Source organism: Paraburkholderia sp. Cpub6 (assembly GCF_014201065.1).
Taxonomy (GTDB): Bacteria; Pseudomonadota; Gammaproteobacteria; order Burkholderiales; family Burkholderiaceae; genus Paraburkholderia; species Paraburkholderia tuberum.
This window is the reverse complement of record NZ_JACHDM010000021.1, coordinates 1-57671: the sequence shown is the minus strand read 5'-3', so window position 1 is coordinate 57671 and position 57671 is coordinate 1. Positions and strand designations below refer to the sequence as shown.

Genomic DNA, 57671 nt, shown 5'->3' with positions numbered 1-57671 from the left:
CACCAAATCCGGGGCGGTTCAGTTTAGAGCGGTGCTCCGAAAATGCGGACTTTCTGTATGTCGATACCTATCGCCCCATCCGCAGTAGTGTTTTTATCCATATCGTTAAGTTCCGATATATGATTCGTTCTGTAGCGATGCATGTCGCGCACGCCATGCGGCGTGCCGGTTGCCGAATCACCTGAAAACCATCCACATGACGCCCGATTTCGACGCGATCCACAAAGCGCTGGCCAACCCGGTCCGCCGGGAGATTCTCGGCTGGCTGCGTGAGCCGTACGCGCATTTTGCCGATCAGGAGTTGCCGCTCGACCACGGCGTGTGCGCGGGCAAGATCGACTCGCGCTGTGGTCTGTCGCAGTCCACCGTGTCGGCGCACCTGGCCGCGTTGCAGCGCGCGGGGCTCGTCACGTCGAAACGGGTTGGTCAATGGGTGTTTTTCAAACGCAACGAGCCCGTCATTCAGGCGTTCCTCGAATACATGAACGCGAAGCTCTGAGCGCCGCATTCGCATCGCCGCGCTTCCTTTTTCACGCAGTTTTTTGAGGCTCGGGCCTTGCCCGCCGCCAAAGGTGAACTCTTATGCCGACTCTTTTCGATCCGCTGCAAATTGGCGATATCACGCTGCCGAACCGCATCATCATGGCGCCGCTCACGCGTCAGCGCGCCGAGGAAATCCGCGTGCCGAACGCGTTGATGGCGCGCTACTACGCCGAGCGCGCGAGCGCCGGTCTGATCCTCAGCGAAGCGACATCGGTCACGCCGCAAGGCGTCGGCTACGCCGAAACGCCGGGCATCTGGTCGCAGGAGCAGGTCGAAGGCTGGAAGCTCGTCACGCAGGCCGTGCACGACGCGGGCGGCAAAATCTTCCTGCAGCTCTGGCACGTCGGCCGTATTTCGGATCCGGTGTTCCTGAACGGCGAGCTGCCGGTCGCGCCGAGCGCGATCGCGGCGGGTGGTCACGTGAGCCTCGTGCGTCCCGAGCGTCCGTTCGTGACGCCGCGCGCGCTCGAGCTCGATGAAATCGCCGGTGTCGTCGAAGCGTTCCGCAAGGGCGCGGAAAACGCCAAGGCCGCGGGCTTCGATGGCGTCGAAGTGCACGGCGCGAACGGCTATCTGCTCGACCAGTTCCTGCAGGACAGCACCAACAAGCGTACCGATGCCTACGGCGGCCCGATCGAAAACCGCGCGCGTCTGCTGCTCGAAGTCACCGACGCGTGCATCAGCGTGTGGGGCGCAAACCGCGTCGGCGTGCATCTCGCGCCGCGCCGCGACGCGCACACGATGGGCGATTCCGATCCGGCCGCAACGTTCGGCTATGTCGCGCGCGAACTCGGCAAGCGCAAGATCGCGTTTATCGCGGCACGTGAAGCGCTCGGCGACGACCGCCTCGGCCCGCAGTTGAAGGAAGCGTTCGGCGGCCCGTATATCGCGAACGAGAAGTTCACCAGGGAAAGCGCGCAGCAGGTGCTCGACGCCGGTGAAGCGGATGCGGTGGCCTGGGGTCAGCTGTTCATCGCGAATCCGGATCTGGTGCGCCGCTTCGCTGAAGATGCGCCGCTGAACAAGCCGGTCCCGGCGACGTACTATGCGCGCGGCGAAGTCGGCTACACCGATTATCCGGCGCTCGAAACGGTGTAATCGGTAGCGACAGCGGGCTCATGTCCGCTGTATGAAATGACAAAGCGGCGGGCGTAACTGAATTCCAGTCACGCCCGCCGCTTTTTGTGCGCTAGACAAGCTCGCGCCGCATAAACACCCGCTTCGATTCATCGAGTCCGCGCGCGATATGCGCGTCGCGCCGAGCGAGCAACGCCGCGTCGAGCTCCGACGTGTCGAGATCGCGAAATCCGAGCCGCCGGTAATACGGCGCATTCCACGGCACGTCGCGATACGTCGACAGCACCAGCTGTGTCACTTGTCGCGCGCGCGCGATTCGCGCGACCTCTTCGATCAACGCCGCGCCGATGCGCCTGCCCGCGTGCGAGCTCAGCACATCGAGTTCCTGAACGTAGATGCGCGTCGGCTGCGGCTCGAACATCACGAAGCCCGCGCAGATCGTCTGCTGGTCGAGCGCGACGATGATCTCGCGCGCCTCGATCTTGCGCTCGACGACCTCGCGCGCCATGGGCGGCGCGTCGGCAATCCCGGTCATGCCGACGCTGACGAAACGCATGCCCGCTTCGAATTCGATGGCACGAATCGTTTCGGCATCGTGCAAAGCGGCAAATCGGAAGGTGATGGCGGAATCGTGCGACATGGCGTTGCGTCCGATGAAGACCGCCCGAGTTTGACATCGGCACCGCGACATCGACAAGCGGCATATGGCATAAACTCGCGCAAGCGCCCTGCACGCCCGCTCGCGGGACTACACTCGTCACATCCGAACGCCACCCGAGGCCATGCCAAGATGAACCTGATGAACGTGCTGCAGATCGCGCTGCACCTCGACCAGCACCTGAGCGCGCTGATCGTGCAGTTCGGCACGGCAATCTACGCACTGCTGTTTGTCGTCGTGTTCGTCGAATACGGTTTTCTGCCGCTGTTCTTTCTGCCCGGCGATCCGCTGATCTTCATCTGCGGCGCGCTCGCGGCCACCGGCGCGTTGAACGTGTGGATCATCGCGCCCGTGCTGTTCGTCGCGACGGTGGCCGGCAGCAGCGTCGGGTACGCGATCGGCCATGCGGTCGGCGACAAGGTCTATACCCGCAACTACTACTGGCTCAATCGCGATGCGCTGCGCCGCGCCCACGTGTTCAGCGAGACGCGCGGCCGCCTGACCTTCCTGCTGTCGCCGTACATCGCCGTGGTGCGCACGTTCGCACCGTTCGCCGCGGGCGTGTCGCGCATGACGTTCTCGCGCTTCGTCACGTTCGTCACCGCGGGCGCGGCGCTGTGGGTCGTCTCGCTGATCGCGGGCGGCTATCTGTTCGGCAATGTGCCGGTGGTGCGCGAGCATCTGAGTTCGCTGGTGTTGCTAGGCCTCGCGCTCGGCGGTGCGATGCTCGTCGGCGGAGCGGTATGGCGCTTTTTCAACCGGCGCGTGCGGGCGCGCTGAGGCCATCGCGGCGACGTCCCGGCGTACAGCCTCCCGCCACCTCGAAACTTGACCCGGGCGAGATACGAAGGTAACCTTATCAGGAAACCTTCACATCATGTCATCGCACGAGTTCACCGCATGACCCAATCCCCTCCCGCAGTTACGCCGGAAGAACTTCATACGCTCGCCGAAGATCTGCGCGTGCTGACGGGCAAGCTGCGCCGGCGTCTGCGCGAAGAGTCGCATGTCGGGGACTTCACGCCGTCGCAGGTGCAGGTGCTGAACTTGCTGGAACGCGAAGGCCCGGCCACCGTCACCTCGCTCGCGCGTGCGCACGGCATGCGGCCGCAGTCGATGGGAGAAACGCTCGCGGTACTGAAAGCCGCGGGGCTCGTCAGCGGCACGCCCGATCCTAACGATGGACGGCAGACGGTTCTGTCGCTGACACCCTCCTTTCGCAAGAAGGTGAAGGCAAGCCGCGCGGCACGCGAAGACTGGCTGTACCGCACGATTCAAACGCGTTTCACGGCAGCCGAACAGCAACAACTCGCGACGGGCGTCGATCTGCTGAAACGCCTCGTCGATTTGTAACTCGCAATTCGCGCACACGCGTCTCGCCACTCGCAGGAGCACTTCATGGCACTCACTACTCTCGACGCCAAAACCGCACTGGTCGTCGTCGACCTGCAGCGCGGCATCGTCGCGCTGCCCACCGCCCCCCATCCGGCCAGCGAAATCGTCGAACGCTCGGTTACGCTGCTCGATGCGTTCCGCCGCCACGGCCTGCCCGTCGTGCTCGTGAACGTCACCGCCGGCGCACCGGGCCGCACCGACCAGGGTCGCCACTCCGCCGACTTCCCGCCCGGCTTCGCCGACCTTCTGCCCGAACTGAAGCAGCAGCCGTCGGACCATCTGGTCACGAAGCGCACGTGGGGCGCCTTCACGAACACGGACCTGGCCGCGTATCTGCAACAGCAAGGCGTCACGCAAGTGGTGCTCGTCGGTGTCGCGACCAGCATCGGCGTCGAATCGACCGCGCGCTTCGCGAGCGAGGCGGGCCTGAACGTCACGCTCGTCGTCGACGCGATGACCGATCTGAACGCCGACGCGCACACCAACAGCATCACGCGCATCTTCCCGCGCCTCGGCGAAACCGGCACGACGCGGGAAGTGCTCGATCTGCTCGAACGTTCGCGCGCTGAAAGCCCGAATTGAAGCGGGCCGCTACCCGCATGCGGCCCACCCCGCGTTGAGGAAACCCCTGCCGTGAGCACCACGTTCCGTTCGCTGCGCATATTCAACTATCGTGTCTGGGCGAGCGGCGCGATCGTCTCGAACATCGGCACATGGATGCAGCGCACGGCGCAGGACTGGCTCGTGCTCACCGAGCTTACGCATCACAACGCGACGGCGGTGGGCATCGTGATGTCGCTGCAGTTCGGACCGCAGATGCTGTTGCTGCCGCTCACCGGCTACGCGGCCGATCACTTCGACCGCCGCAAGCTGCTGTTCGCGACCCAGGCCGCAATGGGTACGCTGGCGCTCGCGCTCGGTCTGCTCACGGTCACGGGGCTCGTGCAGCTATGGCAGGTCTACGTATTCGCGGGCCTGCTCGGCTGCGTGACCGCGTTCGATTCCCCCGCACGCCAAACCTTCGTATCCGACCTCGTCGGCGAACGCGATCTCGCGAATGCCGTCGCGCTGAACTCCACGTCGTTCAACGCCGCGCGCATGCTCGGGCCAGCGGTCGCGGGTCTGTTGATCGCGTCGGTGGGCAGTGGCTGGGTGTTTCTGATCAACGCGCTTTCGTTCGTCGCCGTGCTCGGTGCACTGCGCATGCTGCGGCTGGACCAGTTACATATCAAGCCGCGCAATGTGCGCTCGCGCGGCAGCTTCGTCGAAGGCTTCAAATATGTCTGGACACGCCCCGATCTGAAGGCGGCGCTCCTGATGCTGTTCCTGATTGGCACCTTCGGCCTGAACTTCCCGATCTTCATCTCGACGATGTCCGTCACCGCGTTCCGTGCGGGCGCGGGCGAGTACGGCGTGCTCAGCTCGACGATGGCGATTGGCTCGGTCACCGGCGCTCTGCTCGCCGCGCGCCGCGCGCGGCCCACCATGGGGCTGCTGCTCGGCGCCGGCGCGATGTTCGGCGTCGGCTGCACGGCGGCTGCGCTGATGCCGAACTACGTGCTGTTCGGCATCGTGCTGATCGCGATCGGCGTGTCGACGCAGACCTTCACCACCTCGACCAATAGCCTCGTGCAACTGACCACCGAACCGGCCATGCGCGGCCGCGTGATCGCGATCCTGCTCGCGATCGCGCTCGGCGGCACACCGCTCGGCGCGCCGGTGGTCGGCTGGGTCGCCGACCGTTTCGGGCCGCGCTGGGCGCTCGGCGTCGGCGCTGCATCGGGCTTCGGCGCCGCGCTCGTCGGACTGGTCTATCTGATGCGATACCGGCAACTGCGTTTCTATCGCGAAGGCTGGCGCCTGCGTTACAGCATCGAAGATCCGCGGCCCGTCACGGCCACCGCGGTCATTCCCGACTCCGTAACGACGGTTCAGCGTAGCGAGTTGGACGAGGCGGAAGAGGATACGGCTCCGAGCGTGTAAAAGCGCAAGCGTGTGAGCACCGGATCCAGGCAGGCGCAGCTCAGAGTCCGCCCACGCCGCGCGTCGCCAGTGCACACGGTCCGTGCGTCAGCTGCTCCCCGAGAAACTCGATGCACACCTGAATCCGCGCCGACGACGACAAACGCTCGGCCGTCACCGCGCACACTCCCGTATCCCTCCTTCGCCCACTGCACGACGATGTCGCTCAGATTCGACGCGACCGTGCCCGTCACCTTCACGCTCCTTTCGCCATGCCGCCCGCTCAGGCGCCAGACCCCGAAGCGGTCGGCGCGGCCGCGAAACAGTGGGGCAAGGGGCAGTCGTTTGAAGCCGGTTTGAATGCAATGCCCGGCGCACTCAGGCCGTGGTTAACCCGAAGTGCGCCGCGCCAGCTCGTGACACACGTCGATCCGTCCCGTTGTGCCGCACCGCGGCAACGAGACCAGGAAAATCCTGGCTTGCGCGGCGCCCGTTTAAGGGCGCCAATGATTCAGCCGTAGAAGCTGACAAAAACATTTCCCATTCAGGAGGCGTCATGCAAACGAACGCATCGGCAAGCAGCGGGCATAGCTCGCAGGCGCGCAAGGCTACCGCCAGCGGCTGGATCGGCTCGGCACTCGAGTACTACGATTTCTTCATCTATGCGCAGGCCGCCGCCCTGATCTTTCCTCAGCTGTTCTTCCCTTCCGGTAATCCCAAGATCGCGATCGTCGCATCGCTCGCAACCTACGGCGTCGGCTACGTCGCGCGGCCGATCGGCGCGGTCGTGCTCGGGCACTGGGGCGATACACACGGGCGCAAGAACGTACTGCTCGTCTGCATGTTCCTGATGGGTCTGTCGACGATGGCGGTCGGTCTGCTGCCGACCTATCAGCACGTCGGCTTTCTCGCGCCGGTGCTGCTCGTCGTGCTGCGACTGATCCAGGGCTTCGCGGTCGCCGGTGAAATCTCGGGCGCCAGTTCGATGATCCTCGAACACGCGCCATTCGGGCGACGCGGCTTTTACGCGAGCTTCACGCTGCAAGGCGTGCAGGCCGGCCAGATTCTGGCCGCCGCGGTCTTCCTGCCGCTCGCCTATTTCATGAACGACGCCTCGTTCAATGCGTGGGGCTGGCGCATTCCGTTCCTGCTCAGCGCGGTCGTTCTGATCGCCGGGTACATCATCCGCCGTGAAGTCCACGAAACGCCCGCGTTCGAGAAGGAGGACGCGAGCGGCGGCGTGCCGCGCTCGCCGATCGTCGAAGCGTTCAAGTACAACTGGGACGACATGCTGCGCGTCGTGCTGTGCTCGCTGATGAACGTGATCCCGGTCGTCGCGACGATCTTCGGCGCGGCGTACGCGGTGCAGCCATCGTACGGCATCGGCTTTTCGAAGAGCCTGTATCTGTGGATTCCGGTGATCGGCAACATCGTCGCGGTGCTGGTGATTCCGTACGTGGGCAATCTGTCCGACCGGATCGGGCGGCGTCTGCCGATCATCGTCGGCTCGCTCGGCGCAGGACTGCTGTCTTTCGCGTATCTGTACGCAATCAGCATCCACAACGTGCCGCTCGCGATGGTGATGTCGATTCTGATGTGGGGCGTCATCTATCAAGGCTACAACGCGATCTTCCCGAGCTTCTACCCGGAACTGTTCCCGACCCGTTCGCGCGTCTCCGCGATGGCGATCGGCCAGAACATCGGCACGACGATCACCGCGCTGCTGCCGGCGCTGTTCGCCTACGTCGCGCCGCCGGGATCGCACAACGTGCCGCTGACGATCGGCGCGATCACGTTCGCCATCACGATCGTCTGCGCGATCGCCGCATGGAGCGCGCGTGAGAACTTCCGTGTGCGGCTTGGCGACCTGGGCGAAAAGAACGTCGTGCCGCTCGACAAGCTCAGCTACGACGCAATGCGCGCGCAGAGCATGGCCGACGCGAAAAAGGCCGCTGCTTGAGCCCGCTTGCCCTCTAACGCGTCTTGATCAGGACTTTCAGGGAACCCGCTCATGAACCGCACCCGGATCGCCGTCGCCGGCGCGGGGTACATCGGCCGCGCCCATCTGGGCGGTCGCGCAGCAAAGCGACGCGTGCACGCTGTCGGCGATCGTCGACCCGTCGCCCGCGGCCGAGGCGCTCGCGGCCGAGGCGGGCGTGCCGCTCTGGTCAAAGGACAGATTTGCGGCTTCGGCGTGGACAGCTATCTGCTCGGGCTGCGCGCGGCGGTATCGGCGGCGGGCTAGCCACGGGAACGCGCCGCGCGGCGCTGGCCTCGCACGGCTAGCGCCATGTTTCGGTCAACTCGTTGGCCAGCACTATCTTCTGGCGCACCGCCTCGACGAAGGCCGCGTCGATGCCCGCCTGCGCCTTCAGGAATTTAAGCGCGGCGGAATGCACGGCGCGCAACGCGCCGCCGTCGATGCCCGTCATACGCGCTGCGCCGCGGCGCGTTTCCTCGACCAGATCGCGCGCGCTCGTGAAGTCGGGCGACAAGCCGCATTGCGCGTCGAACGCGGCGCGCAGACCGGCCGCGTAGTCGCGCGACTCGCCGAGCCGCTCCATATCGATCAGCAAATCGACGCCCTCGCCCATGCGCAGCGCACAGAGGATCCACAACGCAATGAACGCGCGATACGCGTTGTCGCTGTCCACCGTGCGCGCGAATTGCTCGCAGGCGACGGCATACGCGTCATCGGGCATCGACGGTAGCGGCGGCAGGCGTACGCCGCACACGCCGATCGCTTCGCGCACCAGCGGGTCCATCTGATTCAGACCGAGCACGCGAAACGGCGCGGCGACAAAGAATGCATTGCTCCACTGCTGCCGCAGCATCCAACCCGATGCGAACTGCGATGCGGGATTGCGCAGCACGCCCACGTGCAGCGCCTCGGCAAACGCGCGCTTCAGCCACGGCAGACGACCGCCCGTGCGGCAAAACTTGAAGACGGGCACGCGGCCCTGCTCGATCGTGTGCTCGCTCAGCGCACGCAGATAGGCCTGCAGTGACGTGAATGTCGCATCGGGATCGCGCGTAAAGCGATCGATGCTGAAGCGCCGGTCGTAACCCGCCACGCCGCGCGCGTCTTCGCGCAGAAACGGGCGATATTCGTCGAAGTATGGTGCGGCGAGCGGCGGGTGCCCCGAGGTCAAGGTCGGCCGCGAGGCGGGCACGTCGGCGGGATTGAGATCGGCGAGCACATTGCTGAGCGGCTCGTAAAAACCGGCCGCGCGCTCGTGTTCGCGCAGCCGCGACCACACCCACGTGCCCGCGCTGCGCCAGCCCGTGTGCAGAAAAACCGCCTGTTTCAGCGGAGTATTGGGCGTGGCGTCGTACGCGGACGACTCATGAGGCAACGGCATGGGACTTCTCTTCCAATGGTTGGATCAATAGACTGGAAGCGCCACTTTACCCTGTGATCGATCCGGACGCATTATGCTGCGAGATTCCCCGCTCCCGCCATTGCACCCAGCTCGCACCCATGAACGATTCGGCCGATATTCGCTTCCTGCTCACGCTGCGCGCGAGCGGCAGCCTGATCGCCGCCGCGCGCCGACTCGCGCTGTCGCCGTCGGCGGTCACGCAGCGCCTGCAGCAACTCGAAAAGAAGCTCGGCATGCAGCTCGTGAACCGCAGCGCGCGCCGCCTGCAATTCACCGACGAAGGCCTGCTGCTGTGCGAGCGCGGCGCCGAACTGATCGAGCAGTTCGACGCGTTGTTCGACGATCTGCAAACGCGCCGCGGCGGCCCCGTCGGCACGCTGAAGATCAATGCGCCGCTCGGTTTCGGACGACGCCATCTGGCGCCGCTGATCGGCGAGTTCCAGCAGCAGAACCCCGACATCGACGTCGCGCTGACGCTGTCCGACCGGCCCTTGACCGAAACGCTCGATCGCTTCGATATCGTCGTGCATATCGGCGAGCTGCCGCCGTCGAACCTGGTCGGCTATACGATCGCGCCGAACGCGCGCTTCGTCTGCGCGGCGCCCGCGCTCGTCAAGCGAATCGGCCAGCCCGAATCGCCGGATGCGTTGAGCCGGCTGCCATGCATCGTGCTGCGCGAAAACAATGAGGACGTGTCACTGTGGCAGTTCAGCAAGGGCCGCACGCGCCGCGGCGTGCGCGTGTCCGCGCATCTGAGTTGCAACGACGGTGACGTGATCCGCCAATGGGCCTGCGAGGGACGCGGCGTGATTCTGCGCTCCGAATGGGACGTCGCCGAGGATCTTGCGAAGGGCAAACTCGTGCGTCTGCTGCCGGGCTGGAAAGCGCCAGACGCGAACGTGATCGCGCTCACGCATCAGCGGGCGGGACTGCCCGCGCGCACGCGCCATTTCATGCAGTATCTGCAAGGCCGCTTCAGGCCGTTGCCACCGTGGCGGCGGTGATTCAGTCCATCTGAATCTAACAGTCAACCTATCTGAACGCTGAAGTACTATCGAAAACCTATAATTGACTCATCCTCAACAGCCGGCCCCATGCAATCATGACTGCCGCCGCCCATTCCACCGACACCCCCGCCTACCCCGACGCGGTCCTGTTCGACCTGCTAACCGCCCTGCTCGACTCGTGGACCTCATGGAACCGTGCGGCAGGCTCCGACAAAGCGGGCCGCGCATGGCGTGCCGCCTATCTGCGTCTGACATACGGCTGCGGCCGCTACGTTCCCTACGAACAACTGGTGCGCGAGGCCGCCGCGCAAGTCGGTTTGTCCGAATCGGCCGCGAACGCGCTCCAGGCGAACTGGCTGAACCTGACGCCGTGGCCCGGCGCGCTCGGTGCGTTGCGCGCGCTCGCGCCGCACTGCAAGCTCGCGGTCGTCACCAATTGCTCGACGCGGCTCGGCTCGCAGGCGGCCGCGCTCTTGCCCGTGCGCTGGGACGCGATCGTGACCGCCGAGGAAGCCGGCGTCTACAAGCCGGACCCGCAACCGTACCGCCTCGCGCTCGACAAGCTCGGCGTCGCGCCGCGCCGCGCCGCGTTCGTCGCCGGCTCGAGCTACGACATGTTCGGCACCGCGGCCGTCGGCTTGCGGACCTACTGGCACAACCACGTCGGCCTGCCGCTCGTCACGGGAGCGCAGGCGCCCGAGGTCGAAGCGGCATCGCTCGATGGGCTGGTGCCGTGGCTCGCAGGCTTTGGCCGCGATCGCCGTCACTGAATCTCCAACCTCACCCCGCTCCTCAGGTGCAAACATGAAACTCGAACAGATCGAAACCCCGGCCGCGCTGATCGACGTCGCGCGGATGCAGAAGAACATCGCGCGGATGCAGGGGCAGATGAATGCGCTCGGCGTCGCGTTCCGGCCACACGTGAAGACCACCAAGTGCATCGACGTCGTGCGCGCGCAGATCGCCGCCGGTGCGCGCGGCATTACGGTGTCGACGCTGAAGGAAGCGGAAGCGTTCTTCGCGGCCGGCGTCAACGACATCCTGTACGCCGTCAGCATGGTTCCGTCGAAGCTGCCGCGCGCGCTCGCGCTGCGCCGCCAGGGCTGCGAACTGAAGCTCGTGGTCGACAATCCGACCGCCGCCACGGCGATCGCCGCGTTCGGCGACCAGCACGGCGAAACGTTCGAGGTCTGGATTGAGGTCGATACGGACGGACATCGCTCGGGCATCCAGCCCGAACAGCAGACGCTGCTCGACGTCGGGCGGATTCTGCACGAGAACGGCGTGAAGGTCGGCGGCGTGATGACCCATGCGGGTTCGAGCTACGAGTTGAATACGCCTGAGGCGCTCGCCGCGCTCGCGGAGCAGGAGCGCGCGGGCTGCGTGCGCGCCGCCGAACGGTTGCGCGAGGCGGGCATCGCGTGTCCGGCCGTCAGCGTGGGTTCGACGCCGACCGCGCTCGCCGCGCGGCATCTCGAAGGCGTCACCGAGGTGCGGGCCGGGGTCTACGTGCTGTTCGATCTGGTCATGCACAACGTGGGCGTTTGCACGCTCGACGACATCGCGCTTAGCGTACTCACGACCGTGATCGGTCATCAGGAAGACAAAGGCTGGGCGATTCTCGACGCGGGCTGGATGGCGTTAAGCCGTGATCGCGGTACGTCGCGGCAGTCGCACGATTTCGGCTATGGGCAGCCGTGTTTGCTCAATGGCACGTTGCTGCCGGACTATGTCGTGAGCGGCGCCAATCAGGAGCATGGGATTCTTGCGGCGGTTCCAGCCGATGCGCGAGCCGATGCACAGATCGACGACATCGCGCAGCGCTTTCCGATCGGTATGAAACTGCGCATCCTGCCGAACCACGCTTGTGCGACCGGCGCGCAGTTCCCCGAGTATCACGCGGTTGCGCCGGACGGCAGCAGCGTCGAATGGCAGCGGTTTTACGGCTGGTAGGTCGGCGGCTTCAAAACATGCCCGGCGCACTCGGCACACTCAAGGAGAACCAACGCCTTCTGCCAGAATCATCCATCGCCTATAGACGGACCGTGAATCCCGCCGTTAGCGTGGAGTCTCCACAGGAATACAGAGGATTCTTGCATGTCCGAGTTGAATGAACCAGACGGCGTTCGCGTCGTGCTGAGCGCCCCGCAACTGGCGGCGGTGCTGACCCGCCAATCGATCAGTCAGACCGAAATGCTTTCTAACCGGCTATGGGGCGGGTTGCAACTCGTCGGCGGTTTGCTGGAAATGGTCGGTGCTGGGGCATTGTGTGTCATGCCGGAACCGACCATGGCGAGCAAGGCCGGGTGTATTGTGTTCGGCGCACATGGGTCTGATACGGCATCGGCGGGTTTGCGTCAAATCTGGACGGCCCGGGATACGGCCACGCTGACACAGTTGGGCACGACGAAGCTGGCCGAGACAATGAGGGCGGGTCCTGACGCGGTGAACAACATCGGCCTCTTTCTTGATCTAGCAGTCTCGGTGGGCGTGGCCGGATCGATCAAGGCGGTACGGGCGTCCGAGATCACGATGGGCCGGTTCAGGCTGATGCAGCATGAAGCAAAGCCTGGCAGCCGCTTTGGCGGGCATACATTCGAAAAGCATGTGGCGCGGACTGAAGCACAGTTGCGTGAGCGACTGGCGCGCGAACCAAAGCGCCGGGTTGTTTCATCGTTCACTGATCTACAAACGGCAGAGTGGGCGATTTCCAAGGTCATGCAGGACAACACGGCCCGGATAACGACGTGGGCGCAATCTCATACCGGTTCCATACGACTGGAACTGATGGGCGATGCAGGTAGGCAGGTAGGGTACGGGGTCATTCGCAAGACGGGGGAGACGGTGAATCTGCGCAAGGTTCACATGTTCTTGATCCGGAAGGAATATAACGGCATGCCATACTACGTCCTGACCGCCTACCTGATGCCATGAGCTTACTGTGAAAGACGAATCACCTTACCCGAATCTGGATTTTCTGATTCATGGCTATTTCAATGAAGATTTCGATTTATGGGGCAACAACGTACAGGAAATTGTCACGTGCTTCAAAAAAGAGAGCGACAAGAGCCTTCATAAGTTAGTCGTGGATGAAATCGATCGTTTTGAAAGCGACCATTCCGCCAACCTGGACGGATATTTTGAGGAAATCTATGGCCTCTACGTTGATCCCGAACCGTGGGGTCACACGACCGCCTCATTTCTCGACGAAGTGAAGCGTCTCCTGAGAGAGTAGTTAGCCCCAAACCTGCCGCGAAACGTCGGTCACTCATCCTCTTCCGACAACCCCGCCAACAGATCGTCGACCGCGCGATACACGCGCTCGACGATCTCCGGTCCCACCTTGCGCTCGAGCTCGCGATAGTGCGCCTCGAGATCCTTCGAAATCACCCGCACCAGTTCGACGCTCGTATCGGTCAGCGACACGAGCACGCGCCGCTGATCCTCCGCGAAACGTTCTTTCGTCACGAGTTCCATGCTCTCCATGCGCGCGAGCACGCCGGCCATGCTCGGGCTCGAAATCGTGCAGATGTCGGAGATGTGGCGCGGCTCCATCGGGCCGTGCTCGTTGAGCGCGCGAATCACGCGCCATTGCTGCTCGGTGAGTCCATGCGCGGTGATCAACGGACGAAAATGCTCCATCATTTTTTCGCGGGCGCGTAACAACAGCATCGGCAAATTGCGGTGCAAAACTCGGGTGGACGCAGCGGACATGGTGGCAAGGAATCAGAAAAAAACAGCTGTCGAAGCTTACGGGAAAACCCGCGATCAAGCGGCAGCCTATTGACCGTCAATGATATCAAGCGGGATACTACTAACATCTTAGTGTTTTCGCAAAACTTTCGCCACGAGACTGCGCATTTATGTTTGCCCTTGCCGATCATCTGCTGCATCCCGAAGGCGACGCGCTGCCTCGCGACGTGGACGCGCACACCGCGGCCGCGTTGCTGGCACGCGGCGTTGCGTGTCGCGCGCCGGTCGGCGGCGCCGTGTACGGCACCCTGCTGAACGATCGCGCCGCCTTGAACGCGCTGGGCGACGCAGTGCATGCGGCACCGTACAAGGCACCGCCGAAAGCGCCGATTCTGTATCTGAAGCCGCGCAACACGCTGGCCGGGCATCGGGCGCGCGTGGTCGTGCCGGATAACACGCTCGGCGTCGAGGTCGGTGCGTCACTCGGCATCGTGATTGGCCGTACCGCGACGCGCGTCGGCGTCGAGCGCGCGGCGGACTACATCGCAGGCTATACGCTGGTCGGCGATCTGAGCGTGCCGCATACCAACGTGTATCGCCCGAACGTGCGACTGCGCGCATGCGACGGCTTCTGCGTGATCGGACCGGCGCTCGTCGCCGCGCGCCACGTCGCCGCGCCGGATCGGCTCGACATCGCCGTCTCGCTGAACCGCGCCGAACCGTTCACGGCAAGCACCGCAACGTCGGTGCGCAACGTCGCGCAATTGCTCGCCGACGTCACCGATTTCATGACGCTGAACGCGGGCGACGTGCTCACGCTCGGCGTCCGGCACGGCTCGCCGGTCGCGCACGTCGGCGATACGGCCACGCTGTCGATCGGCACGCTGCCGCCCTTGACCGTATCGTTCATCGGCATGGGTCAACACAACGGAGAACCGTCATGATGCGCGGCCGCGTCGCCTATGCGGGAGCGATTCACGAAGCGTATCCGCACGAGCAGGGTGTCCGCCTCGCCGACGGCCGCGTGCGTCGCGAGGACGAAGTGGTCTGGCTTGCGCCGATCGAAGTCGGCACGATCTTCGCGCTCGGCCTGAACTACGCCGAACACGCGAAGGAATTGCAGTTCAGCAAACAGGAAGAACCGCTGGTGTTTCTGAAGGGGCCCGGCACGGTGCTCGGCCATCGCGGCGTCACGCGTCGCCCCGCCGACGTCACGTTCATGCACTACGAGTGCGAGCTCGCGGTCGTGATCGGGCGAACCGCGCAAAACGTCGCGCGTGAAAACGCCATGCAGCACGTGGCGGGCTACATGATCGCGAACGACTACGCGATTCGCGACTACCTCGAAAACTACTATCGCCCGAATCTGCGCGTGAAGAATCGCGACGGCGGCACGGTGCTCGGCCCCTGGTTCGTCGACGCCGCCGACATCGCCGACGTCACGCAGCTCGAGCTGCGCACGTTCGTCAACGGCACGCGTCAGCAATGCGGCAATACGCGCGATCTCGTCACGGACATCCGCGCACTGATCGAATACCTGAGCGGCTTCATGACGCTCGCGCCCGGCGACGTGATCCTGACCGGCACGCCCGAAGGCATCGTCAACGTCAACACGGGCGACGAAGTCGTCTGCGAAATCGACGGCCTCGGCCGTCTCGTCAACACGATCGCCTCGGACGCGGACTTCGGCCGCGCCTGATCGACAGCAAAAACCCACCGAACAGCGAAAGGACAAGGCAATGCCGATCGACCATCTGATCAACGGCGAGGCGTGCACCTCGAGCGACTATTTCGAAACCGTCAATCCGGCCACCCAGGAAGTGCTCGCCGAGGTCGCACGCGGCGGCGCGAAGCAGATCGATGCGGCCGTGCAAGCGGCCAAAGGCGCCTTCCCCGTCTGGGCCGCGAAACCCGCCGCGGAACGCGCGAAGCTGATCCGCAAACTCGGCGAGCTGATCACGAAGCACGTGCCGGAAATCTCGGAGACCGAAACGAAGGACACCGGCCAGACGATCTCGCAGACGCGCAAGCAACTGGTGCCGCGCGCGGCCGACAACTTCAGCTATTTCGCCGAGATGTGCACGCGCGTAGACGGCCACACGTACCCGACCGACTCGCATCTGAACTACACGCTGTTTCATCCGGTCGGCGTGTGTGCGCTGATCTCGCCGTGGAACGTGCCGTTCATGACGGCCACCTGGAAGGTGGCGCCCTGCCTCGCGTTCGGCAACACCGCTGTGCTGAAGATGAGCGAGCTGTCGCCGCTGACCGCCTCGATGCTCGGCAAGCTCGCGCTCGAAGCGGGCATCCCGGCGGGCGTGCTGAACGTCGTGCACGGCTATGGCAAGGAAGCGGGCGAGCCACTCGTCGCGCATCGCGACGTGCGCGCGGTGTCGTTCACCGGGTCGACCGCGACCGGCAATCGCATCGTGCAAACCGCGGGCCTGAAGAAGTTCTCGATGGAGCTCGGCGGCAAGTCGCCGTTCGTGATCTTCGACGACGCCGACTTCGAACGCGCGCTCGATGCCGCGGTGTTCATGATCTTCTCGAACAATGGCGAGCGCTGCACCGCGGGCTCGCGCATTCTCGTGCAGCGCTCCATTTACGCGCGGTTTGCCGAGCGCTTCGTCGAGCGCGCGAAGCGCCTGACGGTGGGCGATCCGCTCGCGGACAGCACGATCGTCGGCCCGATGATCAGCCAGGGGCATCTCGCCAAAGTGCGCAGCTATATCGAACTCGGCCCGAAGGAAGGTGCCACGCTTGCGTGCGGCGGGCTCGATACGCCCGAATTGCCCGACGCCTTGCGTCACGGCAATTTCGTCACGCCGACCGTGTTCGTCGACGTCGACAACCATATGCGCATCGCGCAGGAAGAGATCTTCGGACCGGTCGCGTGCCTGATTCCGTTCGACGATGAAGCCGAGGCGATCCGTCTCGCCAACGATATTTCGTATGGTCTGTCGAGCTATATCTGGACCGAGAACACGGGCCGCGCGCTGCGCGTGGCAGCCGCCGTCGAAACCGGCATGTGCTTCGTGAACAGCCAGAACGTGCGCGATCTGCGCCAGCCGTTCGGCGGCACGAAGGCGTCGGGTGTGGGCCGTGAAGGCGGGACGTGGAGTTATGAAGTGTTCCTCGAACCGAAGAACGTCTGCGTGTCGCTCGGCTCGCATCATATTCCGCGCTGGGGCATTTAATCGCGACGTCAAACGAAATTGCTAAAGCATGGGACCGGAGTAAGAGCTGACGCTCTAACTCCGCTCGACACTGGAGACCGCGATGGGCAAACTCGCGTTGGCAGCAAAAGTTACACACGTGCCGTCGTTGTATTTATCCGAGCTCGACGGTCCGCACAAGGGTTGCCGTCAGGCCGCGATCGACGGACACCATGAAATCGGCCGACGCTGCCGCGAACTTGGCGTCGATACGATCGTCGTGTTCGACGTGCACTGGCTAGTGAATAGCGAATACCACATCAATTGCGCGCCGAAGTTCGAAGGCGTGTACACGAGCAACGAGCTGCCGCATTTCATCAGGAACATGCCGTACGCGTATCCGGGCAATGTCGGGCTCGGTCAGCTGATCGCGGACGTCGCCAACGAAATGGGCGTGAAAAGCCGCGCGCACAGCGAGACCACGCTCGAGCTCGAATACGGCACGCTGGTGCCGATGCGCTATATGAACGGCGATCAGCACTTCAAGGCGGTGTCGGTGGCGGGCTGGTGCATGTGGCACGACCTCGCGACCAGCGCGCGTTTCGGCCTCGCGGTACGCAAGGCCATCGAAGAACGCTACGACGGTACCGTGGCCATTCTCGCGAGCGGCTCGCTGTCGCATCACTTCGCGAACAACGGCACCGCCGAGCAGTTCATGCACAAAGTCTGGAGCCCGTTCCTCGAACAGATGGATCGCAGCGTGGTGCGCATGTGGGAAGCCGGCGACTGGAAGACCTTCTGCGACATGCTGCCGCTCTACAACGAGAAATGTTGGGGCGAAGGCGGCATGCACGATACCGCGATGCTTCTCGGTGCGCTCGGCTGGGATCGTTACGACGGCAAGGTCGAAGTCGTCACGCCTTATTTCGGCAGTTCGGGCACCGGCCAGATCAACGCGATCTTCCCGGTCACGCCGCTACCCGTCTGACACTCGCGAAGGGATCGCCATGCCTCACTTGACACTCGAATACAGCGCCAACCTCGCGGACGCGCAACGCCTCGGCGAACTATGCAAAGACCTCGCGCAGTGCCTCGACGCGCAGCGCGATGACGGCGAGCGCGTCTATCCGCTCGGCGGCATCCGCGTGCGCGCGCTGCGCTGCGACCAGTACTGCATCGCCGATGGGCGGCCCGACGCCGCGTTCCTGCACGCCAATCTGAAGATCGGCGCGGGCCGCCCGGAGGCCGTCAAGAAGGCGACCGGCGACGCGCTGTTCGCGCTGATCAAGCAGCGCTTCGACACTGAGTTCGAACGGCAGGGGCTCGCGTTGTCGCTCGAAATCAACGAGTTCAGCGAAGCGGGCACCTGGAAGCACAACAATCTGCACGCGCGGTTCAAGGGCTGACATCATCATGCTAGACGAACAAACCATCCGCGACCTCGCCGCGCAACTCGATCACGCGGAAAAGACCCGCACGCAGCTGCGGCATTTTTCCGTGCAGTATCCAGAGATGACCGTACTGGACGGCTACGCGATACAACGCGAGTGGGTCAAGCTGAAACTCGCCGAAGGCCACGTAATCAAGGGCAGGAAGATCGGCCTGACGTCGCGCGCGATGCAGCGCTCGTCGCAGATCGACGAACCGGACTACGCGCCCCTGCTCGACAGCATGTTCATCGAAAGCGGCCAGGACATTCGCGTGGATCGCTTCATCGCGCCGCGCGTCGAAGTGGAACTCGCGTTCGTGCTGAACAAACCGCTGAAGGGCCCCGGCGTCACGCTGTTCGCTGTGCTCGACGCGACCGCGTACGTGAGCCCGGCCGTCGAAATCATCGACGCGCGTATCGAGCAGTTCGATCGCGAAACACGCGCGCCGCGCAAGGTCCATGACACGATCTCCGACTTCGCCGCGAACGCGGGCGTCGTGCTCGGCGGCCGGCCGGTGCGTCCGCTCGACGTCGACCTGCGCTGGGTCGGCGCGCTGCTGTACAAGAACGGCGCGGTCGAGGAAAGCGGGCTCGCGGCGGCGGTGCTCAACCATCCGGCCACCGGCGTCGCGTGGCTCGCCAACAAAATTGCTCCGCATGACGAATCGTTGAATGCGGGCGACGTGATCCTGAGCGGCTCGTTCACGAGCCCGATTCCAGCCCGCGCGGGCGATACGTTCCACATCGACTATGGCCCGCTCGGCGGCATCGGTTTGAATTTCATCTGAACGCATCAATATGTCCTTGCCGAACAACCCCTTCAAGCGCGCGCTCGCCGAAGGCAGACCGCAGTTCGGCCTGTGGGCCGCGCTCGCCGACGCCTACGTGACCGAGCTGCTCGCCACCGCCGGCTTCGACTGGCTGCTGATCGACAACGAGCACGCACCGAACGACGTGCGCAGCACGCTGTCGCAATTGCAGGCGGTCGCCGCGTATCCGTCGCATCCGGTCGTGCGGCCGGTACGCAGCGACGCCGCGCTGATCAAGCAGTTGCTCGACATCGGCGCGCAAACGCTGCTGCTGCCAATGATCGATACGGCCGCGCAAGCGCTCGATGCGGTCGCGGCCACGCGTTATCCGCCACAAGGCATTCGCGGCGTCGGCAGCGCGCTCGCGCGTGCGTCGCGCTGGAATCGCGTGTCCGACTATCTGGACACCGCCGCCGACGAACTGTGCGTGATCGTGCAGGCGGAGACCGTGCAGAGCCTCGACAATCTCGTGGAGATCGCGCATGTGGATGGCGTCGATGGCGTGTTTTTCGGGCCGTCGGATCTGAGCGCGTCGATGGGATTGCTCGGCAAGCCGGGCGACGCGCGCGTGCGCGACGCGATTCGCCACGGCATCGACACCGTGCGCACCGCTGGCAAGGCAGCGGGCGTGCTCGCCCCTGATCCCGCGCTGGCGGCCGAATATCTGGCGGCGGGCGCGACCTTCGTCGCGGTCGGCACGGACACCGGCTTGCTGAGCCGCGCGGCCGCGGACCTCGCCGCGTCGTACAAGGACCTGGCGGCGAGCGCGCCGCAGGTCAAAGGCGGGTATTGAAGCGAAAGCCTTTCACTTCCCCTACTCGCCCGCCGGCCAAGGCAAGCCTCGCGCCGACCAATCCAGCTCGACCCCCATCACACAGCGCCCGGTCGCCAGCTGCACGGCAAGTGTCACTGCGATGCACGGCCGCCCGCTCGCGAGCGACAGATAAGGATTACTGGTGACCGCCTCGCCGGGCAGCAGCACCGCATTGCGGAAGTACGGCCGATGATCCCAGCGCGCATCGCGCGGATTCGCGACCGGCTGCAGCGACGCCGCGTCCTCGCACCATGCGGGCCCGCGCACCTCGTGACCGATCTGGCGGCCGGTGGCGTCGAGGATGAAACAGCTGATGCAACGCTCGAAGGTGGCGAGCAGCGCGAACGCGTCGTCCATCATGGCGCCGGCGCGCAAGCCGTCGGCCGCGCGCCGCAGTTCGAGCCGGTACGGCTCCATTTCGGATTCGAACAACGCATGCTGATGCGCACGGCCCTGCGCGATCACGTCGAACGCATCGTCGATCTGGCGATGCACCGACTCGGGCGGCGCGATCTCTGACGCGGGCCGCCCTAGCAGATAGCCCTGCGCGAAATCGACATTCGACTCGACCGCGAGAATCAGCTCGTCGGCCGTCTCGACGCCTTCGACGACCACCAGCATCCCCGCCTGGTGCAGCAGCGACACGAGTTTCGGCAAGATCGGCTGCTGCGTGCCGTACGTGGTCGCGCGAATCAGCTCGCCGTCGAGCTTGACGAGGTCCGGCCGGATCCGCAGCAGCCGGTCGAGATTCGACTGGCCCGCGCCGAAGTCGTCGACTGCGATCAGGAAGCCGTGCTGGCGATAGCGCGCCGCCGCGCGCGACATCTCGTCGACGCTGCCGCCATGCGATTCGAGAATCTCCAGAATCACGCGCTCGGGTTCGAGCCCTGCCACACGCACGATCTTCGTCAACTGGTCGGCGTAGCCTTCGGCGACGAAGGTGGACGGCAGGATGTTCAGGAACAGCCACGCGTCGCCGGGCAGCGCGCGACGCGCGTTGCCGAGATGCACCGCGTGGCTCGCGCGGTCGAGCGCGCCTTCGTCGCTCGACGGCTTCGGCGCGAACATCACGACCGGCGGCACCAGCGTGCCGTCGTCATGCTCTCCGCGCAGCAGCGCCTCGAAGCCGACCTGCTTCTGATGCGATAGGCTGTAGAGCGGCTGAAAGTGCGAGATCAGATAGAAGTCTTCCCAGCGGTAACGCGCCGCGTCGGCGCTCGGATCGCCGAACGGTGACTGCAGCGCGTCGAACGGCAGCGCGCGTTCCGCGCAGACACGGTTGCGCCCCGTCTGCTTCGCGCGCAGCAAGGCTTCGTCCGCGCGATCGAGCAGCATCATGAAGCTTTCGCCGCGCCGATGCTCGGCGACGCCGAAGCTCGCGGTCAGATGGCCGTCCGGCCGTTCGATCCCGGCGATGTCGAGACGCAGCCGCTCGGCGATCTGCAGCGCGCCGGTGAGATCATCGTCGAGCAGCAGCGCGAATTCCTCGCCGCCGATGCGGCTCACGCTTTGGTAGAGCGCAACCGCGTCCTTCAGCACCTGCGCGACCTGGAACAGCGCATGGTCGCCGACCGCATGACCGAAGCGGTCGTTGAGCGACTTGAAGCTGTCGATGTCGAGAAAGATCGCGCTGATCTGCGCCCCTGGCGCCAGCGTCTCGAGGCGTCTCTCCGCGTGCTTGACGAACGAGCGACGATTTTGCAGGCCGGTCAGCGGATCGGTCGCCGCGAGTTGCGCGAGCTGGCTCTCGAGCAGAAAGTGATTGCGCCGGAAACGGTAGAAGCCGAAATGGAATACCACCGCCGTCGGCGCACCGATCGCGATGACCCACGTCCACACGGCCGCGTCAACCTCGGGCGCATGAGCTTTGCCGCGCAGCAGCGCGATGGCCGCCGCGTAGAACACCACGCTGCCGGTGACGAAATGCGCGGGCGTGAGCCATAGCGGCGCCGCGCAGATCGGTATCACCACGAATGCGGGCAATAGCCACGGCAACGGATGCGCGAGGCCCTTCGCGTTCAGCACGAGCCCGGCGATCAGCACCAGTTCGTACGCGACGCCGATCGCGCCGAACAGCGCCGTCGACTTCGCGCGTGGGATCGCCAGCACCAGCAGCGCGAGCAGGAGCGCGCATAGCAGCCGGTACGCGAGCGGCCCGGCCGGTGCGCCGATCAGTTCGCGCGCCGTTACCATGCACAGGAACGCAACCACCGTGAAGCCCATCGTCACGAGGGAAAGCGGCCGCTGATGGTCGAGCGAGCGCCGGTGAAAGCGCTCACGCATGCTTGGCTCGGGCAGGTGCTGCGTCGGGATGGCAGACATAGATGGTTGATCAGGGTTTCCGGTCACTCCGCCAATAGTTATCGGCAAACGTTCGATAAACATTTATGGCTAACGTAACACGACGTATAAATTCGGCGCCTACGTGCTTGAAGTCGTGCTGCTTTCCCACTGTGCGATCCGGCGATCCGGCCACCGGCCGGGCCGCGCTACGCCGCCATCACCCGATCGCGCCCCGCAGCTTTCGCCGTGTACAACGCACGGTGGGCGCGCGCCATCATCTGCGCGAGCCGTACATGGCGCCGCGTCGTGTGACCGAGGCACAGCAGCAGCGCCGCTGTCGCGAGAAAGTAGAAGCTGTAGCGCGGCCGGTTGGCCGGGCGTCCGGTCAGCATCAACAGCCCGAGCACCCCATAGAGGCCCGCGTGATAGGCGGACACCAGCGCGACGCGCGCATTGAAGTTCGGTGCGACGAAGGTCCAGTAGACCATGCCGACCAGCACGAACAGCAGCCCCACATAAGCGGGCCACGGCCGCGAGCGCGTTGGCGGCGATCCAGTAGTTGACACCGGGAATCTTCGCGCGCCTTAGCGACAGCAGCACGGCCATCGCCATTGCGTCCGCCAGAATCGTGACCAGCAGAATAGTGAGTGGATTGAGCATTGCAAATTATTTGAATCGAACGCCGCGCCGATCTTTCGCGCGACTCACCATCCGCCGAGTGCATGATTAAAAGACTCAAGCGCAAAGCAGGCCGGATTGCCGGCTAATACACCTATGGTTCCGCAAGCCTTTTCGCGCGCCAGGCGAAGATTAACCTTTCAATTTCTTTTAAGCAGCAAAAATTACGCAGTTCATGTGTCTCGAATGCGCATTCATTAACGTATAAGCTGAACAATGGAAGTGGCTAAAAGCCGGTCTCTTAAGTAGACTTCTCACGATGTGTGCCGGGCACCCTAGACAACCCGGTAGAAATGACGTAATCGGCGCCCGATTGCCGAACGACTCCGATGCTCAATGGCTGTCACGTTCGCAATGTGCAACGGGCCGCGACCACTTCCGGAAAACATGGTCCCAATCCTCAACTATCTGCTCGAACGCCAAATCTCGCCGCAATGGCGCGGCATGCTGAGCGCGCTGGCGAGCGAGTTCGAAGCGCAAATCGGACACGACGAGTTGCGCCAGCTGATGCATCGCGTCGGCAGCCGTTTCGCGCTCGCGCATCCGCTGCCCGCCTGCGCATCGACGGCCGAACTCGAGCAGGTATTGAATTCTTACTGGCATCAGATGGATTGGGGTTACGTCGCGCTCGCCGATGAGGCGGAGTGGCTGCGCATCATTCACTATTGCGCGCCGCTGCCCGCCTTCGGCGAATCGGCGCTCGCCTGGACGCCGGCATTTCTCGAAGGCGCCTATCAGTCATGGTTGAACGCGTTGGGCGCACAGGGTTTGTCGGTCGTGCAGACGAGCGCGTTCGGCGAGGACAGCTCGCTCGAATTCCGCCTCGGCCGTCACCCCGCCTGAGCACCAGCGGTTCTGCACGCGTACGTGCGAACGAGTGTGCGACGGCGATACAGCCGCCATGCAGGATCAGAGAAGGCAGTTCAAGTAAACAGCACCCCGAGCAGTCGGTTTGGGGCCATGCACGGTATGTAACAGACGACGGCATCATGAGTTCATCGAGCGACATCGAAAAACTGTTCGAGCAATTTGGCGGCGACGCCAACGCGTACCAGGAGATCGGCCGCGAGAACGACGCGCGCACCGCGCGCACTCGTTGGCCGCTGCTCGTGACGCTCGATCTGACGCAACCGGCCATTCCGGCAATCGGCCAGCTTCGCGACGCGAAACCACAGCCGCCGATAACCGTGGCGCCACGGGCCGCCGTCCACGAGGACACGACACCGAAGGACATGGCATCCGTGACGCGCGCGAAGGCACCGCTGTTCACGCGCCCGCACCGGCGTGACATTCCACCGGTACCTGTGGCCGCGGCCCAGCCCGCGGCGCCGAGCGGCGCGTCACGCTTCCGCACGGCTGACGAACTCGACGAGGCGGCCGCGCAAACGATTGCGCCTGTCGCGCCAGGCAGGACACGCCCCGCCGCGCCCGCCGCGCCCGCTTATGGCAGCGCGAGCACGGCACCGGCATCGTCGATGTCACCGCCACCAGCGCCGCAACCCACCTATACGGCCCAACCCGCGCAACCGGCCCAACCGCCGTCGAGCCTCGGCAAGATGTTTGCAGCGCAAACCCCGAGCGCGCCGCCGCAAGCGGCCGCGCCCGCGTCGCTGAACTCGGTGTTCGACCGTCTGCGCGGCACGTCCGCCCAAGGCGCGCAAGCACCCGCCGGCACCGCGCGCGGCGGCTTCGCCTCGTGGCTCACCAACGGTCCGCGTCGCTCATGAAAGTCATTGCCGTGGTGTCCGCCAAAGGGGGGGTCGGCAAGACCACCCTCGCCGCCAATCTCGCTTCCGTGCTCGCCAACAGCGGCCGGCGTGTGATTGCACTCGATCTCGATCCGCAGAACGCCCTGCGGCTGCACTTCGGCGTGCCGCTCGACAGCATCGACGGCCTGTCGCGCGCGACTCTGTCGGGCAACCCGTGGCAAACGGTGATGTTCGACGGTATCGACGGCGTGACCGTGCTGCCGTACGGCGCGCTGCTGGAGGACGACCGCCGCCGCCTCGAGGCGCAGATCGACCAGCATCCGCAATGGCTCACGCAGTCGCTGCAGCACCTGCGGCTCGATGCGTCCGACATCGTGATCGTCGATACGCCGCCCGGCTCGTCGACCTACGTGCGAACCGCGCTGAGCGCGGCCACCTTCGCGTTGAACATCGTGCTCGCCGACGCCGCGTCGTACGCGGCGATCCCGCAGATGGAGCGGCTGATCGAAACCTATGCGGCGCCGCGCGCGGATTTCGGCGGCGTCGGCTACGTGATCAACCAGATCGACCAATCCCGCCAGTTGAGCAAGGACGTGCTGAAGGTGCTGCGTCAGATGCTCGCCGGCAAGGTGTTCCCCGGCGTGATCCATCTCGACGAAGGCGTCAGCGAAGCGCTCGCCTGCGACACCACACTGATCCATTACGATCCGCTGAGCCAGGCCGCCGCCGATTTCCGCGCATGCGCCGCCTGGCTCATGGCGGCGCTCGACGCTATTGCCGCCCAGCCAAGGAACGTCGCATGAGCAGTCCAGCCTCCTCGCGCGAGCCCGAGGGCGGCGAGCCGTCGCGGTTCCAACGCTTCATCGACGCAAGCTTCTGGAACAGCCGCATCGTCACCGGGCTCGTCACGATGCTCGCGCTGTACATGCTGTACTTCGTGTTCACGGTGCCGCTCGAGTTCTATCAGCAGCTGACCTTCGCGACCCTGTGCTTCGTGCTCGCGCTGCTGTTTCGCCGTCGGCCCGGCCGCTACGCGACGATGGTGATGATCATGCTGTCGATCGTCGCGTCGGGCCGCTACATGTACTGGCGGCTGACCGAAACGACGTACTGGGAGCATCCGCTCGACGCCACCTGGGGTCTGCTGCTCGTGTCCGCCGAACTCTACGCGACGATCGTGCTGATGCTCGGCTACTTCCAGACCGCGTGGCCGCTCAAGCGCAAGCCAATGCCGCTGCCCGCCAATCGCGACGAATGGCCGACCGTCGACGTGTTCATCCCGACCTACAACGAGCCGCTCGCCGTCGTGAAGCCGACCGTCTACGCGGCGCTCGCGCTCGACTACCCGGCCGACAAGATGTCGATCCACGTGCTCGACGACGGCCGCCGCGCCGAGTTCAGGGCGTTCTGCGAGGAAGTCGGCGTGAACTGGACGATCCGCACGCACAATCGCCACGCGAAGGCCGGCAACATCAACGAGGCGCTGAAGATCACGAGCGGCGAGTACCTCGCGATCTTCGACTGCGATCACATCCCGACCCGCTCGTTCCTGCAGATCGGCCTCGGCTGGTTCCTGCGCGACAAGCTGCTGTCGATGCTGCAAACGCCGCACCACTTCTTCTCCGCCGACCCGTTCGAGCGCAACCTCGGCACTTTCCGCAAGGTGCCGAACGAAGGCGAGCTGTTCTACGGCCTCGTGCAGGACGGCAACGATCTGTGGAACGCGACGTTCTTCTGCGGCTCGTGCGCGCTGCTGCGCCGGAGCATGGTCGACGAGATCGGCGGCATCGCGGTGGAGACCGTCACCGAGGACGCACACACCGCGCTGAAGCTGCACCGCCTCGGCTACACCACCGCGTATCTGGCGATTCCGCAGGCCGCAGGCCTCGCGACCGAAAGCCTGTCGGGCCACATCGGCCAGCGCATCCGCTGGGCGCGCGGCATGACGCAGATCTTCCGCATCGACAATCCGCTCACCGGCAAGGGGCTGAAGATCGGCCAGCGGCTGTGTTACCTGAACGCGATGATGCACTTCTTCTACGGCGTGCCGCGTCTCGTGTTCCTGACCGCGCCGCTGTCGTATCTGTTCTTCGGGGCGCATGTGATCGAGGCGGCGGCCAGCACGATCGCGATCTACGCGCTGCCGCACATGATGCACGCGAGCATCACGAACTCGCGGATGCAGCGCCTGTTCCGCCATTCGTTCTGGGCCGAGGTGTACGAGTCGGTGCTGGCGTCGTACATCACCGCGCCGACGCTGCTCGCGCTGATCAACCCGAAGCTCGGCAAGTTCAACGTGACGGCCAAGGGCGGCGTGATCGAGAAGAGCTACTTCGACTGGTCGATCTCGCGACCGTATCTGTTCCTGCTGCTGCTGAACCTGCTCGGCTTCCTCGCGGGTCTCGTGCACATCTACATGAACTGGCACGTGCGCAGCATCGTCGAGACCACGCTGCTCAATCTCGCGTGGACCAGCTACAACATGCTGATCCTCGGCGCGAGCGTGGCCGCCGCGAGCGAGCGCCGCCAGATCCGCGCGGTGCCGCGCGTCGCGATGAAGATGCCCGTGATGCTGAAGTTCTCGACCGGCCGCACGCTCGCGTGCGAAACGATCGACTACTCGGAAGGCGGCGTCGGCGTCGCGCTGCCCAGCACCATCGAAGTGCCGATGCAGGAGCGCGTGACCGTGTCGCTGTTCCGCGGCGACGAAGAGTACGCGTTCCCCGCCACCGTCAGTTTTACCGGGCCGGGACGCGTGGGGCTGCGCTTTTCGTCGATGTCGCGCGAACAGGAGTACGAGTTCGTCAAAACCACCTTCGCGCGCGCGGACGCGTGGACCGGCTGGGCCGAGGGACGCGAGACGGACACACCGCTGCGCGGTCTGTCGCACGTGCTGAAGGTCGGCGTGCGCGGCATCGCGGGGCTGTTCGAACATCTGTACGACGACTTGCGCAGTTCGATCAAAAGCCGTCCCGCGGACGTCAAGAAGCTAAAAACGAAAGACTGATCTATGGGCTACCGGATGGCCACGGACAATATCGAACGCCCGGCACACGGGCGCAACAGCATTGGACCCCAATCGCGCCTGTTTGCTTGTCACGGCTTGCGACACTCGCGGCGAATCATGCGCGGCGTCGCCTGCTGGCTCGCGCTGCAGACCGCGCTGACGTCATTCGTGCCGCTCGCTGAAGCGGCCAGCCCTGCCGCCGCCGCGGCCAAACCGGCGTCGGACGCGGCGGCACCCGCCGGCGCGCCGCAAACCCCGCAAGTCGCGACCGGCGTCGGCAACGTGCCCGCGCCGAGCGCGGCGGTGCCGTTCGATCCGAACGCGATCGCCCAGGGCCAGCTCGCCACGCCGACGCCCGCGCTCGCGGCGGCCTCGGTGAAGGCGCTCGGCATGCGCACGCCGACCACCGCCGAGCCCGGCACGCTGGTGCCCGGAGGCCGCCGCCAGACGCTGACGTTCGCCGACTTCGGCGCGCTCGACCCGCTGCAATTGCGCGGCGTCGACGGACAGAACGGCATCGTGTTCTCGGTGCGCGGCGACGAGGTCGTGACCGGCGCGACGCTGCATCTGATCTACAGTTATTCGCCCGCGCTGCTGGCGAACCTGTCGCAGCTGAAGGTGCTGGTCAACGGCGAAGTCGCGGCGACACTGCCGCTGCCGCACGAGCAGGCCGGCATGCTGGTCGCGCGCGAGATCACGATCGATCCGCGCTTCATCACCGACTTCAACCACCTGAACCTGCAGCTGATCGGCCACTACACGACGGCCTGCGAAGACCCCGCGAACTCGTCGCTGTGGGCGACGATCAGCAATGCGAGCTCGCTCGACCTGACCTACTCGTCGCTCGCGACGAAAGCGGAGCTGGCCGCGCTGCCGCAGCCTTTCTTCGACCGCCGCGACGTGCGCCGCCTCGAGCTGCCGTTCGTGCTCGCGCAGAAGCCGGGCAACGGCACGCTCGAAGCCGCCGGCATCGTCGCGTCGTGGTTCGGCTCGCTCGCCGGCTACCGCGGCGCGGTGTTTCCCGCCCAGCTCGACAACCCGCCGCTGTCGGGCAACGCGGTCGTGTTCGCGACCAGCGACCAGCATCCGGCCGGCGTGACGATTCCCGAGATCACCGGGCCGACCATCGCGGTGGTCGAGCGCGACGCGAACGCGCGCGGCAAGCTGCTGCTCGTGCTCGGCCGCAACGAGGCCGAGCTGAAGACCGCCGCGAAGTCGCTCGGGATCGGCCATAGCGCGCTGTCCGGCGCGAGCGCCACGATCACGTCACTGAACGAAATTACGCCGCGCGTGCCGTACGACGCGCCGAACTGGCTGCCGACCGACCGCGCGGTGCGCTTCGGCGAGCTAGCCGATCCGAAAGACCTGACCGTGTTCGGCTACGACGCCGACGCGGTGCGCATCAACATGCGGGTGCCGCCCGATCTGTTCATGTGGCACACGCGCGGCGTGCCGATCGATCTGCGCTACCGCTACACGGTGCGGCCGGCGCGCGACCGCTCGTCGCTGAACGTCAGCGTGAACAACGGCTTCGTGCAGGCGCTGCCGATTCCGGCGCGCCCTGCGTCGGTGTTCGACCTGAGCCGCTACTTCAACCTCATCATGCCCGACGGCACCGCCGACGCGCGCCGCAACATCCGCATCCCGCCGCTGCTGATGACGCCGCGCACACAGCTGCGGCTGCACTTCTACTACGACATCCCGAACACCGGCGAATGCGCGGGCCGCCTGTTGCAGAACGTGGTCGGCGCGATCGATCCGAACTCGACGATCGACCTGTCGTCGTTCCCGCACTACATGGCGCTGCCCGATCTGGCCGCGTTCGCCAACAGCGGCTTTCCGTTCACGCGGATGGCGGACCTCTCCGAGACCGCCGTCGTGCTGCCGGACGACCCGGACGCGAGCGACTACAGCCTGTATCTGCTGACGATGGGCCGGATGGGCGAATCGACCGGCTATCCGGTCTCCGGCGTGACCGTCACCCATGCGGCCGACGTCGACCGCCTCGCCGACAAGGACCTGCTGGTGTTCGGCGCGCCTGGCAAGCAGCCGCTGTTGCAGCGCTGGTCGAAGTCGATGCCGTTCTCCAGCGACGGCGCCGCGCACACGTTCCAGCTCACCGACCTGGTGTTCAAGCTGCGGGACTGGTGGCACGGCGAGCGCGGCGTCGAGCGCACGCCCGCGCGTGCCGATCTGACGATGGTCAGCTCGAACGGCGCGGCGCTGCTAACCGGCTTCGAGTCGCCGCTGCAGCGAGGCCGCAGCGCGGTTGCGCTGATCAGCGCGGCCGGCAAGTCGGATGCCGATCTGTCCGCCGCGCTGCTCGACGCCGACGTGCTGCCGAAGATTCAAGGCGCGATGGCCGTGATCCATGGCCGCGCCGTCACCATCACGTCGAACGGCACCGCATACTACGTGGGCCGTCTGTCGCCGCAGGAGTATCTGCGCTGGGCACTATCGTCGCATCCGCTGCTGCTGTTGCTCGGCGGCGTGCTCGCCGCGCTGATCATCGCGGCCTTGTGCTACCGGACGCTTCGCGCGATCGCCGCGCGTCGACTGAAGGACTGACGCGCGATCGCCGTGCGTTGGCTGAAGGACTGATGGAACGGATATGACTCGTATGCGGTTTCGGATCAACAGAAGAACCTCTTTTGCGCTGGCGCTCGGTATCGGCATGACGGCGTCGGCCAGTCTGGCGGGTTTGAGCGGCGCCGCTCAGGCCGCGCAGAACGGCGCTGCATGCGGCGACTGGGTCGCCTGGCAAAGCTTCGTGCAACGCTTCGTCCAGGCCGACGGCCGCGTGATCGATTACTCGACGCCGGCCCAGCAGACCACCTCGGAAGGCCAGTCCTACGCGCTCTTTTTCGCGCTGGTCGCCAACGACCGCGCGACCTTCGACAAGCTGCTCGGCTGGACCCGCGCGAATCTCGCGGGCAACCAGTTCGACGCCCAGAACCTGCGGCTGCCCGCATGGCAATGGGGCAAGAAGCCGGACGGCTCGTACGGCGTGCTCGATCCGAATTCGGCGTCGGATTCCGACCTGTGGATCGCCTACGATCTGCTGCAGGCCGGCCGCCTGTGGCACAACCCCGCCTACACGCAACTGGGCCAGGCACTCGCCGAGCGCATCGCGCGCGACGAAGTCGCGAATCTATCTGGCCTCGGGCCGATGCTGCTGCCGGGGGCGCAGGGCTTCAGGAACGGCAACGTCACGCGTCTGAATCCGAGCTATCTGCCGCTGCCGGTGTTGCGCGCGCTCGCGCACGAGGTGCCGGACGGCCCGTGGGCCAAGCTCGCCGACAACGCTTATCAGTTCGTCAAAACCGTGTCGCCGCAAGGCTTCGCGCCTGACTGGGCGGCGTGGCAGAACGGTCGGTTCGTCGTCGATCCGAAGAACGGCGACGTCGGCAGCTACGATGCGATCCGCGTCTATCTGTGGGCCGGCCTCGCTTCGCCCGCCGATCCGCTCGCGAAGCCGTGGCTCGGCGCGCTCGGCGGCATGCGCGCGAAGGTCGCGCAGAACGGCTTCCCGCCGGAGAAGGTGTCGTCGACCACCGGCGCGGCGAGCGGCGAAGGCCCGCTCAGCTATTGGGGCGCGCTCGCGCCTTACTTCAAGACGCTGGGCGACGAGCACGGACTCGGCCTCGCGCGCACGCGGCTCGCCGCGCTCGACGCGAACGTTCCGGGCCGTGAACCGGTGTACTACGATCGTGTGTTGGGTCTGTTCGGCACGGGGTTCATCGATGGCCGCTATCGCTTCGATGAAGCCGGCAGTCTCGTGCCCGCCTGGAGGACCGCATGCGATTGAACGCCCTCGCCGGGTCGCTGCATATCGCGCTGTCCGTCGGCGCGGTCTTGTGCGCGGCCGCGGCCGCCCCCGATGCGCTCGCGCAGGCGAGCAAAGATCCGCTGACCGTGCTGATCGATCAGGGCAAGTACTGGCAGTCGCATCAGCGCGGCGACCTCGCCGAGCAGGCCTGGCAGAAGGTGCTCAGCATCGATCCGAAGCAGCCCGACGCCCTGTTCGGCATGGGCATGGTGCTGGCCGACCGCAAGGACGGCGCCGGCGCGCAGCAATACCTCGCGCGGCTGAAGGCGGCCGCGCCGAATTATCCGAATCTCGATGAGCTCGGCCGCCGCCTTGGCGAAACGAGCCCGCGCGACCAGACCATCAGCGAGGCGCGCCGGCTCGCGCAAGCCGGTCAGAGCGCGAGCGCGGTGCAGGAGTATCAGCGCGCGCTGGCCGGCAAGCCCACCACGCCCCAGTTGCAGCTCGAGTATTACCAGGCGCTGTCGGCGACGCCGCAGGGCTGGGACGAAGCACGCCGCGGCCTCGAACAGCTCGCCCACGACAACCCCAACGACCCGCGGTTCGCACTCGCGTACGCGCAGCATCTGACCTATCGCGACGTCACGCGGCGCGACGGTATCGCGCGGCTGCAAAAGCTCGCCGGCGACGCCTCGGTCGGCGCGGCGGCGAAAAAGAGCTGGCGCCAGGCGCTGCTGTGGCTCGACGCGCGGCCCTCGGACGCCGCGCTGTACGAGTCGTACTTCCAGACCGCCGGTGAAGATGCCGCCGTGAAGGCGCGCTTCGAATCGATGGTGCAGCAGGGCAGCGCGGCGCGCGCCCGCGCGCAGGAAAACGCCGCCGCCGACGCGCGCGGCCGCGTGATCGCCGACGGCTTCGCCGCGCTCGACCGCGACGACCTCGTGAGCGCGCGCGCCAGGTTCTCGTCGGTACTCGCGAACAGTCCTAACGATACCGACGCGCTCGGCGGCATGGGCATCGCCGCGCTGAAGCAGGAGCGTTTCGCCGAGGCGCGCAACTACCTCGAGCGTGCCTCGCGCGGACCGAATCCGGCGCGCTGGAAAACCGCGCTCGACAGCGCGACCTACTGGACCTACACGAGCGAAGCGATCGGCGCGCGCAGCAATGGCGAGTTCGCGAAGGCGAAGGCACTGTTCGAGCGCGCGATCGCGCTGAATCCGTCCGACGTGACCGCCCAGGTGCAGCTCGGTGAAATGCTGCTCACGACCGGCGACCCGGCCGGCGCCGAGCAGGCATACCGGATGGCACTGCGCCGCCAGGCCGACAACCCGGATGCGATTCGCGGCCTCGTCGGTGCGCTCGCCGCGCAGGGCCGTGCCGACGAGGCGCTGCAGTTCGCCAATCAGCTGAACGCGCAACAACAGGCGAAGGTCGGCGGCATCGACCGTTTGCGCGGCGACGCGCAGGCAGCGCAGGCGCGCGCGGCCGAAGCGCGCGGCGATCTCGGCAGCGCGCGCAGCCTGTTCGAAGACGCGCTGCTGAACAAGCCCGACGATCCGTGGCTGCGGCTCGACCTCGCGCGCATCTACGTGCGCCAGGGCGCAGTCGCGAATGCGCGCAGCATGATGGACGGTCTGCTCGCCACGCGTCCGGACATGACCGATGCGCTGTACGCGAGCGCGCTGCTGTCGGCGGAAACGCAGGACTGGTCGACCGGTCTCGCGCAGCTCGACCGTATTGCGCCCGCGCAGCGCACCGATGCGATGACGACGTTGCAGCATCGGCTGTGGGTGCATCGGCAGGCCGACCTCGCGACGCGCATGGCGAAGAACGGCCAGACGCAGCAGGCCATCGCGACGTTGCGCGCCGCCGAGCCGGTGGCCGGCAACAACCCCGAGCTGATCGGCGTGATCGCCGGCGCGTACCAGCAGGCCGGCGACCCGAGCCGCGCGCTCGCACTCGTGCGCGGCGCGATGAGCGCGGCGCCCGGCAACACCGATCTGCTGCTGCAATACGCGAGCATTCTGTCTGCGGCCAACCAGCAGGCCGAGCTCGGCGCCGTGATGCGCCAGTTGCAAGGCATGCAACTGACGCCGCAGCAGCGCACTGACTTCAACAACCTGAATCTCGGCATCGTCATCCGACAAGCCGACGCGGTCCGCCTGCGCGGCGATCTCGCGAGCGCCTACGACGTGATCGCGCCGTGGCTCGCCGCGATGCCCGACAACCCCGACCTGCAAGCCGCGCTCGGCCGCATGTATGCGAGCGCGGGCGACGACCGCAACGCGCTCACGAGCTTCCGTGTCGCGCTGCAGCGCCGCCCCGACGATCTGAATCTGCTGCAGGCGGCGATCTCGGCTGCGGCCGGCGCGAAGCAGTTCAGCTACGCCGAAACCCTCGCGAACCAGGCGCTCGCCCTCGCGCCCAACGACCCGGGCGTGCTCGCGACCGTGGGGCGCATGTATCGCGCCCAAGGCAAGCTGTCGCTCGCGTCGACCTATCTGCAACGCTCGCTGGTCGCGGCCAATACGCCGCTGGCGGCGAACGCGCCCCGCAACGCAGGCACCAACGTGCCGCGCGGCTGGGAAGCGGCGATGAGCCAGATCGGCGCGACGCCGTTGCCGGGCACCAATCCGTTCGAAGGCAAAACGGCGATCGTCCCTTCGGGCGTCGCCGACAATGCCGCGCGTCCCGCGCTTCCGTTCCTGAATACGCAGTCTTCCTCGCCGACGCAGACCGTGCCGAACTATCCGCCGCCCCTTCAGTCCTCGCCGTATGTCGCGCCGTATGTCGCGCCCTATACGGCGCCCACCGCGACGCCTTATAACGCGCCTGCCGCACAGCCCGCGCCGGTCGCCGCACCGTACGGAGCGCCTCGCTCCGCCGCCGAGGTCGGCGGCTACGGACAGGAATCCAACGGATCGAGCCAGTCGGGCGCGCCGTTGCAGCCTTATCCGGGACCAGGCCAGGCGCCCGGGCAGCCGATGCCGCGGCAGCAGTACGACGCGGGCTATGCGCAGCCGCAGCCCTATGCGCAGCAGCAAGCGTATCCGCAGCCACAGCCTTACCCGCAGCAGCAAGCGTATCCGCAGCAACCGGCGTACGGGCAACCGGCGTACGGGCAACCCGGATACGGGCAGCCGGCAAACGGGCAGCAGCCCTACGGTGCGCAGGACGGCTATGCGGCCACACCGTGGCCTATGTCGCCGGCCGCGCGCGAGGCGCAGGCCAACGCCGCGTCGACGACGGCGCTGCCGTACGGATCGACACGCACGAGCACGCAGAAGAGCGCCAAGAAGAGCACGGCGAAAACGAGCCAACCCGCGCCGGTCTACGCGCAGCCGCCGCCGTATCCGCAGCAGCAGGGCTACGCGCAGCCGTATCAGCCGTATCAGCCGCAACAGCCCTATCAACAGCAGCCTTACCCGAACCAGGGCTACTACGCGCAGCAGCCGTACATTCCGCAACCGCCGGCCGGCTACGCGCAGCCGTACTACCCGCCCGGCAGCAACGCGCAGAACAACCCGCAGTCGAACGTCGCGAACGCGCAGACGCTCGGCGTCGCCGAGGAGCTTGCGCAGGTCAATCGCGAGCAGTCGAGCACCGTGTCGGGCGGCCTGATCTTCCGCAATCGCGTCGGCGAGGACGGACTGTCGTCGCTCACCGACATCGAGGCGCCGATTCAGGGGCGTATCAAGGCGGGCAACGGTCACGTGGTCGTGACCGCGACCCCGGTCACGCTCGACGCAGGCACCGCGTCGAACAGCACGTCGACGCTCGCGCGCTTCGGCGCGGGGCTTTCGACCGCGTCGTCGAAATCGGCGGCGCAGAACGGCACCAACAACTACGGCAGCCAGACCGCGAGCGGTGTGGGCCTGTCCGTCGGCTATGACAGTCGCAGCATCAGCGGCGATATCGGCGTGACGCCGATCGGCTTGCGCGAGACCAACATCGTCGGTGGCGCGCAATACAACGGCGGCATCACCGACAAGGTCTCGTACTCGATCGCGGTCGCGCGGCGCGCGGTGACGGACAGCCTGCTGTCGTACGCGGGCGCGCGCGATGCGGCCGCCGGCCTCGAATGGGGCGGCGTCACGTCGAACGGCGCGCTTGCCAGCCTCAGCTGGGACGACGGCACGAGCGGCCTGTACGTGAGCGCGTCGTATCAGCACTACATGGGCACCAACGTGCCGAGCAACAACGCGATCAAGGGTGGCGGCGGTGTCTACACGCGTCTGCTGAAAGACGCCGACCAGACGCTGACGGTCGGCGTGAACACGACGATCATGGGCTACAACCGCAATCTGTCGTACTTCACTTACGGCCAGGGCGGCTACTTCAGTCCGCAGCAGTACGTGATCCTGAATCTGCCGGTCGAATGGTCGGGCCGCGCGGGCCTGTTTACATATGACGTGAAGGGTTCGATCGGCGTGCAGCATTATCGCGAGGATGCGTCGAACTATTTCCCGCTGAACGACGGCTCGACGCGGCAAGGCGACGCGGCCGCCGCCGCGCAATCCCTCGGCAACGGTCTGACCGCCGTCTACCCGGGTCAGAGCAAGACCGGCGTGTCGTATTCGATCAGCGGCGTCGGTGAATATCAGCTCGCGCCGCAGCTCGCGGTCGGGGCGACCGCGTCGCTCGGCAATGCCTATGAATATCGCGAGTGGCTCGCGGCCGTGTACGTGCGCTACAGCTTCAACAAGCAGACCGGCTTGCAGCCGTTCCCGCCGGTGCCGTTGACGTCGCAGTATCTGTCGCTGTCCAACTGACGGACGCACTGGTTGGGTGAGGTCGCGGTTTGCATTCGATGAATCGCAAGCCTCGTCGCCCCCGCCCTCACTTTCGTTCGCACTCCATCGAATAGCGCCGGCAATGCTCGAGATAGCCGGCCTCGTGGCTGCTCGCGAGCTCGACGGCGGGTTTGGGGAGTGGATATCGTGTGATGTTTTCCTTCGCCATCGTACGGTGCGTTCCGTGAAGTTCGAAGCTCGCGCAGGAATCGGGGACGACAGCACGATTCGCACCTGACCGCGGGCACGACCACGCCCTACGCGAAGGTATCGAGCCACGCCGGAAATGCGGGCGCTTCTTCTGAGTGCTTACCCGGCAAAACCCCGAATAGCGTCTGCGATGCATCAACGATAAGGCGTTGTGCCCTACAATATTTGGGGTTCGCGAGGCTGCGCAACGCGCGCGAACCCTCCAAGCTTCGGTCAAGAGCCAATCATTTTCGACGTGATTTCACGTGGAGCGCTGCATGCCTTTTCCGGCACAAGACTGCGGCTGCGCTGGCTGGCGCGGCGAGATGGCGCGACGCATCAGCGAATTCGACTGGCGCGCCACCACCCTCGGCGCGATCGAAAACTGGCAGCGCAGTCTGACCTCGACGGTCCAGATGATGCTCGCCTCGCCGGTGCCGCTCGTGCTGTTGTGGGGCGAGCCCGGCTACATGATCTACAACGACGCCTATGCGGTCTTCGCGGGCGGGCGGCATCCGTATCTGCTCGGCCGTCCGGTCGAAGACGGCTGGCCCGAAGTCGCCGATTTCAACCATCACGTGATGGTCACCTGCCTCGCGGGCGGCACGCTGTCGTATCGCGACAAGGCGCTCATGCTGCTGCGCGACGGCAAGCCGGAAGACGTGTGGATGGATCTGTACTACAGCCCGGTCGCGGGCGACAGCGGCGCGCCGGCCGGCGTGCTCGCGATGGTCGTCGAGACCACCGGGCGCGTGCTGACCGAGCGCCGGCGCCAGCAAGCCGAAACCGAATTGCACGAGACCAACGAACGCCTGCAGCTCGCTCTGAACACCGGCGCGGTGCTCGGCACCTGGGTGCTCGACGTGCGCACCGGCGAGGTCACGGGCGACGAACGCTTCGCGCGGACCTTCCTGTTTGCGCGCGACAAAGCGTCGAAGGGCGTCGCGCGCGATGCCGTGACGCAGATGATCCACCCCGACGACCAGGCGCTCAACGACCGCCTGACCGCCGAAGCGATCCGCAGCGGCGAGCCGTTTCGCGCCGAGTACCGAATCCGGCGGCCTGACGGCGGCTATATGTGGGTACAGGCGAACGGCCGCTGCCAGTTCGATGAACACGGCGAACCGACGCGCTTTCCGGGCGTGCTGATCGACATTCACGATCGCAAGATCGCCGAACAGCAGCTTCTTCAGTTGACCGAAACGCTCGAGCAGCGCGTCGCCGATTCGATCGCGGCGCGCGCGCTCGCCGAGGAACAGCTGCGCCAGGCGCAGAAGATGGAAGCGATCGGCAGCCTGACGGGCGGCGTCGCGCACGACTTCAACAACGTACTGCAGGTGATCAACGGCAATCTGCAGATGCTCGCGGCCGACGCCGACGACGACCCGGTCACGCAGCGGCGTTTATCCGCCGCGACCGATGCCGTCAAACGCGGCGCGAAGCTCGCCGCGCATCTGCTCGCGTTCGCGCGGCGTCAGCCGCTGTCGCCGACCGTGCTGAATCCGCGCCGCCTGCTGACCGGCATGAGCGAGATGCTGCATCGCGCGCTCGGCGAAACGGTGCGGATCGACACGGTGCTCAGCGACGATCTGTGGAACGTGCAGGTCGACCGCAACCAGCTCGAAAACGCGCTGCTCAATCTCGCGATCAATGCGCGCGACGCGATGCGCGCCGACGGCGTACTGACCGTGCGCGCGACCAACCGCACGCTCGACGCCGCGTTCTGCCGCGGCAAGCCGGAGTTGTCGCCCGGAGAATACGTCGAGTTCTCGGTTGCCGACACCGGCTCGGGCATGCCGCCTGAAGTGCTGCAACGCGTGTTCGAGCCGTTCTTCACGACCAAACCCGACGGCCACGGCACCGGCCTTGGCCTGTCCATGGTGTTCGGCTTCGCGCGGCAAAGCGGCGGGCATGTGTCGATAGAAAGCGAAGTGGGACACGGCACCACGGTGTCGCTGTTCTTTCCGCGCTGCTGCGAGGCGGAGACGCCGGAGACCGTCGATGGCACCGCGGCATCGGTCGGGGGCGGCGAAACGATACTCGTCGTCGAGGACGATGCCGACGTGCGGCTGACCGCGGTCGAAATGCTCGCGCAGCTCGGCTACAAGGTGCTGACCGCGTCGAACGGCGACGCGGCGCTCGAATTCATCGACAGCGACGTGCCGATCGATCTGCTGTTCACCGACGTCGTGATACCCGGCAAGCTGAAGAGCGTCGAGCTCGCGCAACGCGCGGCCGCGCGCACGCCGCCGCTGCCTACGCTGTTCACGTCGGGCTATACGCGCGACGAAATCGTCCACCACGGCAAGCTCGACGCCGGTATCACGCTGCTGTCGAAGCCGTACCGGCGCGACGATCTTGCCCGTCTGGTGCGTAACGTTCTATGCGCGGGCGCCGCGCGCGCGGACCACGCGGCCGGGATGCGCGAAGCGCGGATCGCCGCATGCGTGCCGCCCGCCGCGTACGAAAGCGCCAACACGTGCGCCACTGCGAAGGGCCCGCGGAAAGCGTCGAACAAAGAGCCGAAGAAAAAGCCGCACAAGCCGATCCAGCCGCGTGCGGCCCACGAAGCCGCGCGCGTGCTGTTCGTCGAGGACGACACCGAATCGCGCGAGGCGCTCGGCGAACTGCTCGGCGCGTTAGGCCTCGCCTGCACCGCGGTCGCGAGCGCGGAAGCAGCGTTGCCGCTCGCGAACACGCAACGCTACGACGTGCTGTTGACCGACCTCACGCTGCCCGGCATGTCCGGCCACGAACTCGCGCGCGCGGTGCGGCGAGTGCAGCCGGAGATACGCGTGCTGCTGGTGTCGGGCTACGGTCGCAGCGCGGAGATCGGGGCGGCGATTCCGGGTGCACGGCTACTCGGCAAGCCGCTCGATATCGCGCAGTTGCGACGCGAGTTCGCGCAATGGCTCGACCACACCGAAGCGGCGTCCTAGGGCCGAAGAGATCAGCGTCAGCTCCTTCAACGTGGTCGCGGTAATCCCCGGCGCGTCGCAGATGAAGGTCAGGAAAGCAACGCTAGGGCCTGTTCACGCTAATAACGGGCTTGCGAACGTGCCTTTGCGCGCGTAGTGCAAGGAGAGAGGAGCGCCGTTTGGCCGAGCCAAACAAGCGACGACCGACGCCGCAATACGGGCGCAAAGGCACGTTCCCCTGTATTAAAAAAACCTTCAAGGGGCTGGCCGCCAGAAGGGCCGATCGCCGCGTCATGCTCCTTGCGAATACGTCGAGTATTCGTTGCGTCGCAATCCTTGCGCTCGGCCCTTCTGGCGGCCAGCGCAAGCCCGTTATTAGCGTGAACAGGCCCTAGCATCATCGGACGCGAAGCAATCCGCGGTTCAGCGGGCCAAACCCCGCGTAAATCCGGAATTAGAAGGAACCGCCCAAACCGTAAGATCGACATAAACCGGTCAGTCAGGTGTTCGCGCATGCTAGATCTTCCTCTTTCCGATGACGCCTGGGCGCGCATCAGTCATCTGTTCAAGCAGGACCCGAAGAAACGTCTGGGCCGGCCCGCGCGTCCTCCGCGCGAAATCCTGGACGCGATTCTGTGGGTCGTCACGCGCAACGAGAAATGGCATCGGCTGCCCGGCACGTTTCCGCCGTCGCAGACGTGCTACATCAGGTGGCTGCAATGGCGCCGCACGGGCTTGATGAGCGCGATTCTCGACGAGCTCGGCCTGAGCGGTTGCGCGCTTGCATCGGCGTCTCGCGCGGATTCGGCGCCTCCGGCGGGGTCGACTGCCGACGCCTGAAATCGCGGCCTGGAATGGCATATATTGTTGGTAAGGATGAGTACCGCAACGGCGCGGCCCCGATCTGCATCAGCCGCGCGGGTGCGGGTATGATGCCGGGCGCGGTGCCCGCCGCACCCGCTTCCGATGCCGCATTTTTTGCCACGAGAACCATCATGCCTGCCCAACACGACGAAGCACCCGGCGCTCACGACACGACGGACAAGCCGAAGCGCAAGACGCTGTCCATGTCCGTGCGCAATCTCCTGATGGTCGCCATTGGCGTCGTGATGTTCACGATCGTGTCGGGCGTCGTGCTGTACAACCCGATCATGTACGGCGACGAGATCCCGAACTTCGGCATCATCCTGATGCTGACGGTGCCGGTCATCGCAGGCGTCGCGTTTCGGGTCGGGCTCGACGCGTGGCTCGATCGCGAGTGAGCGGCAAGAACGCCCCGTCCTCATCTCATCATGCCGCCTCGACCGGCAATACGACCCACACTTCGAGGCCGCCGCCGTCGCGCGGATGAAACTGCAGGCCGCCGCCGTGCAGCCGCGCGATCCGATCGACGATCGACAGCCCCAGCCCCGTGCCGCCGCTATGCGCACGCGCATTGCGGCCGCGCTGGAACGGCGCCTTCAGCTTCTCCAACTCCTCCGCCGTCAAACCTTTACCGCGATCGCCGACCGCAACCGTGACCGCGTCCTGCGTCGCCCACGTGCGCACCGCAAGCCCGCTGCCGCCGTAGACGATCGCGTTCTGCATCAGATTCATCAGCAGCCGCATCATGCTGATCGGCCGATATCGAACGGCCGGCAAGCTGCCCAGCGACAGGTCGAACTCGTGCCCGAGCCCCGCGAAGTCGCCCGCGAGCCGTTCGATCAGCGCATTCAGATCGCCGGGCTGCGCTTCCTCGCGCTCGCCGCTGCCCGCGTAATCCATGAACTGCTGCAGAATCGTCTCGATCTGATCGAGATACGATTCTGCGGCGATGACGAAACTGCTGTCGGCCCCCTGCGGCATCGCCATCGCCATCGACAGGCGCAGCTTCGTCAACGGCGTGCGGATGTCGTGCGAGATCCCCGCGAGCATCAACGCGCGCGTCGCTTCGGCGTCCTGTAACGCGCGCGTCATCTGATTGAAAGCGCTGCCCACCGCGGCGATTTCGGCGGGGCCGTCGGTCGGCAGCGGCGCGGGCAGGTCGCCGGCGCTGACGCGCCGCGCCGCTTGCGTGAGCTCGTGCAACGGTTCGTTCAGGTGCAGCTGGATCGCGTAGCCGGCGAGCGCGGCGAGCACGCCGAGACCCAACGACAGGAAGATCGCCGCTTCGAGGCCGCTGCCCTGCGCGTCCTCGGGAACCGGCAGCGCAATCCAGTATGGCGCGCTGGCCAACGAACCGGCCTCGTGGTCGGACCCGGCAGCCGGCGCATGCATGCGAATCCACAGCCGCTGCGCGCCCTCGGTCTGCCATCGCACGGGCATATCGGCGGGCAGATGCTTCTGCAGGCTGTCGATGAAAACGCCGCGCTGATAGGTGCTGTACAGCCGCAACAAATCGTGCGGCGGTGTGTCGGTCGCTTCGGGCGGCAACTGCTCGCGCGCGTCGAGACGCGCGGTCAGCGCCGCGCGCGAGGCGGGCGGAGTGGCCGCGAGCAGGTTGTCGAGCGTCGTCACGTAGGTCGCGAACACGGCCGCCGCGCGTTCGACGCGTGGCCGCTGCACGTAATGCAGCAGCACGACGATCGAGCAGATCTGGCTCAGCATCACGAGCGCGATCAACAGCGCGATATTGCGCGCGAGCAGCGTGCGCGGCAGCAGTGCGCGCGACAGTGAGCGCATCATGATTCGACATCGGCGACGAGCATATAGCCGACGCCCCAGACGGTGCGAATGAAACGCGGCTTCGACGGATCGTCCTCGACGATCTGCCTCAGCCGCAGCACCTGTACGTCGATGCTGCGATCGAGCGCGTCATGGTCGCGCCCTCGCGCACGCGCGAGCAGGTTGTCGCGGCTCACCGCACGATTCGGCGACGACGCGAGCGCGACCAGCAGCAGCATCTGCGCGGAATGAATCTCGAGCGGCTCGCCCGCGCGCGACAACTCCTGCTTGCCGATGTCGAGCGTGAAGTCGCCGAAACGCACGCGCTGCGACGTCAGGGTGACGTCGCCCGCGGCCATCTTCTGGCGGCGCAGCAACGCATTGATTCGCGCCACCAGTTCGCGCGGCAGAAATGGTTTCGCGAGGTAGTCGTCGGCGCCGGTTTCGAGGCCGGTCACGCGATCGAGCGGATCTCCCTTCGCCGTCAACATCAGGATCGGCAAGGTTTGCCCTTGAGCGCGCAGCTTCGCGCAGATCTCGAGGCCGTCCTCTTCGCCGATCATCAGATCGAGTATCAGCAGGTCAAACGGCTCGCGCTCCAGGTAGCGATTCAGGCGCTTGCCGTCCTCGGCCGCGCGCACGTCGAAGCCATGACCGCGCAGAAAGCGCAGCAGCATGTTGCGCAATTCGGCTTCGTCGTCGAGCACGATGATCCTGGCGGGGCGTTCCATCCGAAAGCTCCTCGATAACCGAGCCGCTCAGTGTGCGGCCCCGCGTTCCTGCATGAATGCCTCGATCTGCGGGAGCGTGATGTAGCCGGCCTTCTGCGTGTCGATCTCGTCGAAATGACGCGCGAGCAGCGGCATGCCGGCCGCTGCCTGGTCGCGGGTCAGCTTGCCGTCGTGGGTGGTGTTCGCGCTTGAAAAACGCGTTTGCAACTGCTGCTCCACGCGCTCCATCCGCTGCTGGCTGATACCTTGCGGCGCGGCGGCCTGAGCGAACGCGACGGTGGACGCGCAGCACAGCAGCACGGTGGCGAGCAACTTCTTCATGACTGACTCCTTCGGTTGGAACATCGACCGTCGCCTGCCTGGGTGCCGCGAGCCGTTTCGATGACTGGCCGAATTGTTTGTCAGACGCCGCGCGATCGCAATTCGAGAATCATGTCGAATCATGTCACGGCGCCGGGTGCCGCTGCAGCTTGACATCGAATGAAATGAGTTCGCGGTTTCGTTTTGGGGGCCTGCTGCGTATCGTTCCGTCTGCCGTTCGTCGGCATTCACGTATCAGGAGTCCCAAATGACTATCCGTCTCGCCTGCGCCTCGACTTTCACCGCCATCGGTCTCGCCTGTTCTTCCGCTGCCTACGCGAGAGTCGTCGTGTATCTGCCCGCCGCCGTGGTCTACGCGCCGCCGCCGCGGCCGGTCTACTACCCGGTGCCGGTCAATCCCGTGTACGTATCGGCACCGCCCGTCGCCGTGCCTGTGGCGGCCGCGACCATCGTCGCGGCGCCGCCCGCGCTCAACTATGCGGTGGTGCCCGCGCCGACGGTCAGCTATGCGCAACCGCTCGTGATCGCGCCGCGTTGAAAGCGCGCGCCGGGCCGTCGCGCGGGCGGTTTCGATCGCCCCGAGACCGGCCCGCGCCGTTGACTCAGCATAGGACACGCGCCTCGCGGGCACGCCTGGTGAATTCCCGTTGTCCCGTTGAAAGGTGGAGCGCCGCGTAAAGCTTGCATGGAGCTTGCCGCTTCTTACCATCGCGCACCGCGCCAGGCGCGCGCCCGATGTGGCGCTCTGCGCCGGCACGGCTGATATTGACTACATATAGGCGGGATGGAACGGACCTTGCGACCCCTGTCAGGTTCGCGCGCCCCTTATCCCACCTTCTTTCCTGGACCTTTGTGATGAGCTACCAAGATATCGACAAGGAAATCGCCCACCTCGAAGTCGTTTTCAACGCACTTTCTGGGCGCGACCGTTTTCCGTTGTCGTACTGGCATCGTCGGCTGCATGCGTTGAGCCGTTCGTCGATGGTGCCCGCGCAACGCCAGCGCGTCGCCCACCTCGAAGCAAGGCTGCGCTCGGTCGGCGCGCGCCTGGACCAGCTCGCCGGCGCGACGCGCGTCGGTTCCTGCACAAGCCCGCTGATGGCGGGCGGGTCCGGCATCCGTTCAGCCAGTTAATATCCGCGCCCCAAGCGCCAGCACGAGCGCGGGCACCATCACCAGCGCGCCGACTTTCAGAAACTTCATGAAGCTGACGTCTTCGCCTTCGCGGCGAATCGCGTTGAGCCACAGGATCGTCGCGAGCGAGCCGGTGATCGACAGGTTCGGCCCGAGGTCGACGCCGATCAACAGCGCGTCGATCACGCGCTCGGGGCTATGCGCCTGCATCACGGTCGAACTCGCGATCAAGCCGGCCGGCAGGTTGTTGATCAGATTGCTGAGGAACGCGACGCTCGCGCCGGCCCACCCGGCCGCTTCCATTTCGTTGTGTTCGGTCGCGCGGCGCAACGCACCCGCGAACATGTTGATCACACCGGTGTGATCGAGCATCTCGACCAGCACAAACAGCCCGGCGACGAGCGGCAACACGTTCCACGAAATTTCGCGCATCATCGGCAGCGGCGATCTGCGCTCCTTGATCAGCACGACGAGCGCGGTCAGCGTGCCGAGGATCGCGGTCGGCAGGCCGAGCTGGATGTCGTAGGCGGAGACCGTCAGCAGCGCGCCGGCCGTCACCGCGATGCCCGCGAGCGCGACGCGCCCGCTCGCCGACAGCTCGACCGCATCGAGATTTGCCTCGCAGACGCCAGCGAGCGCCTCGCGTTGCGTCCAGCGCAGCATCACGAAGGTCGCGGCAATCGACAGCACCGACGGCAGCGTGAAGCGCAGCATCCACGGTCCCAGCGGCGGCGTGTGATTGCCGTACAGCACGATGTTGGCCGGATTCGAAATCGGCAGCACGAAGCTCGCCGCATTGGCGACGAACGCGCAGACGAACAGCAGCGGCAGCGGCGGTGTCTTCGCTTTCTTCGCCGCCGCGAACACAGCGGGCGTCAGCACGACGGCGGTGGCGTCGTTGGAAAGAAACGCGGTGATCACCACGCCGAACAGATACACGAGCACGAACAGCTTGCGCGGCGAACTGCGCGCATGATTGACAGCGAGCACCGCGACCCAGTCGAACAGCCCCTCGCGGCGGCCGACTTCGGATAGCAGCATCATGCCGAACAGGAACAGATAGACGTCGGTGCCCTTGCCGATCGCTTCGACCGCGAGATGCAAGGGCAACAGGCCGAGGGCGACGAGCAGCACCGCGCCGGCGACGGCCCACACGGCTTCGGGCCATTTGAACGGCCGCATGATCACGCCGGCCGTGGCGAACGCGGCAATACTCCAGGAAAGAAAAATGGAATTCACGGCTTGACGCCCGGATAATGGGTTATGTCGGTGGCTGCGCAAAGCGCGCAACCTTGTTGTTCGGGGCAACAAATTACCACAGCGGTACCACGGCGAGCGCTCCATAGCAGTGTGCATGCCTTCATGCGCGCACCTTTCAGCGCGCATACCTCTCGACACGATTAACATCACCGCAACAACGATCTGTTCCCGCCCACCCGCCTATTCAGTTTGAATGGGCATCCCTACTATCCGCATTCTCACGCGGCTTCTCGCGAGCAACGGATAGAACACGATGCAAACACACGCTTGCGCTCCCACGCGCTACCACGGCGCGGCGATCGCGCTGCACTGGCTGGTCGCCGCGCTGATGATCTGCGGCTTCTACATCGGCTGGATCATGACCGATATCCCCGGCTTCACGCCGACGAAGCTCAAGTACTTCTCGTGGCACAAATGGATCGGCGTGACCGTGTTCGCGCTGGCGCTGCTGCGGGTGCTGTGGCGCGCGACGCATCGCGCGCCCGCGCTCGATGCCGCGACGCCCGCGTGGCAGAAGGCCGCCGCGCATCTGGTGCACGGCCTGCTGTATCTGCTGATGCTCGCGATTCCGCTGTCCGGCTACTTCTACAGCTCGGCGGCCGGCATTCAGGTCGTGTATCTGGGCATCGTGCCGCTGCCGACGATCATCGGTCCCGATCAGGCGCTGAAGGCCGCGCTGCGCACGGTGCACGTGCTGCTCAACTACACGCTGCTCGCGCTCGTGATCATGCACGTGCTTGCGGCGCTCAAGCATCAGTTCGTCGATCGCGACGGATTGCTCGCGCGCATGATGCCGTTTCTGAAGACCCGCGCATAACGATACGACAGCTTGAAGAAAGCCATAACTCCTGTCGATTGGTTACGACTGGTTGGCAATCAAATTCCTCGCGGTGTGCAATCAGGCCGCGAAGCTCGGATAGGATGCGTACCATCATGAAGACACCCTTTTATCTCTCCGCTCATCGCGCGACGCTCGCTTCTTTCGCGGTGCTTGCGCTGCTCGGCGCGAACCTCGCGCACGCCGACGTCGACCTCGCGAAAAGCAGCGTCATCGCCACGACCAAACAGATGAACGTGCCCGTCGACGGCAAGTTCAGGAAGTTCTCCGCGCAACTGAATTTCGATCCGGCGAAGCCTGCCGCGGGCAGCGCGAACGTGTCGATCGACACCGCGAGCTACGACCTCGGCGCCGACGACTACAACCAGCAGGCGCAAGGCAAGGAATGGTTCGACAGCGGCGCCTTCCCGAGCGCGACCTTCGTGTCGAGTTCGATCGCGCCGGCTGGCGGCAACCAGTACAAGGTGACCGGCAAGCTGACGATCAAAGGCAAATCGCAAACGGTCGTCGTGCCGGTCGTGATCGCGAGCCAGGGTGCCACGCAAACTTTCGACGGCTCGCTGCCGATCAAGCGCACGCAGTTCGACGTCGGCACCGGCGAATGGAAAGACACGTCGGTGGTCGGCGACGAAGTCGTCATCAAATTTCATCTGGTCGCGGCGAAGAAATAACCCACCACGCCGCAGCACCGCCTTACCCTTCGACCTCTGGAGTCCAACTTGAAGCAATCCTTCCTGCTCGCCGCCGGCGCGCTCGCCGCTGCATGCTCGTTCAACGCGATGGCCGCCACCGAAACCTACCTGCTCGATCCGACGCACACGTCGCCGAGCTTCGAGACCGACCACTTCGGCGGGCTGTCGATCTGGCGCGGCAAGTTCCAGAAAAGCAGCGGCACCGTCGTGCTCGATCGCGCGGCGAAGACCGGCACGGTCGAGGCGACGATCGACCTGACCTCGGTCGGCATCGGCAACGACAAGCTCAACGAGGAACTGGTCGGCGACAAGTTCTTCGACACCGCGAAGTTCCCGACCGCGACCTACAAGGGCACGCAGATCCGCTTCGACGGCGACAAGCCGGTCGAAGTGATCGGCACGCTGACGCTGCACGGCGTCACGAAACCGGTCAACCTGAAGATCGAATCGTTCAAGTGCATCCAGCACCCGATGCTGAAGCGCGAAGTGTGCGGCACCGAATCGGTCGCGACGTTCAATCGCGACGATTTCGGCATCGACTTCGGCAAGGCGTACGGCTTCAACATGAAGACCACGCTGCATATCCAGGCCGAAGGCGTCAAGCAGTAAGCGCATCACGCCCGGCACGGCCGGGCGCCGAACTACTGGATTGCGGGCTGCGCCGGCGCGTGCGACGCGCGGCGCGCCTCCAGCCATGCGACCAGTTCCTCGCAGCGCATGGCCTTCGCGAACAGCCAGCCCTGTCCGTACTGAACGCCTCGGCGCAGCAGATACTCGACCTGCTCGTCGCGCTCGATTCCCTCCGCCACGACTTCCACCCCCAATTCGTGGGACGCAGGTGCGTACGGCGAAAGCATAGTTTCTGAACCCGCTTTTTCAACAACGTGTCGAACGACACGCGTGCGGCCGGCCGCGCCGGCCCTGACCGGCGGCGAGCGCGGCAAGGTACCATTACGGGCTGGCGGCGTCGCGACGCGCGCCGTCACCGCTTTCGTTCATTGCCATCGCCCGCTTCAACTCCCATGAATTCGCCAACCCGCCGCATCGCGCACCTCGACATGGACGCGTTTTACGCGTCCGTCGAACTGCTGCGCTATCCGGAGTTGCGCGGGCGCGCGGTGGTGATCGGCGGCGGGCGCAACAGCGCACCGCAGGTGCTCGAAGACGGCAGCAGGCGCTTCGCGAAGCTGCGCGATTACGCGGGCCGCGGCGTCGTGACCACCTCGACCTACGAGGCGCGCGCGCTCGGCGTATTTTCGGCGATGGGCATGATGAAGGCCGCCGCGCTCGCGCCCGACGCGATCCTGCTGCCGACCGACTTCGATTCATACCGCCACTACTCGCGTCTTTTCAAGGCCGCCGTCAGGACGTTCACGGACCGCATCGAGGATCGCGGCATCGACGAGATCTATATCGACCTGACCGACCTGCCGGGCGAACCGGCCGACATCGGCCGGCGCATCAAGGACGCCGTTCATCAGGCCACCGGTCTCACGTGTTCGATCTGCGTCGCGCCGAACAAGCTGCTCGCGAAGATCGGCTCCGAACTCGACAAGCCTGACGGCCTGACGATCCTCACGCCGGCCGATATACCGCTGCGCGTGTGGCCGCTGCCGGTGCGCAAGGTCAACGGCATCGGCCCGAAGGCCGCGCAGAAGCTGACCACACTCGGCCTCGCGACGGTCGGCGATCTGGCCGCCGCCGACGCCGGGTTGTTGCAGGACAACTTCGGGCGCAGCTATTCCGCCTGGCTGATGCAGGTCGCGCAGGGTCACGACGAGCGGCCCTTGGTGGTCGAATCGGAGCCGAAGTCGATCAGCCGCGAGACCACGTTCGAGCGCGATCTGCATCCGCGCCACGATCGACCGGCGTTATCGAGCGCGTTTACGGGGCTGTGCGTGCGTGTCGCCGACGATCTCGTGCGCAAGGGCTACGTGGGCCGCACGATCGGCATCAAGCTGCGTTACGACGATTTCCGCACCGTCACGCGCGACCTGACGCTCGACGAACCGACCGCCGACGCGAGCGAAATCCGCCGCGCGGCGACCGAATGTTTGCGACGCGTGGAGTTGAACCGCAAGCTGCGGCTATTGGGCGTGCGCATCAGCACGTTGACGTCGGCCAGCGAACAGGCGCTGAAGCCGCGCCTGCCGGCTCAGGCCGACTTGCCTTTCGCGAGCGACGAATAGGCGCTGTCGCCGGCGACGCCGGTCGCGTTCGCACGCATGGCCGGCACGTCGCCTGACGTGGACAGCGCCGACGCCGCCACCGAAAACGAGAACGTGTTGACGCCGTTGGCGCTGTGCGCGGACACGGTGCCGCGATGCATCTCCGCGATCGCCTTCACGATCGCGAGCCCGAGCCCGTGGTTTTCGCGGCTATTGGTGCGCGAGACTTCCGCGCGATAGAAACGATCGAACAGATGTTCGAGCACGTCCGGCGCGATCGGCTCGCCAGGATTTGCCACGGCGACGCGCACCTGGTCGCGCATCGGTCCTTTCCCGCGCGCGATCGTCACGCTGATCGACGCGCCCGGCTCGCAATGCTGGATCGCGTTCATCAGCAGGTTCGTGCACGCGCGGCCGAATAGCGACCGGTTCACGCGCGCGAACGCATCGCCGTGCAACTGCGCATGCACGTGCGCCTCTTCGAGCGGAATCTCCAGAAACTCGAGCGTATGCGCGAGTTCCGCCGCGAGCGACACCTCGACGAGCCCCGTCGCGCGTTCGCCCTGATCGGCGCGCGCGAGGAACAGCATGTCGTTGATGATCGTGCGCATCCGCTCGAATTCTTCGAGATTCGATTGCAGCGTGTGGCGCAGATCGTCGACCGAACGGTTGCGGGTCAGCGCGACCTCGGTCTGGCCGATCAGGATCGTGACCGGCGTGCGCAGTTCATGCGCGACGTCCGCGTTGAACGATTCGAGCCGGCCGTAGGCGCCGTCGAGCCGTTCGAGCGCGCCGTTGAACGAGTTCGCGAGGTCGTTCAGTTCGAGCGGCAGCGACGCCGTATTGAGCCGCTGCGAGCGGTTGTTCGGGCTGACCGCCGATGCGTCGCGCGTCAGACGCGTGAGCGGTGCGAGACCGATGCGCGTGACCGAGTAGCTGAGCAGCAGCACCGCGAGACTGCCGAGCGCGGACAGCGCCGCGAGCGCCGAGCCGAACACCCGCATCGTGCGCAGGTTCGGTGAATAGCTCGACGCGACCTGCAACTGCACCGGCGGCCGCGCGGCGTTGGCGGGCAAGGTCACCGTCGAAGTCAGCATGTCGGGGCCGCCGCCCGCCGGCGCGATGCGCGCATAGCCGCCCGGCCAGCTCTTCGTGACGGTGCCCTGCACCGGCGTGCCGAAGTGATAGCTCGGGTCCGCGCTCGTCACCGAGTACACGGTGCTGCCGTCGTGCGGCGTCATGTCGGTGAGTTTTTCGCGGCACATCCGCCATTTTTCGGGCGTCACCGCGTGATAGACGATGATGCGTGCGATTTGCGTGCGATCGTCGAGCGACTCGCGCAGATGATGTTCGAGCTGCGTGCGCAGCACCAGAAAGAGCCCCGTGCCGACGAGCGTAAACACGAACAGCGCGACCAGCGCGAACATCGACGCGAGACGGCGGGCAATCGAACGGTTCATGATGTCTCGGCCTCGTCGCGCACTTCGAGCACGTAGCCCATGCCGCGCACCGTGTGCAGCAGCTTCGACGGGAACGGGCCGTCGAGCTTCGCGCGCAGCCGCTTGATCGCGGTTTCGACGACGTTCGTGTGGCTGTCGAAGTTGACGTCCCACACGAGTTCGGTGATCGCGGTCTTCGACAGAATGTCGCCCTGACGGCGCGCGAGCACGCTGAGCAGTTGAAACTCTTTGGCGGTCAGGTCGAGGCGTACGCCGTCGCGCGTCGCGCGGCGGCCGATCAGATCGACGAACAGATCGCCGACGGAAATCAACGTGGACTCCTGCGAACGCGTGCGGCGCGCGAGCGCATGCAGACGCTCGACCAGTTCGAGGAACGAGAACGGTTTGGTCAGGTAGTCGTCCGCGCCTTCGCGCAGGCCGCGCACGCGGTCGTTCACGTGATCGCGCGCGGTCAGCATGATGACCGGCGTCGACTTGCGCATGCGTAGCGCCTTCAGCACGCTGAAGCCGTCGCGCTTAGGCAGCATCACGTCGAGGACGATCACGTCGTAATCGAATTCGGTGGCCAGATGCATGCCTTCCTCGCCGTCGAGCGCGACATCGACGACCCAGCCCTGCTCTGTCAAACCGGAGCGCAGGTAGTCCACCACCTTGTGCTCGTCTTCAACGATCAGCAATTTCATCCGCGTCCCCATGCCACGTTTGGCGGTCAACTGTCCATTATACGAAACGCCCCTGATGCCTCGCGCCGATCCCACTCCCTCGGCATGGAAGCTCTGCCGGGGCGATTCAGTGTGCAGGAGCCGGCATCTCCTTCTGCTGCGCGCCGCCGGCTGGCGCTTGCTGCGGCGATGCCGTAGCACTGGCGACGTTCGCTGTCGCGTTCGTAGGGGTAGCCTCGTTCCCGGCCATTGCGCCACCTTGCGCGGCGCCCTCCCAGCCGCCGCCGAGCGCCTTCACGAGCGCCACCGACAGCGCCAACTGCTGGCCGTGAATCTGCACGTCCGTGCGCTCGCTCGTCAGCAGCGACTCCTGCGCGTCGATCACGTTCAGATACGCGACGAGGCCGCCCGAATAGCGATCGTTCGCGAGCGACAGCAGCCGCTGCGCGTCCTCGACCGCCTCGCGCGACTGCTTCGCCGCGCCGTCGAGCACCGACAGTCCTGTGATGCCGTCCTGTACCTGCTGGAACGCGCTCAGCACGGTCTGCCGATAATTCGCCTCGGTCGCCTTGTAGCCCGCGCTCGCGTACTGGACGTTGGCCGCGCGCCGGCCGCCGTCGAAGATCACTTGACCGACCGTCGCGCCGAGCGTCCACATCAGCGTCGGCGCGCTCAGCAGATTGGCGAACTCGGTGCTCTCCCAGCCGATGCCGGGCGTCAGCGTGAGGCTCGGGAAGAACGCCGCCCTGGCCACGCCGATCTGCGCGTTGGCCGCCGCCATCGCACGTTCCGCCGAGGCGACGTCGGGACGCCTTTGCAGCACGTCGCTCGGCACGCCGAGCGGTACGGTCGGCGCCTTGATGTCGAGCACCTTCGGCTCGATCGCGAACTGCGGTGCCGGCACGCCGACCAGCGCGGCGATCGCATGCTCGAACTGCGCGCGCTGATTGAGCAGCAGTTGCGCCTGCACGCGCGTCGAATCGAGCTGCGATTTCTGCTGCAGCACGTCGAGGCCCGATACCGAGCCGAGATCGTGCTCGGTGTTCACGTAGTCGAGCGCTTTCTGCTGCAGCTTCACCGACTGGTTCAGCACGTCGATCTCGTTGTCGAGCTCACGCAGCGAGAAGTAGTCGGTGGCGAGGTCGGTCGTCAGCACGAGGCGCGCGTTCGCGAGATCGTCCGCCGACTGTTCGGCCGACGCCTGCGCGCCCTCGACCTGACGACGGATGCGGCCGAACAGATCGGTGTCGTAGCTGATCGTCGGCCCGAGCTGGATGCTGTTCTGCACCGTCGATTCGGTCGGCGTCGCGTAGTTCGTCAGCGGCCGGTCGTGCGAAATACGGAAGCGCGAGGCCTGTGCGTTGAAATCGACTTCCGGCACGCGCTGCGCGCTGATGTTCGCGAGCGTCGCCTTCGCCTGCTCGTAGTGCGCGCTCGCCGCGGCGAGCGTCTGGTTCTGCGCGAGTGCCTGGGTTTCGAGCGTCGCGAGCGTCGGGTCGGCAAAGCCCGTCCACCAGTCCGGCGCGATCGGCGCATGCGACGGCGCGGCGACGCGCCAGAACGAATCGGTGTGCCATTCGGGCGGCACCTCGGCCTGCGGCCGCTGATAGTCCGGGCCGACCGTGCACGCGGCGAGCAGCGCCGCGCCGGCGCACGCGCTCAGCGCGGTGAAGACAGCGCCACGCGTACGCGCCTGGCGTGAAGCCGCGAACGTCACGACGCCCCCTTGCCGTTCTTCTGCAGCGGCTGCACCTGCACGTGATCGCCATCGGCAATCGAATCGCTCGGGTTGACGATGATGCGATCGCTCGGCGAGATACCGCTTTCGATTTCGAGCTGCTGTCCGAGGTCCACCGCGATCACGACCTTGCGCAGGCTCACGTTGCCCTTTGCATCGACGACCGCGAGGCGCGGACCCTCCGCGCGAAACAGCAGCGCGTTGCCGGGCACCGTGAGACGCGCATGCGCGGCGGCCGGCACCGCGACCTGCACGTACGCGCCGGGGCGCAGCTTGTCGTCGGGATTCGGCAGCGTCACTTCGATCTGCAACGAGCGCGTGGGTACGTCGATCGCGCCAGAAATATGCGTGATCTTGCCGTTGAACTGCTGGCCCGGCAGCTCGGCCTGCGTGACCGCGACCTTCTGCCCGACCGCGACGTTCTGCGCGTAGGCCTGCGGCAACTGCACATAGACGCGCAACGGGTCCGATTGGGCAAGCGCGAACAACGCACGGCTCGTGCCGCTGCCCGCGTCGATCAGATCGCCGACGTCGACGTTGCGCTGCGTGACCACGCCGGTAAACGGCGCGACGATCCGCTTGAACGATTCGAGCTGCTGCAGACGCTTGACGTTCGCATCGGCGGCCGCGAGATTCGCGAGATCCTGCGTGTAGGTGCTTTGCCGTTCATCGAGTTCCTGCTGCGACACCGCATCACGCTGGCGCAACTGCTGCCAACGGTCCAGCGAGCTCTTCGCGAGCGCGAGGCTCGAATTGATCTGCTGACGCTGTGCCAGAGCCTGCGCGAGTTCCTGGTCGATTTCCGGCGTATCGAGCTCGGCGAGCAGTTGCCCCTGCTTCACGTGGGTGCCGATGTCGGCGTACCAGTGCAGCAGATAGCCGGTCGCGCGTGCATAGATCGGCGACTCGACATAGCCGCGCAGCGTGCCCGGCAGCAGCGTGTCGCCGCCGCCCTCGGTCTGGGTCGGCGTGACGACGTTCACGTACTGCGTGGCATTCTGCTGCGCGATCGCCGCGACTTCGCGGTTTTGCAGCACGTTCGCGATCACGGTGCGGAGTGTGCCTGCCACGAGCAGCACGAGCACGATCACGACGGCGATCTTCGCGCGCTTCCATTCGCGATGGCGCGGCGGCAGCCGGTGCTCTCCTTCTTCGGTTTCCCGCGCGGGGATCGCTAGCGATGCATGAGTTTTTTCGGTCATCTCAGTCAACCATCGTTTAACTTTTACGCGGGCGTCGCCGCACTGCTGGGTTCCGGTGCGGGGGTGTCACTATGGCCGCCACTGCCACTGCCACCGCCGTTGCCGCCAGCGTCGCCACCGCCGTTGTCGTCGTCGCCGCCGTTCTTATGACGGCGCGCGAGCCACGAATGAATTCCCGCAAACACGAGCGGCACGAAAAACAGCGTCGATACGGTCGCGAACAGCAACCCGCCGATCACCGCGCGGCCAAGCGGCGCATTCTGCTCGGCGCCCTCGCCGAGACCGAGCGCCATCGGAATCATGCCGATGATCATCGCGAACGCGGTCATCAGCACCGGACGAATCCGGCTCGCACCGGCTTCGAGCGCGGCCGTGAGCGGCGGCGCGCCGGCCGACAGCCGCTGGCGCGCGAACGCGACCATCAGAATACTGTTCGCGGTCGCGACGCCCATCGTCATGATCGCGCCGGTCAGCGCCGGCACGCTCAGATGGGTGCCGGTCAGGAACAGCATCCACATGATCCCCGCGAGCGCCGCCGGCAACGCGCTGACGATGATCAGCGGATCGACCCACGACTGGAAGTTCACGACGATCAGCAGATACACGAGCACGATCGCCATCGCGACGCCGATGCCGAGCCCAAAGAACGAACTGCGCATCGTCTGTACCTGGCCGCGCACCGTGATCGTGCTGCCGCGTGGCAGCGAGCCGCGCACCTCGTCGACGATCTTGTCGACCTGATTCGCCACGCTGCCGAGATCGCGCTTTTCAACGCTCACATACAGATCGATCACCGGACGGATGTTGTAATGCGTGACTTCCGCGAACTGGCTCTTCGGCGAGATCTGCACGAGGTTGCCGAGCAGTTGCGTCGGCCCGTTCATCGTGGCCGAGACCGGGGTGCGCAACAGTTCGTCGATCGAAGATACCTGGTACTGCGGCGTTTGCACCGCCACCTTGTATTCCACGCCGTTCCTGTTGTTGACCCAGAAGCCCGGCGACGTCTGCGAGCTGCCCGACAGCGAAACGAGCACGTTCTGCGCGACGTCGTTCGCGGTCAGGTTCAGTTGTTGCAGGCGGGTGCGGTCCATGTGCAGATCGATCACCGGTTCGTCGAGCTTCTGCTGGATATGCGTGTCGACGGTGCCGGGAATCAGTCGCACCTGCTTCAGCAGCTTGCGCGCGACGTCGAGGTTGCCCTGCTGATTCGCGCCCGAAATCTGCACGTCCACCGCGGCAGGCAGGCCGAAGTTCAGGATCTGCGTGACGATATCGGCCGGCTGAAAGAAGAACTCGACGCCCGGGAAACGCTGCGGCAGGATCGCGCGCAGCTTGTCCATGTAGATCTGCGACGGCTTGTGGCCTTCGTTCAACGCAATCTGGATCTCGCCGTCGAGCGTGCCCATCGTGCCCGCATTGCTATACGACAGGTTGATGCCGCTATACGGCAGCCCGAGGTTGTCGAGAATCGTGCCCAACTCCTTGGGCGGCACGACTTCGCGGATCACCTTCTCGACCTCGTCGGCCAGCCGCGCGGTTTCTTCGATACGCGTGCCGGTCGGCGCGCGCATGTGCAGACGGATGTCGCCCGCGTCGACGCTCGGAAAGAAGTCTTCGCCGAGTGCAAAGAACAGACCCATCGACAGCACGCAGAAACCGAGGAACAGCGCGCCGAACATCTTGCGACGCACGAGCAGGCTGCTCAGGATCATGATGTAAGTCGCGCGCATCCGCTCGAAGCCTGCGTCGAAGCGGTGATACAGACGCATGAACAGATTCGGCTTCGTGCCCGCCTTCGGCTTGTGCGCGTGGCCCATCAGCAGCATCGCGAGCGTCGGCACGAGCGTACGGGACAGGATGTACGAGGCGAGCATCGCGAACACCACCGCTTCCGCGAGCGGCACGAATAGATAGCGCGCGACGCCGGTCAGGAAGAACATCGGCACGAACACGATACAGATACACAGTGTCGAGACGAGCGCCGGCACTGCGATTTCGCCGGCGCCGTCGAGAATCGCATCGTGCAGATTCGTGCCCAGGTGCAGGTGCCGCTCGATGTTCTCGATCGTCACAGTCGCGTCGTCCACCAAGATGCCGACCGCGAGCGCGAGGCCGCCCAACGTCATGATGTTGATGGTCTGCCCGAGCGCGTGCAGCACGATCAGCGACGACAGAATGGACAGCGGAATCGAGATCGCGATGATGCAGGTGCTGCGCCAGTTGCCAAGGAACAGCAGGATCATCGCGGCGGTCAGCGCGGCGGCGACCAGCGCTTCGCGCACCACACCCTGCACCGCCGCCTTCACGAATACCGACTGGTCGAACAGCGCGGTGATCTGCAGATCCGGCGGCAGCGCGGCGCGCGCGGCCGGCAAAATGCCTTTCAACGTATCGACGATCGACAGCGTCGACGCGTTGCCGTTCTTCAGCACCGACATCAGCACGCCGCGATGACCGTTCTGCCGCACGATGTTGGTCTGCGGCGAGAAGCCGTCGCGCACATGCGCGACTTCACGCAGATAGGTCGTCGCGCCGTTGACGGTGCGCACCGGAATGTCGTTGAGGCCTTCCAATGTCGGCGGCGACCCGTTCATTTCGATCGTGTATTCCTTCGGCCCGATCTTGGCCGTGCCCGCGGGCAGAATCAGGTTTTGCGCGTTGAACGCGTTGACCACGTCGGCAGGTGTCAGGCCCTTGGCCAGCAGCGCGCGCGTGTCGAGGTCGACCGAGATCAGCCGCGATTTGCCGCCATACGGATACGGCACGGCCGCGCCCGGAATCGTCACGAGTTGCGGTCGCAGGAAGTTCAGCGCGGTGTCGTTGAGATCCTGCTCCGAGAGCTTCGGACTCGACAGGCCGAGCTGGATGACTGGAATACTGGAAGCCGAGTAGCTGATGACCAGCGGCGCGGTGGCGCCCGGCGGCATCTGCTTCAATTGCGCCTGCTCGATGGCGACCGTCTGCGCGATCGCCGTCTGGATGTTCGCGTTCGGCTGCAGAAACACCTTCAGGATCGCGATGCCGGGAAGCGATTGCGATTCGATATGTTCGATGTCGTTGACCGTCGTGGTCAGACTGCGCTCGTTGACCGACGTGATGCGGGTGGCCATGTCTTCGGCCGACAGCCCCGTATACGTCCAGATGATGCTGACGACCGGAATGTTGATATCCGGCAGCACGTCGACGGGCATGGTGAACAGCACGAAGGGCGTCGCCAGCACGATCAGAATTGCCATCACGATGAACGTGTATGGCCGCTTAAGCGCTACGTTGACGATCCACATTGAAACGGGCCAGAGAAAATGCGGGTGGAGGGAGGGATTGAATCTGCGCTTATGCTAGATCGATGGCACCAACGCCTGCATGGCATGAAAATGGCGAAATCGTCAGGAAGCTTGTTGAAAGCAAATGCGCCATTTTTGAAGGCGAAGGGCTCTCGCCGAATTAGCTGCGAATTAGAGCGTGTTAGGCACTTTCTGTCAGACCTGGTAACCTGGCGGGATGATAGAACGCAAGCCATACCCGACAGATGTTTCGGACGAGGAATGGAG

50 protein-coding genes and 3 pseudogenes are annotated in these 57671 nt (G+C 65.5%); 37 read left to right on the top strand and 16 right to left on the bottom strand.

Annotated features, from left to right (window positions below):
• The first annotated feature begins 196 nt into the window (after positions 1-196).
• Both HDG33_RS27505 and HDG33_RS27500 read left to right on the top strand, forming a co-directional pair.
• Positions 197-499, top strand: a complete 303-nt coding sequence (locus tag HDG33_RS27505; protein ID WP_184036555.1) for a helix-turn-helix transcriptional regulator — start codon at positions 197-199, stop codon at positions 497-499.
• 83 nt (positions 500-582) lie between these two features.
• Positions 583-1641, top strand: a complete 1059-nt coding sequence (locus HDG33_RS27500; RefSeq protein ID WP_184036552.1) for an alkene reductase — start codon at positions 583-585, stop codon at positions 1639-1641.
• Between the two features lie 91 nt (positions 1642-1732).
• On the opposite strand, the gene HDG33_RS27495 is transcribed toward HDG33_RS27500, so the two are convergent.
• On the bottom strand, positions 1733-2260 hold the full coding sequence (locus HDG33_RS27495; protein WP_184036549.1) for a GNAT family N-acetyltransferase: 528 nt from the start codon (positions 2258-2260) through the stop codon (positions 1733-1735).
• 150 nt (positions 2261-2410) lie between these two features.
• Here HDG33_RS27495 and HDG33_RS27490 point away from each other — a divergent pair, with 150 nt between their 5' ends.
• The 4 genes from HDG33_RS27490 to HDG33_RS27475 all read left to right on the top strand — a co-directional run bounded on the left by HDG33_RS27490 (position 2411) and on the right by HDG33_RS27475 (position 5656).
• Positions 2411-3058, top strand: a complete 648-nt coding sequence (locus tag HDG33_RS27490) for a VTT domain-containing protein (protein ID WP_184036546.1) — start codon at positions 2411-2413, stop codon at positions 3056-3058.
• Between the two features lie 120 nt (positions 3059-3178).
• Positions 3179-3631, top strand: a complete 453-nt coding sequence (locus HDG33_RS27485; RefSeq protein WP_184036519.1) for a MarR family winged helix-turn-helix transcriptional regulator — start codon at positions 3179-3181, stop codon at positions 3629-3631.
• A gap of 45 nt (positions 3632-3676) precedes the next feature.
• The gene (locus HDG33_RS27480; protein ID WP_184036516.1) at positions 3677-4255 is read left to right on the top strand and encodes an isochorismatase family protein; all 579 of its coding nucleotides are present in this window, start codon (positions 3677-3679) and stop codon (positions 4253-4255) included.
• A 51-nt stretch (positions 4256-4306) separates the two neighbouring features.
• The gene (locus HDG33_RS27475; RefSeq protein ID WP_184036513.1) at positions 4307-5656 is read left to right on the top strand and encodes an MFS transporter; all 1350 of its coding nucleotides are present in this window, start codon (positions 4307-4309) and stop codon (positions 5654-5656) included.
• Positions 5657-5696: 40 nt separating this feature from the next.
• Here the strand turns inward: HDG33_RS27475 and HDG33_RS37605 are convergent.
• Positions 5697-5961: pseudogene (locus HDG33_RS37605) on the bottom strand (LysR family transcriptional regulator); the annotation flags it as partial.
• Between the two features lie 230 nt (positions 5962-6191).
• On the opposite strand from HDG33_RS37605, the gene HDG33_RS27470 reads away from it, so the two are divergent.
• The 3 genes and pseudogenes from HDG33_RS27470 to HDG33_RS27460 all read left to right on the top strand — a co-directional run.
• Positions 6192-7595: an MFS transporter gene (locus tag HDG33_RS27470; protein ID WP_184036503.1), complete on the top strand. Its 1404-nt coding sequence runs from the start codon at positions 6192-6194 to the stop codon at positions 7593-7595.
• A gap of 51 nt (positions 7596-7646) precedes the next feature.
• A pseudogene (locus HDG33_RS27465) lies at positions 7647-7803 on the top strand (Gfo/Idh/MocA family oxidoreductase); the annotation flags it as partial.
• Positions 7794-7880 (top strand): annotated as a pseudogene (locus HDG33_RS27460) (3-dehydroquinate dehydratase); the annotation flags it as partial. The pseudogenes HDG33_RS27465 and HDG33_RS27460, both read left to right, overlap by 10 nt.
• A gap of 37 nt (positions 7881-7917) precedes the next feature.
• Here the strand turns inward: HDG33_RS27460 and HDG33_RS27455 are convergent.
• On the bottom strand, positions 7918-8997 hold the full coding sequence (locus HDG33_RS27455; protein ID WP_184036500.1) for a hypothetical protein: 1080 nt from the start codon (positions 8995-8997) through the stop codon (positions 7918-7920).
• A 119-nt stretch (positions 8998-9116) separates the two neighbouring features.
• On the opposite strand from HDG33_RS27455, the gene HDG33_RS27450 reads away from it, so the two are divergent.
• The 5 genes from HDG33_RS27450 (at position 9117) to HDG33_RS27430 (ending at position 13260) form a co-directional block, all read left to right on the top strand.
• Entirely contained in the window at positions 9117-10022 is a 906-nt protein-coding gene (locus tag HDG33_RS27450) for a LysR substrate-binding domain-containing protein (protein ID WP_184036497.1), read from the top strand.
• Between the two features lie 98 nt (positions 10023-10120).
• A complete protein-coding gene (locus HDG33_RS27445; protein ID WP_184036494.1) occupies positions 10121-10795 on the top strand; it encodes an HAD-IA family hydrolase in 675 nt (224 codons plus the stop codon).
• Positions 10796-10829: 34 nt separating this feature from the next.
• On the top strand, positions 10830-11978 hold the full coding sequence (locus tag HDG33_RS27440) for a DSD1 family PLP-dependent enzyme (RefSeq protein ID WP_184036490.1): 1149 nt from the start codon (positions 10830-10832) through the stop codon (positions 11976-11978).
• Positions 11979-12122: 144 nt separating this feature from the next.
• Positions 12123-12959 (top strand): RNase A-like domain-containing protein, encoded by an 837-nt coding sequence (locus HDG33_RS27435; protein ID WP_184036487.1) that lies wholly within the window; start codon positions 12123-12125, stop codon positions 12957-12959.
• Between the two features lie 7 nt (positions 12960-12966).
• Entirely contained in the window at positions 12967-13260 is a 294-nt protein-coding gene (locus HDG33_RS27430) for a contact-dependent growth inhibition system immunity protein (protein ID WP_184036483.1), read from the top strand.
• A gap of 29 nt (positions 13261-13289) precedes the next feature.
• On the opposite strand, the gene hpaR is transcribed toward HDG33_RS27430, so the two are convergent.
• A complete protein-coding gene (gene hpaR, locus HDG33_RS27425; RefSeq protein WP_184036471.1) occupies positions 13290-13697 on the bottom strand; it encodes a homoprotocatechuate degradation operon regulator HpaR in 408 nt (135 codons plus the stop codon).
• A gap of 191 nt (positions 13698-13888) precedes the next feature.
• Between hpaR and HDG33_RS27420 the strand changes: the two genes are divergently transcribed.
• The 7 genes from HDG33_RS27420 to hpaI all read left to right on the top strand — a co-directional run bounded on the left by HDG33_RS27420 (position 13889) and on the right by hpaI (position 19904).
• Positions 13889-14662: a fumarylacetoacetate hydrolase family protein gene (locus HDG33_RS27420; protein ID WP_184036460.1), complete on the top strand. Its 774-nt coding sequence runs from the start codon at positions 13889-13891 to the stop codon at positions 14660-14662.
• Positions 14659-15417, top strand: coding sequence for a fumarylacetoacetate hydrolase family protein (locus HDG33_RS27415; RefSeq protein WP_184036450.1), 759 nt, complete (start codon positions 14659-14661; stop codon positions 15415-15417). Before HDG33_RS27420 ends, HDG33_RS27415 begins: the two co-directional genes overlap by 4 nt.
• A gap of 40 nt (positions 15418-15457) precedes the next feature.
• Positions 15458-16915 carry a 5-carboxymethyl-2-hydroxymuconate semialdehyde dehydrogenase gene (gene hpaE / locus HDG33_RS27410; protein WP_184036435.1) on the top strand — a complete coding sequence of 486 codons (1458 nt, stop codon included), beginning with the start codon at positions 15458-15460 and terminating at the stop codon, positions 16913-16915.
• An 82-nt stretch (positions 16916-16997) separates the two neighbouring features.
• Complete coding sequence (gene hpaD / locus HDG33_RS27405; RefSeq protein ID WP_090806341.1) at positions 16998-17861, top strand: 3,4-dihydroxyphenylacetate 2,3-dioxygenase; 864 nt, start codon at positions 16998-17000, stop codon at positions 17859-17861.
• Positions 17862-17880: 19 nt separating this feature from the next.
• Entirely contained in the window at positions 17881-18279 is a 399-nt protein-coding gene (locus tag HDG33_RS27400) for a 5-carboxymethyl-2-hydroxymuconate Delta-isomerase (RefSeq protein ID WP_184036432.1), read from the top strand.
• 7 nt (positions 18280-18286) lie between these two features.
• Positions 18287-19090 (top strand): 2-oxo-hept-4-ene-1,7-dioate hydratase, encoded by an 804-nt coding sequence (gene hpaH, locus HDG33_RS27395; protein WP_184036429.1) that lies wholly within the window; start codon positions 18287-18289, stop codon positions 19088-19090.
• Between the two features lie 10 nt (positions 19091-19100).
• Positions 19101-19904, top strand: coding sequence for a 4-hydroxy-2-oxoheptanedioate aldolase (gene hpaI / locus HDG33_RS27390; RefSeq protein ID WP_184036426.1), 804 nt, complete (start codon positions 19101-19103; stop codon positions 19902-19904).
• A 21-nt stretch (positions 19905-19925) separates the two neighbouring features.
• Here the strand turns inward: hpaI and HDG33_RS27385 are convergent, their stop codons facing one another.
• On the bottom strand, positions 19926-22247 hold the full coding sequence (locus HDG33_RS27385; protein WP_184036423.1) for a bifunctional diguanylate cyclase/phosphodiesterase: 2322 nt from the start codon (positions 22245-22247) through the stop codon (positions 19926-19928).
• 167 nt (positions 22248-22414) lie between these two features.
• The gene (locus HDG33_RS27380) at positions 22415-22774 is read right to left on the bottom strand and encodes a hypothetical protein (protein WP_260330599.1); all 360 of its coding nucleotides are present in this window, start codon (positions 22772-22774) and stop codon (positions 22415-22417) included.
• Between the two features lie 499 nt (positions 22775-23273).
• On the opposite strand from HDG33_RS27380, the gene bcsD reads away from it, so the two are divergent.
• The 10 genes from bcsD to HDG33_RS27330 all read left to right on the top strand — a co-directional run bounded on the left by bcsD (position 23274) and on the right by HDG33_RS27330 (position 40533).
• The gene (bcsD, locus tag HDG33_RS27375) at positions 23274-23729 is read left to right on the top strand and encodes a cellulose biosynthesis protein BcsD (RefSeq protein WP_184036420.1); all 456 of its coding nucleotides are present in this window, start codon (positions 23274-23276) and stop codon (positions 23727-23729) included.
• A gap of 146 nt (positions 23730-23875) precedes the next feature.
• The gene (gene bcsP, locus HDG33_RS27370; protein ID WP_184036417.1) at positions 23876-24613 is read left to right on the top strand and encodes a cellulose biosynthesis protein BcsP; all 738 of its coding nucleotides are present in this window, start codon (positions 23876-23878) and stop codon (positions 24611-24613) included.
• The gene (gene bcsQ / locus HDG33_RS27365; RefSeq protein WP_184036414.1) at positions 24610-25398 is read left to right on the top strand and encodes a cellulose biosynthesis protein BcsQ; all 789 of its coding nucleotides are present in this window, start codon (positions 24610-24612) and stop codon (positions 25396-25398) included. Before bcsP ends, bcsQ begins: the two co-directional genes overlap by 4 nt.
• Positions 25395-27602 (top strand): UDP-forming cellulose synthase catalytic subunit, encoded by a 2208-nt coding sequence (bcsA, locus tag HDG33_RS27360; RefSeq protein WP_184036411.1) that lies wholly within the window; start codon positions 25395-25397, stop codon positions 27600-27602. The genes bcsQ and bcsA overlap by 4 nt, the downstream gene beginning before the upstream one ends.
• Positions 27603-27605: 3 nt before the next feature.
• Positions 27606-30170: a cellulose biosynthesis cyclic di-GMP-binding regulatory protein BcsB gene (bcsB, locus tag HDG33_RS27355; RefSeq protein ID WP_184036408.1), complete on the top strand. Its 2565-nt coding sequence runs from the start codon at positions 27606-27608 to the stop codon at positions 30168-30170.
• Between the two features lie 52 nt (positions 30171-30222).
• Positions 30223-31410 (top strand): cellulose synthase complex periplasmic endoglucanase BcsZ, encoded by a 1188-nt coding sequence (bcsZ, locus tag HDG33_RS27350; protein ID WP_184036406.1) that lies wholly within the window; start codon positions 30223-30225, stop codon positions 31408-31410.
• On the top strand, positions 31401-36143 hold the full coding sequence (locus HDG33_RS27345) for a cellulose synthase subunit BcsC-related outer membrane protein (RefSeq protein ID WP_184036403.1): 4743 nt from the start codon (positions 31401-31403) through the stop codon (positions 36141-36143). The genes bcsZ and HDG33_RS27345 overlap by 10 nt, the downstream gene beginning before the upstream one ends.
• Positions 36144-36631: 488 nt before the next feature.
• Positions 36632-39292, top strand: coding sequence for a response regulator (locus HDG33_RS27340; RefSeq protein WP_184036400.1), 2661 nt, complete (start codon positions 36632-36634; stop codon positions 39290-39292).
• A 492-nt stretch (positions 39293-39784) separates the two neighbouring features.
• The gene (locus HDG33_RS27335) at positions 39785-40111 is read left to right on the top strand and encodes a transposase (RefSeq protein WP_090806367.1); all 327 of its coding nucleotides are present in this window, start codon (positions 39785-39787) and stop codon (positions 40109-40111) included.
• 155 nt (positions 40112-40266) lie between these two features.
• On the top strand, positions 40267-40533 hold the full coding sequence (locus HDG33_RS27330) for a hypothetical protein (protein ID WP_184036397.1): 267 nt from the start codon (positions 40267-40269) through the stop codon (positions 40531-40533).
• 28 nt (positions 40534-40561) lie between these two features.
• On the opposite strand, the gene HDG33_RS27325 is transcribed toward HDG33_RS27330, so the two are convergent.
• The 3 genes from HDG33_RS27325 to HDG33_RS27315 are packed head-to-tail and all read right to left on the bottom strand — an operon-like array spanning position 40562 to position 42966.
• Positions 40562-41935 carry an ATP-binding protein gene (locus HDG33_RS27325; protein ID WP_184036394.1) on the bottom strand — a complete coding sequence of 458 codons (1374 nt, stop codon included), beginning with the start codon at positions 41933-41935 and terminating at the stop codon, positions 40562-40564.
• Complete coding sequence (locus HDG33_RS27320) at positions 41932-42645, bottom strand: response regulator (protein WP_184036391.1); 714 nt, start codon at positions 42643-42645, stop codon at positions 41932-41934. The genes HDG33_RS27325 and HDG33_RS27320 overlap by 4 nt, the downstream gene beginning before the upstream one ends.
• Before the next feature lie 27 nt (positions 42646-42672).
• Positions 42673-42966, bottom strand: a complete 294-nt coding sequence (locus HDG33_RS27315) for an EF-hand domain-containing protein (RefSeq protein ID WP_184036388.1) — start codon at positions 42964-42966, stop codon at positions 42673-42675.
• 247 nt (positions 42967-43213) lie between these two features.
• Here HDG33_RS27315 and HDG33_RS27310 point away from each other — a divergent pair, with 247 nt between their 5' ends.
• A complete protein-coding gene (locus HDG33_RS27310) occupies positions 43214-43504 on the top strand; it encodes a hypothetical protein (protein WP_184036386.1) in 291 nt (96 codons plus the stop codon).
• Between the two features lie 317 nt (positions 43505-43821).
• Complete coding sequence (locus HDG33_RS27305; protein WP_184036383.1) at positions 43822-44100, top strand: hypothetical protein; 279 nt, start codon at positions 43822-43824, stop codon at positions 44098-44100.
• Here HDG33_RS27305 and HDG33_RS27300 read toward each other — a convergent pair.
• A complete protein-coding gene (locus HDG33_RS27300) occupies positions 44089-45339 on the bottom strand; it encodes an arsenic transporter (RefSeq protein WP_184036380.1) in 1251 nt (416 codons plus the stop codon). The genes HDG33_RS27305 and HDG33_RS27300 overlap by 12 nt on opposite strands.
• Before the next feature lie 274 nt (positions 45340-45613).
• Between HDG33_RS27300 and HDG33_RS27295 the strand changes: the two genes are divergently transcribed.
• From HDG33_RS27295 to HDG33_RS27285, 3 genes are all read left to right on the top strand, one after another.
• Complete coding sequence (locus HDG33_RS27295; RefSeq protein ID WP_184036377.1) at positions 45614-46177, top strand: cytochrome b; 564 nt, start codon at positions 45614-45616, stop codon at positions 46175-46177.
• A 116-nt stretch (positions 46178-46293) separates the two neighbouring features.
• Entirely contained in the window at positions 46294-46869 is a 576-nt protein-coding gene (locus HDG33_RS27290; RefSeq protein ID WP_184036374.1) for a YceI family protein, read from the top strand.
• Between the two features lie 48 nt (positions 46870-46917).
• Complete coding sequence (locus HDG33_RS27285; protein WP_184036371.1) at positions 46918-47499, top strand: YceI family protein; 582 nt, start codon at positions 46918-46920, stop codon at positions 47497-47499.
• A gap of 32 nt (positions 47500-47531) precedes the next feature.
• On the opposite strand, the gene HDG33_RS37600 is transcribed toward HDG33_RS27285, so the two are convergent.
• Positions 47532-47876, bottom strand: a complete 345-nt coding sequence (locus HDG33_RS37600) for an EAL domain-containing protein (RefSeq protein ID WP_311548385.1) — start codon at positions 47874-47876, stop codon at positions 47532-47534.
• 36 nt (positions 47877-47912) lie between these two features.
• Between HDG33_RS37600 and dinB the strand changes: the two genes are divergently transcribed.
• Positions 47913-49079, top strand: a complete 1167-nt coding sequence (gene dinB / locus HDG33_RS27275; RefSeq protein WP_184036368.1) for a DNA polymerase IV — start codon at positions 47913-47915, stop codon at positions 49077-49079.
• Here dinB and HDG33_RS27270 read toward each other — a convergent pair.
• The 5 genes from HDG33_RS27270 to HDG33_RS27250 form a co-directional block, all read right to left on the bottom strand.
• Entirely contained in the window at positions 49046-50518 is a 1473-nt protein-coding gene (locus tag HDG33_RS27270) for a heavy metal sensor histidine kinase (RefSeq protein WP_184036356.1), read from the bottom strand. The genes dinB and HDG33_RS27270 overlap by 34 nt on opposite strands.
• Positions 50515-51201: a heavy metal response regulator transcription factor gene (locus HDG33_RS27265; protein ID WP_184036354.1), complete on the bottom strand. Its 687-nt coding sequence runs from the start codon at positions 51199-51201 to the stop codon at positions 50515-50517. Before HDG33_RS27265 ends, HDG33_RS27270 begins: the two co-directional genes overlap by 4 nt.
• Positions 51202-51307: 106 nt before the next feature.
• The gene (locus HDG33_RS27260; RefSeq protein WP_184036714.1) at positions 51308-52843 is read right to left on the bottom strand and encodes an efflux transporter outer membrane subunit; all 1536 of its coding nucleotides are present in this window, start codon (positions 52841-52843) and stop codon (positions 51308-51310) included.
• 50 nt (positions 52844-52893) lie between these two features.
• Positions 52894-54120: an efflux RND transporter periplasmic adaptor subunit gene (locus HDG33_RS27255; protein ID WP_184036352.1), complete on the bottom strand. Its 1227-nt coding sequence runs from the start codon at positions 54118-54120 to the stop codon at positions 52894-52896.
• 23 nt (positions 54121-54143) lie between these two features.
• Positions 54144-57404 carry an efflux RND transporter permease subunit gene (locus HDG33_RS27250; protein ID WP_184036350.1) on the bottom strand — a complete coding sequence of 1087 codons (3261 nt, stop codon included), beginning with the start codon at positions 57402-57404 and terminating at the stop codon, positions 54144-54146.
• Positions 57405-57671 lie beyond the last annotated feature (267 nt).

Excerpts from the sequence above, each read along its gene's own strand:
- HDG33_RS27330 (WP_184036397.1), top strand. The coding sequence starts at position 40,267 with ATGCCTGCCCAACACGACGAAGCACCCGGCGCTCACGACACGACGGAC.
- HDG33_RS27320 (WP_184036391.1), bottom strand. The coding sequence starts at position 42,645 with ATGGAACGCCCCGCCAGGATCATCGTGCTCGACGACGAAGCCGAATTG.
- bcsB (WP_184036408.1), top strand. The coding sequence starts at position 27,606 with ATGGGCTACCGGATGGCCACGGACAATATCGAACGCCCGGCACACGGG.
- HDG33_RS27445 (WP_184036494.1), top strand. The coding sequence starts at position 10,121 with ATGACTGCCGCCGCCCATTCCACCGACACCCCCGCCTACCCCGACGCG.
- HDG33_RS27485 (WP_184036519.1), top strand. The coding sequence starts at position 3,179 with ATGACCCAATCCCCTCCCGCAGTTACGCCGGAAGAACTTCATACGCTC.
- HDG33_RS27480 (WP_184036516.1), top strand. The coding sequence starts at position 3,677 with ATGGCACTCACTACTCTCGACGCCAAAACCGCACTGGTCGTCGTCGAC.
- HDG33_RS27385 (WP_184036423.1), bottom strand. The coding sequence starts at position 22,247 with ATGTCTGCCATCCCGACGCAGCACCTGCCCGAGCCAAGCATGCGTGAG.
- HDG33_RS27435 (WP_184036487.1), top strand. The coding sequence starts at position 12,123 with ATGTCCGAGTTGAATGAACCAGACGGCGTTCGCGTCGTGCTGAGCGCC.
- HDG33_RS27325 (WP_184036394.1), bottom strand. The coding sequence starts at position 41,935 with ATGATGCGCTCACTGTCGCGCGCACTGCTGCCGCGCACGCTGCTCGCG.
- HDG33_RS27495 (WP_184036549.1), bottom strand. The coding sequence starts at position 2,260 with ATGTCGCACGATTCCGCCATCACCTTCCGATTTGCCGCTTTGCACGAT.
- HDG33_RS27470 (WP_184036503.1), top strand. The coding sequence starts at position 6,192 with ATGCAAACGAACGCATCGGCAAGCAGCGGGCATAGCTCGCAGGCGCGC.
- HDG33_RS27450 (WP_184036497.1), top strand. The coding sequence starts at position 9,117 with ATGAACGATTCGGCCGATATTCGCTTCCTGCTCACGCTGCGCGCGAGC.
- HDG33_RS27400 (WP_184036432.1), top strand. The coding sequence starts at position 17,881 with ATGCCTCACTTGACACTCGAATACAGCGCCAACCTCGCGGACGCGCAA.
- bcsQ (WP_184036414.1), top strand. The coding sequence starts at position 24,610 with ATGAAAGTCATTGCCGTGGTGTCCGCCAAAGGGGGGGTCGGCAAGACC.
- hpaR (WP_184036471.1), bottom strand. The coding sequence starts at position 13,697 with ATGCTGTTGTTACGCGCCCGCGAAAAAATGATGGAGCATTTTCGTCCG.
- dinB (WP_184036368.1), top strand. The coding sequence starts at position 47,913 with ATGAATTCGCCAACCCGCCGCATCGCGCACCTCGACATGGACGCGTTT.
- HDG33_RS27335 (WP_090806367.1), top strand. The coding sequence starts at position 39,785 with ATGCTAGATCTTCCTCTTTCCGATGACGCCTGGGCGCGCATCAGTCAT.
- HDG33_RS27305 (WP_184036383.1), top strand. The coding sequence starts at position 43,822 with ATGAGCTACCAAGATATCGACAAGGAAATCGCCCACCTCGAAGTCGTT.
- HDG33_RS27440 (WP_184036490.1), top strand. The coding sequence starts at position 10,830 with ATGAAACTCGAACAGATCGAAACCCCGGCCGCGCTGATCGACGTCGCG.
- HDG33_RS27415 (WP_184036450.1), top strand. The coding sequence starts at position 14,659 with ATGATGCGCGGCCGCGTCGCCTATGCGGGAGCGATTCACGAAGCGTAT.
- bcsP (WP_184036417.1), top strand. The coding sequence starts at position 23,876 with ATGAGTTCATCGAGCGACATCGAAAAACTGTTCGAGCAATTTGGCGGC.
- bcsD (WP_184036420.1), top strand. The coding sequence starts at position 23,274 with ATGGTCCCAATCCTCAACTATCTGCTCGAACGCCAAATCTCGCCGCAA.
- HDG33_RS27295 (WP_184036377.1), top strand. The coding sequence starts at position 45,614 with ATGCAAACACACGCTTGCGCTCCCACGCGCTACCACGGCGCGGCGATC.
- hpaE (WP_184036435.1), top strand. The coding sequence starts at position 15,458 with ATGCCGATCGACCATCTGATCAACGGCGAGGCGTGCACCTCGAGCGAC.
- HDG33_RS27310 (WP_184036386.1), top strand. The coding sequence starts at position 43,214 with ATGACTATCCGTCTCGCCTGCGCCTCGACTTTCACCGCCATCGGTCTC.
- bcsZ (WP_184036406.1), top strand. The coding sequence starts at position 30,223 with ATGCGGTTTCGGATCAACAGAAGAACCTCTTTTGCGCTGGCGCTCGGT.
- HDG33_RS27500 (WP_184036552.1), top strand. The coding sequence starts at position 583 with ATGCCGACTCTTTTCGATCCGCTGCAAATTGGCGATATCACGCTGCCG.
- HDG33_RS27455 (WP_184036500.1), bottom strand. The coding sequence starts at position 8,997 with ATGCCGTTGCCTCATGAGTCGTCCGCGTACGACGCCACGCCCAATACT.
- HDG33_RS27250 (WP_184036350.1), bottom strand. The coding sequence starts at position 57,404 with ATGTGGATCGTCAACGTAGCGCTTAAGCGGCCATACACGTTCATCGTG.
- hpaH (WP_184036429.1), top strand. The coding sequence starts at position 18,287 with ATGCTAGACGAACAAACCATCCGCGACCTCGCCGCGCAACTCGATCAC.
- HDG33_RS27315 (WP_184036388.1), bottom strand. The coding sequence starts at position 42,966 with ATGAAGAAGTTGCTCGCCACCGTGCTGCTGTGCTGCGCGTCCACCGTC.
- HDG33_RS27345 (WP_184036403.1), top strand. The coding sequence starts at position 31,401 with ATGCGATTGAACGCCCTCGCCGGGTCGCTGCATATCGCGCTGTCCGTC.
- HDG33_RS27505 (WP_184036555.1), top strand. The coding sequence starts at position 197 with ATGACGCCCGATTTCGACGCGATCCACAAAGCGCTGGCCAACCCGGTC.
- hpaI (WP_184036426.1), top strand. The coding sequence starts at position 19,101 with ATGTCCTTGCCGAACAACCCCTTCAAGCGCGCGCTCGCCGAAGGCAGA.
- HDG33_RS27290 (WP_184036374.1), top strand. The coding sequence starts at position 46,294 with ATGAAGACACCCTTTTATCTCTCCGCTCATCGCGCGACGCTCGCTTCT.
- HDG33_RS27265 (WP_184036354.1), bottom strand. The coding sequence starts at position 51,201 with ATGAAATTGCTGATCGTTGAAGACGAGCACAAGGTGGTGGACTACCTG.
- HDG33_RS27420 (WP_184036460.1), top strand. The coding sequence starts at position 13,889 with ATGTTTGCCCTTGCCGATCATCTGCTGCATCCCGAAGGCGACGCGCTG.
- hpaD (WP_090806341.1), top strand. The coding sequence starts at position 16,998 with ATGGGCAAACTCGCGTTGGCAGCAAAAGTTACACACGTGCCGTCGTTG.
- bcsA (WP_184036411.1), top strand. The coding sequence starts at position 25,395 with ATGAGCAGTCCAGCCTCCTCGCGCGAGCCCGAGGGCGGCGAGCCGTCG.
- HDG33_RS27270 (WP_184036356.1), bottom strand. The coding sequence starts at position 50,518 with ATGAACCGTTCGATTGCCCGCCGTCTCGCGTCGATGTTCGCGCTGGTC.
- HDG33_RS27255 (WP_184036352.1), bottom strand. The coding sequence starts at position 54,120 with ATGACCGAAAAAACTCATGCATCGCTAGCGATCCCCGCGCGGGAAACC.
- HDG33_RS27490 (WP_184036546.1), top strand. The coding sequence starts at position 2,411 with ATGAACCTGATGAACGTGCTGCAGATCGCGCTGCACCTCGACCAGCAC.
- HDG33_RS27340 (WP_184036400.1), top strand. The coding sequence starts at position 36,632 with ATGCCTTTTCCGGCACAAGACTGCGGCTGCGCTGGCTGGCGCGGCGAG.